The 57671-nt window shown below is 65.9% G+C and carries 46 protein-coding genes, 2 tRNA genes and 1 pseudogene (1 of these 49 running past the window's edge); 27 read left to right on the top strand and 22 right to left on the bottom strand.

Annotation, left to right across the window (positions count from 1 at the left end):
• The 3 genes and pseudogenes from rpoD to YWC_RS33775 all read left to right on the top strand — a co-directional run.
• Nucleotides 1–1964: the 3' portion of an RNA polymerase sigma factor RpoD gene (gene rpoD / locus YWC_RS0114640; protein ID WP_027866054.1), read on the top strand. The gene continues 754 nt to the left of window position 1, outside the view; the window shows 1964 of its 2718 coding nt (coding positions 755–2718); its start codon lies off the left edge, out of view; it ends in the stop codon at nucleotides 1962–1964.
• 97 nt (nucleotides 1965–2061) lie between these two features.
• Nucleotides 2062–2442: pseudogene (locus tag YWC_RS33780) on the top strand (transporter); the annotation flags it as partial.
• 112 nt (nucleotides 2443–2554) lie between these two features.
• The gene (locus YWC_RS33775) at nucleotides 2555–2857 is read left to right on the top strand and encodes a transporter (RefSeq protein WP_229413111.1); all 303 of its coding nucleotides are present in this window, start codon (nucleotides 2555–2557) and stop codon (nucleotides 2855–2857) included.
• On the opposite strand, the gene YWC_RS0114630 is transcribed toward YWC_RS33775, so the two are convergent.
• Together YWC_RS0114630 and YWC_RS0114625 are read right to left on the bottom strand one after the other, a co-directional pair.
• Nucleotides 2752–3684, bottom strand: coding sequence for a PEP-CTERM sorting domain-containing protein (locus tag YWC_RS0114630; RefSeq protein WP_027866052.1), 933 nt, complete (start codon nucleotides 3682–3684; stop codon nucleotides 2752–2754). The genes YWC_RS33775 and YWC_RS0114630 overlap by 106 nt on opposite strands.
• Nucleotides 3685–3701: 17 nt before the next feature.
• Nucleotides 3702–4547: a hypothetical protein gene (locus YWC_RS0114625; protein ID WP_027866051.1), complete on the bottom strand. Its 846-nt coding sequence runs from the start codon at nucleotides 4545–4547 to the stop codon at nucleotides 3702–3704.
• 266 nt (nucleotides 4548–4813) lie between these two features.
• Between YWC_RS0114625 and YWC_RS29450 the strand changes: the two genes are divergently transcribed.
• Nucleotides 4814–7009: a family 10 glycosylhydrolase gene (locus YWC_RS29450; protein WP_169728119.1), complete on the top strand. Its 2196-nt coding sequence runs from the start codon at nucleotides 4814–4816 to the stop codon at nucleotides 7007–7009.
• A gap of 173 nt (nucleotides 7010–7182) precedes the next feature.
• On the opposite strand, the gene ppc is transcribed toward YWC_RS29450, so the two are convergent.
• On the bottom strand, nucleotides 7183–9996 hold the full coding sequence (gene ppc, locus YWC_RS0114615) for a phosphoenolpyruvate carboxylase (RefSeq protein WP_027866050.1): 2814 nt from the start codon (nucleotides 9994–9996) through the stop codon (nucleotides 7183–7185).
• 178 nt (nucleotides 9997–10174) lie between these two features.
• Here ppc and hemC point away from each other — a divergent pair, with 178 nt between their 5' ends.
• The 5 genes from hemC to ppa all read left to right on the top strand — a co-directional run bounded on the left by hemC (nucleotide 10175) and on the right by ppa (nucleotide 14922).
• The gene (hemC, locus tag YWC_RS0114610; protein WP_371846369.1) at nucleotides 10175–11167 is read left to right on the top strand and encodes a hydroxymethylbilane synthase; all 993 of its coding nucleotides are present in this window, start codon (nucleotides 10175–10177) and stop codon (nucleotides 11165–11167) included.
• Between the two features lie 3 nt (nucleotides 11168–11170).
• Entirely contained in the window at nucleotides 11171–11944 is a 774-nt protein-coding gene (locus YWC_RS0114605; RefSeq protein WP_027866048.1) for a uroporphyrinogen-III synthase, read from the top strand.
• Nucleotides 11941–13080, top strand: coding sequence for a uroporphyrinogen-III C-methyltransferase (locus YWC_RS0114600; protein WP_027866047.1), 1140 nt, complete (start codon nucleotides 11941–11943; stop codon nucleotides 13078–13080). Before YWC_RS0114605 ends, YWC_RS0114600 begins: the two co-directional genes overlap by 4 nt.
• A gap of 1 nt (nucleotide 13081) precedes the next feature.
• Nucleotides 13082–14278, top strand: a complete 1197-nt coding sequence (locus YWC_RS0114595) for a heme biosynthesis protein HemY (protein WP_084416437.1) — start codon at nucleotides 13082–13084, stop codon at nucleotides 14276–14278.
• Between the two features lie 104 nt (nucleotides 14279–14382).
• Nucleotides 14383–14922 carry an inorganic diphosphatase gene (gene ppa, locus YWC_RS0114590; protein WP_027866045.1) on the top strand — a complete coding sequence of 180 codons (540 nt, stop codon included), beginning with the start codon at nucleotides 14383–14385 and terminating at the stop codon, nucleotides 14920–14922.
• Between the two features lie 132 nt (nucleotides 14923–15054).
• Here ppa and YWC_RS0114585 read toward each other — a convergent pair whose 3' ends face one another.
• The 10 genes from YWC_RS0114585 to YWC_RS0114540 form a co-directional block, all read right to left on the bottom strand.
• Nucleotides 15055–16518, bottom strand: coding sequence for a PA domain-containing protein (locus YWC_RS0114585; protein WP_084416436.1), 1464 nt, complete (start codon nucleotides 16516–16518; stop codon nucleotides 15055–15057).
• Nucleotides 16515–16925, bottom strand: a complete 411-nt coding sequence (locus YWC_RS0114580) for a post-PEP-CTERM-1 domain-containing protein (RefSeq protein WP_027866043.1) — start codon at nucleotides 16923–16925, stop codon at nucleotides 16515–16517. Before YWC_RS0114580 ends, YWC_RS0114585 begins: the two co-directional genes overlap by 4 nt.
• A 10-nt stretch (nucleotides 16926–16935) precedes the next feature.
• Nucleotides 16936–17640: a choice-of-anchor J family PEP-CTERM protein gene (locus YWC_RS29445; RefSeq protein WP_051306469.1), complete on the bottom strand. Its 705-nt coding sequence runs from the start codon at nucleotides 17638–17640 to the stop codon at nucleotides 16936–16938.
• A 235-nt stretch (nucleotides 17641–17875) separates the two neighbouring features.
• The gene (locus YWC_RS0114570) at nucleotides 17876–18958 is read right to left on the bottom strand and encodes a branched-chain amino acid ABC transporter permease (RefSeq protein WP_036214477.1); all 1083 of its coding nucleotides are present in this window, start codon (nucleotides 18956–18958) and stop codon (nucleotides 17876–17878) included.
• Between the two features lie 5 nt (nucleotides 18959–18963).
• A complete protein-coding gene (locus YWC_RS0114565) occupies nucleotides 18964–20004 on the bottom strand; it encodes a branched-chain amino acid ABC transporter permease (RefSeq protein ID WP_036214432.1) in 1041 nt (346 codons plus the stop codon).
• 8 nt (nucleotides 20005–20012) lie between these two features.
• A complete protein-coding gene (locus YWC_RS0114560; protein WP_027866040.1) occupies nucleotides 20013–20750 on the bottom strand; it encodes an ABC transporter ATP-binding protein in 738 nt (245 codons plus the stop codon).
• Nucleotides 20743–21543 (bottom strand): ABC transporter ATP-binding protein, encoded by an 801-nt coding sequence (locus YWC_RS0114555; protein WP_027866039.1) that lies wholly within the window; start codon nucleotides 21541–21543, stop codon nucleotides 20743–20745. Before YWC_RS0114555 ends, YWC_RS0114560 begins: the two co-directional genes overlap by 8 nt.
• Before the next feature lies 1 nt (nucleotide 21544).
• Nucleotides 21545–22747: a substrate-binding domain-containing protein gene (locus YWC_RS0114550; RefSeq protein WP_027866038.1), complete on the bottom strand. Its 1203-nt coding sequence runs from the start codon at nucleotides 22745–22747 to the stop codon at nucleotides 21545–21547.
• A 19-nt stretch (nucleotides 22748–22766) separates the two neighbouring features.
• Nucleotides 22767–23669 carry an alpha/beta fold hydrolase gene (locus YWC_RS0114545; protein ID WP_027866037.1) on the bottom strand — a complete coding sequence of 301 codons (903 nt, stop codon included), beginning with the start codon at nucleotides 23667–23669 and terminating at the stop codon, nucleotides 22767–22769.
• Nucleotides 23670–23790: 121 nt separating this feature from the next.
• Entirely contained in the window at nucleotides 23791–26082 is a 2292-nt protein-coding gene (locus YWC_RS0114540; RefSeq protein WP_027866036.1) for a TonB-dependent receptor, read from the bottom strand.
• 271 nt (nucleotides 26083–26353) lie between these two features.
• Here YWC_RS0114540 and YWC_RS0114535 point away from each other — a divergent pair, with 271 nt between their 5' ends.
• Complete coding sequence (locus YWC_RS0114535; RefSeq protein ID WP_027866035.1) at nucleotides 26354–27265, top strand: LysR family transcriptional regulator; 912 nt, start codon at nucleotides 26354–26356, stop codon at nucleotides 27263–27265.
• Between the two features lie 21 nt (nucleotides 27266–27286).
• Here YWC_RS0114535 and YWC_RS29440 read toward each other — a convergent pair whose 3' ends face one another.
• Both YWC_RS29440 and YWC_RS0114525 read right to left on the bottom strand, forming a co-directional pair.
• Entirely contained in the window at nucleotides 27287–27673 is a 387-nt protein-coding gene (locus YWC_RS29440) for a response regulator (RefSeq protein WP_051306468.1), read from the bottom strand.
• Nucleotides 27674–27736: 63 nt separating this feature from the next.
• Nucleotides 27737–28876, bottom strand: coding sequence for a GNAT family N-acetyltransferase (locus YWC_RS0114525; protein WP_027866034.1), 1140 nt, complete (start codon nucleotides 28874–28876; stop codon nucleotides 27737–27739).
• A 51-nt stretch (nucleotides 28877–28927) separates the two neighbouring features.
• On the opposite strand from YWC_RS0114525, the gene YWC_RS0114520 reads away from it, so the two are divergent.
• The 4 genes from YWC_RS0114520 to YWC_RS29435 all read left to right on the top strand — a co-directional run bounded on the left by YWC_RS0114520 (nucleotide 28928) and on the right by YWC_RS29435 (nucleotide 34666).
• Complete coding sequence (locus tag YWC_RS0114520) at nucleotides 28928–30976, top strand: NAD(+) synthase (RefSeq protein ID WP_027866033.1); 2049 nt, start codon at nucleotides 28928–28930, stop codon at nucleotides 30974–30976.
• A gap of 26 nt (nucleotides 30977–31002) precedes the next feature.
• Nucleotides 31003–31341 carry a P-II family nitrogen regulator gene (locus tag YWC_RS0114515; RefSeq protein ID WP_027866032.1) on the top strand — a complete coding sequence of 113 codons (339 nt, stop codon included), beginning with the start codon at nucleotides 31003–31005 and terminating at the stop codon, nucleotides 31339–31341.
• 189 nt (nucleotides 31342–31530) lie between these two features.
• Nucleotides 31531–33009 (top strand): ATPase domain-containing protein, encoded by a 1479-nt coding sequence (locus YWC_RS0114510; RefSeq protein ID WP_027866031.1) that lies wholly within the window; start codon nucleotides 31531–31533, stop codon nucleotides 33007–33009.
• A complete protein-coding gene (locus YWC_RS29435; protein WP_051306467.1) occupies nucleotides 33002–34666 on the top strand; it encodes an ATP-binding protein in 1665 nt (554 codons plus the stop codon). The genes YWC_RS0114510 and YWC_RS29435 overlap by 8 nt, the downstream gene beginning before the upstream one ends.
• Here the strand turns inward: YWC_RS29435 and YWC_RS0114500 are convergent.
• The 4 genes from YWC_RS0114500 to trxB all read right to left on the bottom strand — a co-directional run bounded on the left by YWC_RS0114500 (nucleotide 34663) and on the right by trxB (nucleotide 39367).
• Nucleotides 34663–35268, bottom strand: coding sequence for a trimeric intracellular cation channel family protein (locus YWC_RS0114500; protein ID WP_027866030.1), 606 nt, complete (start codon nucleotides 35266–35268; stop codon nucleotides 34663–34665). The two genes, YWC_RS29435 and YWC_RS0114500, sit on opposite strands and share 4 nt — an antisense overlap.
• 152 nt (nucleotides 35269–35420) lie before the next feature.
• Nucleotides 35421–37601 (bottom strand): ATP-binding protein, encoded by a 2181-nt coding sequence (locus YWC_RS0114495; protein ID WP_229413110.1) that lies wholly within the window; start codon nucleotides 37599–37601, stop codon nucleotides 35421–35423.
• 116 nt (nucleotides 37602–37717) lie between these two features.
• On the bottom strand, nucleotides 37718–38386 hold the full coding sequence (locus tag YWC_RS0114490) for a Smr/MutS family protein (protein ID WP_027866028.1): 669 nt from the start codon (nucleotides 38384–38386) through the stop codon (nucleotides 37718–37720).
• A 15-nt stretch (nucleotides 38387–38401) separates the two neighbouring features.
• Entirely contained in the window at nucleotides 38402–39367 is a 966-nt protein-coding gene (gene trxB, locus YWC_RS0114485) for a thioredoxin-disulfide reductase (RefSeq protein ID WP_027866027.1), read from the bottom strand.
• A gap of 206 nt (nucleotides 39368–39573) precedes the next feature.
• Here trxB and YWC_RS0114480 point away from each other — a divergent pair, with 206 nt between their 5' ends.
• The 4 genes from YWC_RS0114480 (at nucleotide 39574) to YWC_RS0114465 (ending at nucleotide 44482) form a co-directional block, all read left to right on the top strand.
• The gene (locus YWC_RS0114480) at nucleotides 39574–42066 is read left to right on the top strand and encodes a DNA translocase FtsK (RefSeq protein WP_027866026.1); all 2493 of its coding nucleotides are present in this window, start codon (nucleotides 39574–39576) and stop codon (nucleotides 42064–42066) included.
• Nucleotides 42067–42168: 102 nt separating this feature from the next.
• Nucleotides 42169–42804 (top strand): outer membrane lipoprotein chaperone LolA, encoded by a 636-nt coding sequence (gene lolA, locus YWC_RS0114475; RefSeq protein ID WP_027866025.1) that lies wholly within the window; start codon nucleotides 42169–42171, stop codon nucleotides 42802–42804.
• A gap of 20 nt (nucleotides 42805–42824) precedes the next feature.
• Entirely contained in the window at nucleotides 42825–43454 is a 630-nt protein-coding gene (locus YWC_RS31615; protein ID WP_169728118.1) for an energy transducer TonB, read from the top strand.
• Nucleotides 43455–43546: 92 nt separating this feature from the next.
• The gene (locus YWC_RS0114465) at nucleotides 43547–44482 is read left to right on the top strand and encodes an NADP-dependent oxidoreductase (protein ID WP_027866024.1); all 936 of its coding nucleotides are present in this window, start codon (nucleotides 43547–43549) and stop codon (nucleotides 44480–44482) included.
• Between the two features lie 2 nt (nucleotides 44483–44484).
• On the opposite strand, the gene YWC_RS0114460 is transcribed toward YWC_RS0114465, so the two are convergent.
• Nucleotides 44485–45033 carry a hypothetical protein gene (locus YWC_RS0114460; RefSeq protein WP_156923681.1) on the bottom strand — a complete coding sequence of 183 codons (549 nt, stop codon included), beginning with the start codon at nucleotides 45031–45033 and terminating at the stop codon, nucleotides 44485–44487.
• Nucleotides 45034–45178: 145 nt separating this feature from the next.
• Here YWC_RS0114460 and YWC_RS0114455 point away from each other — a divergent pair, with 145 nt between their 5' ends.
• On the top strand, nucleotides 45179–46483 hold the full coding sequence (locus tag YWC_RS0114455) for a replication-associated recombination protein A (RefSeq protein ID WP_027866022.1): 1305 nt from the start codon (nucleotides 45179–45181) through the stop codon (nucleotides 46481–46483).
• An 82-nt stretch (nucleotides 46484–46565) separates the two neighbouring features.
• Here YWC_RS0114455 and YWC_RS29425 read toward each other — a convergent pair whose 3' ends face one another.
• A complete protein-coding gene (locus tag YWC_RS29425; protein WP_051306465.1) occupies nucleotides 46566–47933 on the bottom strand; it encodes a right-handed parallel beta-helix repeat-containing protein in 1368 nt (455 codons plus the stop codon).
• A gap of 313 nt (nucleotides 47934–48246) precedes the next feature.
• Entirely contained in the window at nucleotides 48247–49356 is a 1110-nt protein-coding gene (locus tag YWC_RS29420; protein ID WP_051306464.1) for a right-handed parallel beta-helix repeat-containing protein, read from the bottom strand.
• 315 nt (nucleotides 49357–49671) lie between these two features.
• On the opposite strand from YWC_RS29420, the gene YWC_RS0114440 reads away from it, so the two are divergent.
• From YWC_RS0114440 to YWC_RS0114405, 8 genes are all read left to right on the top strand, one after another.
• Nucleotides 49672–51015, top strand: a complete 1344-nt coding sequence (locus YWC_RS0114440; protein ID WP_027866021.1) for a lipopolysaccharide biosynthesis protein — start codon at nucleotides 49672–49674, stop codon at nucleotides 51013–51015.
• Nucleotides 51012–52340, top strand: coding sequence for a glycosyltransferase (locus tag YWC_RS0114435; protein WP_027866020.1), 1329 nt, complete (start codon nucleotides 51012–51014; stop codon nucleotides 52338–52340). The genes YWC_RS0114440 and YWC_RS0114435 overlap by 4 nt, the downstream gene beginning before the upstream one ends.
• A gap of 59 nt (nucleotides 52341–52399) precedes the next feature.
• Complete coding sequence (locus YWC_RS0114430; RefSeq protein ID WP_027866019.1) at nucleotides 52400–53575, top strand: O-antigen ligase family protein; 1176 nt, start codon at nucleotides 52400–52402, stop codon at nucleotides 53573–53575.
• A gap of 140 nt (nucleotides 53576–53715) precedes the next feature.
• A complete protein-coding gene (locus tag YWC_RS29415) occupies nucleotides 53716–53913 on the top strand; it encodes a hypothetical protein (protein WP_036214469.1) in 198 nt (65 codons plus the stop codon).
• 121 nt (nucleotides 53914–54034) lie between these two features.
• Complete coding sequence (serS, locus tag YWC_RS0114420) at nucleotides 54035–55327, top strand: serine--tRNA ligase (RefSeq protein WP_027866018.1); 1293 nt, start codon at nucleotides 54035–54037, stop codon at nucleotides 55325–55327.
• Nucleotides 55328–55425: 98 nt separating this feature from the next.
• A tRNA-Ser gene (locus YWC_RS0114415) sits at nucleotides 55426–55515 on the top strand.
• 292 nt (nucleotides 55516–55807) lie between these two features.
• Entirely contained in the window at nucleotides 55808–57301 is a 1494-nt protein-coding gene (locus YWC_RS31610) for an SEL1-like repeat protein (protein ID WP_051306463.1), read from the top strand.
• A gap of 146 nt (nucleotides 57302–57447) precedes the next feature.
• A tRNA-Ser gene (locus tag YWC_RS0114405) sits at nucleotides 57448–57537 on the top strand.
• Nucleotides 57538–57671 lie beyond the last annotated feature (134 nt).

Raw genomic sequence — 57671 nt, 5'->3', positions numbered from 1 at the left:
TCGAGCGCGCCGAAATGAAGGCCGCCTCCAAGCTGCGCGAGCGCAAGGCCAAGGGCCTGGCCGGCATGCTGGGCGGCGAAAGCGGCTTCTCGGAAGCGGAACTGGAAAAGCGCCGCCAGCAGATCAAGAACCTGATCAACATGGGCAAGGAGCGCGGCTACCTGACCCACGCCCAGATCAATGACCAGCTGCCGGAAAACATCGTCGATCCGGAAGCGATCGAAGGCATCATCGCGACCTTCAACGACATGGGCATCGCGATCTACGAGCGCGCCCCGGAAGCCGAAATGATGCTGCTGTCGGATAACGTGCCGACCGCCACCAGCGACGACGAAGTGGAAGCGGCCGCCGCGACCGCGCTGTCGACCGTCGACTCGGACTTCGGCCGCACCACCGACCCGGTGCGCATGTACATGCGTGAAATGGGCGCGGTGTCGCTGCTGACGCGCGAAGGCGAGATCGAGATCGCCAAGCGTATCGAGGACGGCCTGAAGGACATGGTGCAGGCGATCTCGGCTTGCCCGACCACGATCTCGGAGATCATCGCGCTGTCGCACAAGATCGCATCCGACGAGATGAAGATCGACGACGTGGTGGACGGCTTCGTCGACCTGAACGATGCCGCGCCTGCGCCCGCCGCCGCGCCGTCACGCGCCGGCGACGACGAGGAAGAAGAAGAGGAAGTCGAGGAAGAGGAAGAAGAAGGCGCCGCCGGCGGCGGTGCGGCCGGCTATTCGACCGAGCAACTGGCGCAGCTGCGCAAGAGCGCGCTCGAGAAGTTCGCCCTGATCGAGAAGCAGTTCGACCGCATGGGCCACGCCTTCAAGACGGTCGGCTATGGTTCGGACGAGTACGAAGAAGCCCAGGCCATCATCTCGAACGAGCTGCTGGGCATCCGCTTCACCGCCAAGATCGTGGAAAAGCTGTGCGACACCCTGCGCGGCCAGATGGACGAAGTGCGTTCGATCGAGCGCGCCGTGCTGGACATCTGCGTGAACCGCTGCGGCATGCCGCGCGCCCACTTCATCAAGGTCTTCCCGGGCAACGAGACCGACCTGGCATGGGGCGACCGCGAAGTCGACTGCGCCTACCCATACAGCGCGGTGCTGAGCCGCAATCTGCCGGCGATCAAGGAGCTGCAGCAGCGCATGATCGACCTGCAGGCGCGCGTGGCGCTGCCGCTGGCCGACCTGCGCCGCATCAACAAGCAGATGGCGGCGGGCGAGAAGCGTGCCCGCCAGGCCAAGCGCGAAATGACCGTGGCCAACCTGCGCCTGGTGATCTCGATCGCCAAGAAATACATCAACCGCGGCCTGCAATTCCTCGACCTGATTCAGGAAGGCAACATCGGCCTGCTGAAGGCAGTGGACAAGTTCGAGTACCGGCGCGGTTATAAATTCTCGACCTACGCGACCTGGTGGATCCGCCAGGCCATCACGCGTTCGATCGCGGACATGGCCCGTACCATCCGCGTGCCGGTGCACATGATCGAGACCATCAACAAGATGAACCGCATCTCGCGCCAGATCATGCAGGAAACCGGCAGCGAGCCGGACCTGCCGACCCTGGCGGCCAAGATGGAAATGCCGGAGAACAAGGTTCGCGAGATCATGAAGATCGCGAAGGAACCGATTTCGATGGAAACCCCGATGGGCGAGGACGGCGATTCGCAGCTGGGCGACTTCATCGAGGACAACACCACCCTGGCGCCGCTGGACGCCGCGCTGCACGCGTCGATGCGCAACGTGATCAAGGAAGTGCTGGACTCGCTGACCCCGCGCGAAGCCAAGGTGCTGCGCATGCGCTACGGCGTCGAGATGTCGAACGACCACACGCTGGAAGAAGTGGGCAAGCAGTTCGACGTCACCCGCGAGCGTATCCGCCAGATCGAAGCCAAGGCAATGAGCAAGCTGCGCCAGCCGTCGCGTTCGGACAAGCTGAAGACCTTCCTACACAACCAGTAATTTTTACCAACTGGTAAAAATGCCGCTCAGTTGATGGCTGAGCGGCATTTTTTTCGCTTGTGCGTCGCAACTTGCGCGCTTGCGTTATGGTGCAGCCATGCGCCCATCCGCCATTCTTGCCGCCGCTGCCGGCCTCGTCCTGACACTGGGCGCGGCAGGCGTGCGCGCCCAGGATGTCATCGAAAGCGGCCGGCCCGACTTCGTCGAGTCGAGCACGGTCGTGGGCAAGGGCCGTTTCCAGCTCGAAGCCGGCCTGCAGTACGAGCGCGAGCGCAGCGGGGCAGGGCGCGAGCGCATCCTGTCCACGCCCACCGTGCTGCGTTTCGGCGTCGCCGACACGCTTGAACTGCGCGTCGAGACCGAAGGGCGCATGAACCGGCATCTGCGCGCGGACGGCGGGCGCAGCACCGATGCCGGCTATGGCGACACCACGCTGGCCCTGGGCTGGCACCTCGTGGATGCCGCCGCCGGCCGGCCCTCGGTCGGGCTGCTGGCTTCGGCAGAGTTCGACAGCGGCTCGCGCGCCTTCCGCGGCCAGGGCGTACGCCCCGCGTTGCGCGTCATCGGGGGAGTGGACGCTGCCGAACGGGATGGCGCTCGGCGTGATGCCGGGAATCGGTGTCGAACGCGAGGACGCTGGCGCAGGGCGCTATCGGTATGGCCTGTTCGGCATCGTGCTGGCGAAGAGCTTTGGCGAGCGCCTGCGCGGCATCGTCGAAGTGGCGCTGCCGCACATCGCCCGCGGCAAGCATGGCGGCACCGAGGCCAGCTTCGACCTCGGCGCCGCCTACCTCCTGTCGAACGACGTGCAGCTCGACGCGATGCTGTCGCGTGGACTCAACAGCCGCACGCCGGACGTCGCCTTCACGGTTGGCCTGTCGATACGGCGCTGAGTGCGCAAACGGCGCCATCCGAACAGGGCGGCGCCTGCCAGCAGCATGGCCTGGCTGGACGGCTCGGGCACGGGGCTGACCGGCGAGGTCCAGGCCTCCGCACCCAGCGAGAGTTGCAAGCTGCCCTGGCGTGCGGTGCCGTAGGGATTGCTGAAGTCGACCGTCAGCGTTCCCGTCTCGTCGAAGCCGGGCGCCAGGCCGGTCCCCGTTCCGGTCTGGCGGCGGAGGTTGATGGTGTCCGTATCGTTGTAGTTCAGGTAGTCGGCGACGCCGAAGGCCACCAGCAAGCCCAGGTACTCGGCATGCGTGCCCTGCGCCTCGACGCTGGCGCTGGCGCTCATGTCGACACTGAGCGAGACGCGGGTATTCGGCGACAGCCAGAACGCCAGCTGTTCAGCGGACACATTCGCCTGGGCGCTGGAGTAGGCGTTCGCCAGCGGGGCATTGCGCACTGACAGCGACAGCATCTGGCCGAGCGGATCCGGATGCGTATACGCAGCCGACAGCGAGACGTGCGCGCCAGGCGCGTAGTCGATCCGCGCAGGCTCGCGTGGCTCGGGATTCACATAACGGTTGTAGTGTTCGCCCCAGTTCCAGTCGGTGCTGGAAGCGTCGTAATAAACCGATGCGTAGCCATTGGACGCGCCCCAGCCCTGGCCCGGCAGGACCCATTCCAGCGATGGCGTGACCGCGTCGTTCGGATCGAGATCGATCAGTGTGAAGCGCAGGTTTCCCAGCGTTGCCTCGCCCTGCACGTCGGCCAGCGCCGGAGCGCTGGCGAGGGCGCCGGCAAGGGCCAGTGCCTGGAGTCGCGTAATGGTTTTCATGTTTCCTCACCTCTTGGTCAATGGGCCGGCCGGCGCGTCCTTTGCAGGCGCCGGCCAAGCAGGATTGCGCCGACGGGCAGCATGGCCCAGGACGCGGCTTCCGGCACCGCGCTGACCGGTGTCAGCCAGGCGGTGGCGCCCGCGCTGAACGACAGGAAGCCGTAGCGCTCCGCCCCGGTCGCATTGCTGAAGTCGACGCTGATGACGGCGGTGTCGTCCATGGCGAGCGGGGTGTCGAAATAGGTCCCGATGCCGAACAGCGCATAGTCGCCGGCCAGGTCGCTGGCGTCGTGGCCGCCGACCAGGAAGGTGGCGAAAGCTTCGAGATTCTGGAGATGGCTTGCGCTGGGCGTGGTGCTTCCGTTTACCGCCAGTTCGATACTGAAGCTTGCGCGCGTATTCGGCGAGAGCGTGAACTCGACATCGTCGGCGTACACCCTGCCGCTGCTCTGCGTTTCGACATTGCCGCCCGGCCCGAGCCGTGTGGACACCGACAAGACCTGCGTCTCCGGCGCCGGGGAGGGGTGGCCGAGCGTGGCGTCGACTGCGGCGTGGTCGCCATGGCTGTAGGCGAGCGAGGCAGGCATGCCGGGAACGGCCGTCACGTGCCGCGTCACGGACTCGCTCGACCCGGTGCTGAAGTTCTGGTAATGCAGGACGATGCGTCCAGGATCCGGCTCGCGGTACACCGTCGGCGGAACGCTGAAGACCAGCGAAGGCGTCACCGCGTCGGTCAGGTCGAGGTCGAACAGGCTGACGCGCAAGTTGCCGACCGTCGCATGGGCCTGTACGTCCGCCATTGCCTGGCCGCTCATGACCGCGCCGGCAACTGCCAGCGCACGCATTCCATTCCGGATCGCCATCGCCGCCTCCTGGCAAAGTGGTGTCCTCATCCTAGCATCGCCGGGCCGCCGTTCCGCATCCGGCCGCGCCAGTTTCGCTGCGGCCGTGGCTGCCACGCGACTCATGCATGGCAGTTATGCCGCCTGTTCCGAATTTCATTGGTTGTCAAAATTGCTCGCGCGTACTCTGTTTCGCGGATGGCAACACATCGGCGCGTGGAGAGGCGCCGGGGACCGCCACCAGCGCTCCCCTGGTGCGTTCACCTCAACCTGCAAAAAAAGACAATATGAAAAAACTTTTGCTTGCAGCGGCAGCCGCCATGCTCGTCGCTTCCATTTCCCACGCCGATGCACAGACCGTTTCACCCAAGCGCGAGATGCGCGGCGTGTGGATCAGCACCCACATCAGCCTGGACTGGCCCAGCCGTCTCGATACGCCGGCCCAGCAGCAGGCCAAGCTCAAGGCCATCCTGGACCACAACAAGGCGACCGGCATGAATGCCGCCTTCCTGCAGGTGCGCAGCCAGTCCGACGCGATGTACCCGAGCGAGCTGGAACCCTGGTCCTACTACCTGACCAACCAGCAGGGCCGCACGCCCAGCCCGGCCTGGGACCCGCTGCAGTTCGCGATCGACGAGACCCGCAAGCGCGGCATGGAATTCCATGCCTGGATCAATCCCTACCGCGCGGTGGCCACGGCGTCCAACCAGAACAACACGGCGATGTACGCGCCGAACCACGTGTCGCTCGCCCATCCGGAATGGCTGCTCACGGTCGGCACCGTGAAGATCCTGAACCCGGGCCTGCCCGCGGTGCGCGACCACGTCGTGAACGTCATCATGGACATCGTCAACCGCTACGACGTGGACGGCATCCACTTCGACGACTACTTCTACCCGAACGGCACCACCGGCGACGACGCGGCGTATCACGCCGATCCGCGCGGCTTCCCGGATACCCCAGCCGGCCGGGCCGACTGGCGCCGCGACAACATCGACATCCTGATCGCGCGCGTGAACGACAGCATCCGCGCCGTCAAGCCCTGGGTGAAGTTCGGCATCTCGCCGTCCGGCATCTACCGCAGCAGCACCGACCCGGCCGTGGGGTCCCCGACCAGCGCCGGCGCCCTGCAGCACTACACCCACATGTTTGCCGACACCCGCAAGTGGATCCGCGAGGGCTGGGTGGACTACCTGGCGCCGCAGGTCTACTGGTACATTGGCCAGGCCGGCTCGGACTACAAGCTCCTGGTGCCGTGGTGGAACGACAACGCCTACGAACGCCACATGTACATCGGCCTGGCCGACTACAAGATGAACACGGCCGGCTGGCTCGATCCGAACCAGATCAACAACCAGATCGCGCTGAACCGCGCGTCGGCCAACATCTCGGGCCAGGTCCACTTCCGCCACCAGTTCCTGCAGAACGACCCGCTGGGCTACCGCACTTCGCTGATGAACAGCATCTATGCGCGTCCGGCACTGCTGCCGACCATGGCCTGGAAAGGCACGGCGGCGCCCGCCGCACCGGCAGGACTGGCCGCCAGCGTGGGCGACGACAACGCGGTCAACCTGGCCTGGGCGTCGGCGGCGGACAGCGCCGACGAACTCGAGAAGACCCGCAAGTACGCCATCTACCGCTCGCCGGATCGCGAGATGGACCTGGACAACCCGGCCAACCTGCTGGGCGTGACCGACACCGCCACCAATGCCTTCGCCGACAAGGGCGTCGCGCCGGGCCAGTATTACTACTACACGGTGACGGCGCTGAACCGCCTGAGCACCGAGAGCGCGCGCGCCGGCGCCGTCAGCAACGACTTCGAGGCGCCGGTCGTGCGCACCCGCGAGGTCTCGGTCACGCTCGCGAACGGCACCGTCTCGATCGCCGCGAGCGAGATCGATGGCGGCACGAGCGACAACTGGGGCGTGGAGTCCTTGACGGCCTCGCGCACCAGCTTCTCGTGCTCGGACATCGGCGCGCAGAAGGTGGTGCTGAGCGCCGTCGACAAGGGCGGCAACAGCGCCAGCGCGGAAGGCCTGGTGCAGGTGCTGGGCCACGTGCCGCAGCCGTCGATCAGCGTGACCCCGGGCGCAGGGGAAGCCACCGGCCTGCCGGCGAACACGATCGCGCTGGGCTACGGTCCGCAGAGCGTGAGCTTGACTGCGAGCGATGCGGCCGGCGCGTCGACCTTTACCTGGAGCCCGGCCGGCGGGCTGTCGACCGCCAGCGGCGCGGTGACCAGCTTCGCGCCGAGCGCCGCGGGCAGCTACAGCTTCACGGCGCAAGCAAGCAGCCCGGAAAGCTGCTTCGCGCAGGCCAGCACCACGGTCAAGGTGATCGATGCGCGCTGCGGCGAGGGCAAGGTGATGGTGTGTAACAAGACAGGCAGCGCGGGCAATCCAGGGGCGCAGGTGTGCGTGTCGCCGAATGCGGTGCCGGCGTTCCTGAAGAAGGGCAGTGTGTTGGGGATGTGTGCGGGCTAAGGTCGCGCGCTTCCACCAGTATCAGATGATCCGTCATCCCGGCGTAGGCCGGGATCCAATGTCGCTCCGCAGCCACTAGCGTACAACGCTAGCGAAACGCATCGAACTTGGGCCCCGGCCTGCGCCGGGGCGACGGTCTTGAGGGTGGTGGTCGGAATGGGCAGTACCGGTCCTCAACCAGTATTGCGCAAGCCCGCAGCCACCCCATTGATGGACAAGTGAATCCCGCGGTGCACCCGCGGATCCGCATTGTCCCCCAGCTTGCGCCGGCGATGGATCAGCTCCACCTGCAGGTGGTTCAGCGGATCGAGGTAGGCGAAGCGGTTCTGGATCGAGCGTGCCAGCAGCGGGTTGCCCGCCAGCCGTTCGCTCACCCCCGTCACGGATTCCAGGCGGCGCAGCGTCTCCCCATGCTCGGCGGTGATGCGGCGGAAGATGCGTTCGCGCAGCTCCACGTCCGCCACCAGCCCGGCATAGCGCGAGGCGATCGCCAGGTCGGTTTTGGCCAGCACCATGTCCATGTTCGACAGCAGGGTCGCGAAGAAGGGCCAGCCTGCATACATCTCCTGCAGCAGCGCCAGGCGTTCTTCACGCACACCCGGCTCGCCGTCCGCCAGCCAGCCGCTCACCGCCGTGCCGAAGCCGTACCAGCCCGGCAGCAGCAGGCGGCACTGTCCCCAGGAGAAGCCCCAGGGAATCGCCCGCAGGTCTTCGATGCGGCGGGTCGACTTGCGCGAGGCGGGACGGGAACCGAGGTTCAGTTCCGCGATCTCGGCGATCGGGGTGGCGCTGAAGAAGTAGTCGGTGAAGCCCGGGGTCTCGTACACCAGGTTGCGGTAGGCGCGATAGGCGCGTTCGGACAGCTCGGCCATCACGGCCTCGTAGCGCGCCAATCTGGCGTTGTTCACCTCGTCCGCCGGGTGCGGCACCAGGCTCGCTTCCAGCGTGGCGGCCACCAGCAGTTCCAGGTTGCGCCGGCCGATCTCGGGATTCGAGAACTTGGAGGCAATGATCTCGCCCTGTTCGGTGAGCCTGATCTGGCCGTTGACGGTGCCGGGCGGCTGGGCGCGGATCGCGTCGTAGCTCGGGCCGCCGCCGCGGCCCACGGTGCCGCCGCGGCCGTGGAACAGGCGCAGCTTGACGCCTTTGGCGGCGAACACGTCGACCAGCTTGAGCTCGGCCTGGTACAGCTCCCAGTTCGAGGTCAGGAAGCCGCCGTCCTTGTTCGAGTCCGAATAGCCGAGCATGACTTCCTGCAGGCGGCCCTGTTGTTCGATGACGCCGGCCACCAGCGGGATCGACATCCACTCGTCCATGATGCCGCTGGCGCGCTGCAGGTCGGGGATGGTTTCGAACAGCGGGATCACCATCACGTCGCTGGTGCCGCTGGATACCCGCATCAGGCCGGTCTCCTTCTGCAGCAGCAGCACTTCCAGCAGGTCGGACACGGTCTCGGTGTGCGAGATGATGTAGTTGCGGATCGCGCGGCTGCCGTAGCGCTGGCGGATGTCGCGCGCCGCGCGCAGGATCGCCAGCTCGGAATTGGTCTCGTCCGAATAGCTCTCGTAGGGCGAATACAGGGGGCGCGGCTGCGCCAGTTCGCGCAGCAGCAGTTCGACCTTCCGTTCTTCGCTCAGGCCAGCGTAGTCGGCTTCGGCTCCCGCGCGCGTAAATAGTTCGGCCAGCACGCGCTCGTGCACGTCCGAACTCTGGCGCATGTCGAGCGAGGCCAGGTGGAAGCCGAAGATGCGCGCGGCGCGCTTGAGGCTAGAGAGGCGCGGCTCGACCAGCACGGCGCCATGGTTGGCGCGCAGCGAATCGGCCAGCACCTCGAGGTCGGCCGCGAACAAAGCGGCGTCGAGGTAGGGCGGGGCTTCGCCGACTTCCTTGCGCAGGATGTGGTCGACGCCCAGTTCGCGCGCGGTGGCGGCCAGGCGCGCGTAGATGCCGATCAGGGCGCGGCGGTAGGGCTCGTCGCTGCGGTGCGGGGAGTTGTCGACCGAGGCGTCGGCCAGCGCCTGCATCTGCGGCGTCACCGGCACCATCAGGGTCGAGGTGGACAGCTCGGCGCCGAGGGCGTGCACTTCGTCCAGGTAGAAGTCGAGGATGGTGGTCGACTGGCGCACCAGCGCATGGCGCATGGTGTCGGCATTCACGTTCGGGTTGCCGTCGCGGTCGCCGCCGATCCAGCTGCCCATCTGCAGGTACTGCGATTCGCCCAGCCTGGCTTCGCCGCCGTAGTAAGACGCGATCTCGTCCTCGATGTCGTCGTACAGGCCCGGCACTTCGCGCAGGAAGGTGATGCGGTAGTAGGACAGCGCGTTGTCGATCTCGTCGGCCACGGTCAGCTTGGAGTAGCGCAGCATGCGGGTCTGCCACAGGGTGGCGATGCGCGCCTGCAGCAGCTGGGTGTTGCGATTCAGTTCCTTCGGCGTCAGGCCGCGGTCGCGATCGGCCAGCAGGCGCGCGATGTCGTGCTCGGCGTCGAGGATGCTCTTGCGCTGCACTTCGGTCGGGTGCGCGGTGAGCACCGGCGCGATCAGGGCGTCCTTGAAGAAGTCTTCGACGACTTCCCGCGGCACGCCGGCGTCGCGTAGCTTGCCGAGCGCATGGCCGACGCTGCCCTGGCGCGGCGCGGCGCCGCGCATCAGGTGGGCGCGGCGGCGGCGGATGTGGTGCTGGTCCTCGGCGATGTTGGCCAGGTGCGAGAAGTAGGAGAAGGCGCGCACCACCGAAATGGTCTGGTCGCGCGTGAGCCGGTGCAGCAGGGTGGTGAGTTCCTCGCCGGCCACCGGGTCGGCGTCGCGGCGGAAACGCACCGCCGTCTGGCGAATGGTCTCGACCACCTCGAACACGGCTTCGCCTTCCTGTTCGCGCAGCACGTCGCCGAGCAGGCGGCCGAGCAGGCGGATGTCTTCTTTCAATGGCGCGTCCTTGTCCAGGGCGGGCTGTACGGCAGGGTTGTCTAGTGCAGCAGGGTTTTCCATATCGACCACAAATGAATTGTTAGTGCCATGGCGGTTGGCCATCGTCTGCAGGAGGCCCCATGCTAAAATTTGTGATCTTGAGCAAGGGCCGTTAACCGGCATCGTCCTGGTAGGCTAGATGACAGTGAAAGAATCCGTGTTGAAAGCAAATGAATCGGCGCAGGAAGCGCCTGCGAAGCTGACGCCTCAAAAGCTCATTATCGCATCCCGCGAGAGCCGCCTGGCCATGTGGCAGGCGGAACATGTGCGTGCCCGACTCGCCGCATTATATCCGCAGTGCAGCGTTGAAATTCTCGGAATGACAACACGCGGCGACCAGATCCTCGACCGGACGCTCTCCAAGGTAGGCGGCAAGGGCCTGTTCGTCAAGGAGCTGGAGGTGGCGATGGCCGAAGGCCGCGCCGACCTGGCCGTGCACTCGCTCAAGGACGTGCCGATGGAACTGCCGGAAGGCTTCGAGCTGGCTGCCGTGCTCGAGCGCGAAGACCCGCGCGACGCCTTCGTGTCGAACGACTTCGCCGGCCTGGCCGAACTGCCGGCAGGCAGCATCGTCGGCACCAGCAGCCTGCGCCGCCAGGCCCTGATCGCCGCGCGCTACCCGCAACTCGTCATCAAGCCGCTGCGCGGCAACCTCGACACCCGCCTGGCCAAGCTGGACCGCGGCGAATATGCCGCCATCATCCTGGCGGCGGCCGGCCTGAAGCGCCTCGGCCTGCCCCAGCGCATCCGCGCGCTCCTGGAACCCGAAGACAGCCTGCCGGCGGCCGGGCAGGGCGCGATGGCGATCGAGATCGTCAGCAGCGCGCGCAGCGACGGCGTCGACCTGCGCGCTCTCCTGGCGCCGCTGAACCACGAGGCCACCGCGCGCGCCGTGACGGCCGAGCGCAAGGTGTCGAAGATCTTCGGCGGTAGCTGCCAGATTCCGCTGGCCGCCTTCGCGACCGTTAGCGGCAGCGCCATGCGCCTGCGTGCGATGGTGGCAACGCCGGACGGCCAGCGCACCGCGCATGCCGAAGTGGCGGGCTCCTGGGAGCATCCGGAATTCCTCGGCGAACAGGTGGCGATCCTGCTGGAAGACCAGGATGCGCATGCAATCCTGGAAGCGTGCAAGCAGGAGGCGGCGCAGGAGACGGCCGCCGAAGCGTCGCCGGCGCCAAGCCAGGGCGGCTGACACATGCCTGATCGGGCCGTCGTCATCACCCGGCCGCGCGCCCAGGCGCAGCCGCTGGCCCAGGCCGTGTGCGCGCTCGGGCGCCGGGCCGTGGTGTTGCCGCTGCTCGAGATCGCGCCGCTCGACGATACCGCGCCGCTGCGCGCGGCGCTGGCCGGGCTGCAGTCCTGTGCGATGGTCGTGTTCGTCTCGCCGAATGCGGTGGATGCCGCGTTTGCCCACCTGGACGGCTGGCCGGCCGGCGTGCCGATCGGCGTGGTGGGAGAGGGCAGCCGCGCGGCGCTGGCCCGCCATGGGGTCACGGACGAGAACGCCACCATCCATTGCCCGCCGGATCCGGCCAACAGCGATTCGGAACACCTGCTGGCCAGCCTCGACCTGTCGGCCTTCGCCGGTCGCCGCGTGTTGATCGTGCGCGGCGAAAGCGGGCGCGAACTGATGGCCGACACCCTGCGCGCGACCGGGGCGCAGGTCGCCCCGGTCGCCGCCTACCGCCGCAGCGTGCCGCCCTTGAGCGCGGCGCTGGCGGCCGAGCTGGACGCCTTGCTGGCAGCGCCAAACGACTGGATAATCACGAGTTCGGAAGCCTTGCGCGGCCTGGCGGGGCTGGTGCAGGAGCTCGATCCCGCTACGGGGCTGACCCGCTTGCAGGCGCAGCACCTGATCGTTCCCCATGCACGGATAGCGGAGACGGCGCGCGCGCTCGGATGCGATCGGATCACCCTCACGGGTTCTGGCGACGCACGCTTACTTGCCGCGATACAATCTCAAGAATGAACGAACAACAAAATAATCCAGAACACATCCCGCCTGGCAGCGTCACGCTGCAGAAGGCGCCGGCGCCCGCGTCGAGGGGGGAGGGACTGCTCCAGGCGCTGCAGCGCCCCCTGCCGGCGGCGGTCGCCATCCTGGCCCTGCTGCTGGCGGTGCAGACCTGGACCTCGCACAGCCGCATCAACACCCTGCGCCGCGACATGGCGCAAAGCCTGCAGAAAGGCAACGCCGTGAATGCCGAAACCGCGGCGCTGGCGCGCGAGGTCTCGGATACGGCCAAGGAGCTGCAGATCAAGGTTGGCGTGCTGGAAAGCCGCCAGTCCGAGGCCCAGACCCAGCAGCTGGCGCTCGAGCAGCTCTACCAGGACCTGTCGAAGAACCGCGACGAATGGGCGCTGTCCGAGGTCGAGCAGGTGCTGAACACCGCCAGCCAGCAGCTGCAGCTGGCCGGCAACGTGCAGGGCGCCCTGATCGCGTTGCAGAATGCCGACCGTTCGCTGGGCCGTTCGGACAAGCCGCAGTTCCTGAACATCCGCCGCGCCATCGGCGCCGACATCGAGCGCCTGAAGGCGATGCCGGCGGTCGACCTGGCCGGCGTCGCGCTGCGCCTGGACAACGTCATCGCCCAGGTCGACACGCTGCCGATGCTGTCCGACGAAAGGCCGCTGCTGCCGGCGGCCCCGGTGCGCGGCACCCGAAAGCAAGCTGGCAACAGTGTTGCCAACGGCGCTGCCGAAGCCGCGCCGGACAAGCTGAGCCTGGGCCAGCGCATGATCCAGACCTGGCGCAACTGGAGCCAGGAGATGTGGGACGACGTGCGCCAGCTGGTGCGCGTGCGCAGCGTCGACACGCCGGAAGCGCTGATGCTCTCGCCCACCGAATCCTTCTTCGTGCGCGAAAACCTCAAGCTGCGCCTGCTGAACGCGCGCCTGGCCCTGTTGTCGCGCAACGAGGCGACCTTCCGCGACGACCTGGCTGGCAGCCAGGAAATCCTGCTCAAGTATTTCGACACCCGCGCCCGCGCCACCCAGTCGGCGCAAGCCGCGCTGCGCCAGGTGCAGGCGAACAACCTGACGATCGAGATGCCGACGTTGTCCGAGAGCCTGAACGCGGTGCGCAACTACAAGGCGAAGCAATAAGATGCGGCTCCTCCTCTGGTTAGTCGCCCTGATGGCCGCGGCCATCGGCATCGCCGTGACGGCACGCTTCAACCCGGGCAACGTGGTGCTGTTCTACCCGCCGCACCGGCTGGACATGTCGCTCAACCTGTTCGTCGTGCTGCTGGTGCTGCTGTTCCTGACCTTCTATGGCCTGGTGCGGGCGCTGAAATCCACCCTCAAGATGCCGCAGCGCGTGGCCGCCTACCGCCAGCGCAAGCGCGAGCGCGAAGGCAACAAGGGCTTGCGCGACGCGCTCAAGGCCCTGTTCGAAGGCCGCTTCGGCCACGCCGAGAAAGCCGCCATGCGCGCCGCCGAGCTCCCCGAGAACGCCGGCCTGGCGGCCCTGATCGGTGCCAGGGCCGCGCACCGCATGCGCGAACCGGGCAGGCGCGACGCCTGGCTGGCCGGCATCGTCCACGACAACACGCTCAAGACCGCGCGCCTGATGACGGTGACCGAGCTGCTGGTCGACGACCACCAGCCGGAAGCCGCGCTCGAGGCGGTCGCCGAACTCAACGCCAGCGGTCAGCGTCACATCCACGCGCTGCAATGGTCGATGAAGGCCCACCAGCAGGCGCGCAACTGGCCGGAAGTGCTGCGCCTGGTGCGCGTCCTCGACAAGCGCAAGGCCCTGCATCCAGCGCTGTCGACGCGGCTGCGCGAGCTGGCCTATGAGGCCCTGCTATCCGAGCGCAACGTCGATGCGGAAGCGATCCGCCGCCTCTGGGCCGGCGTACCGGTGGCGGAGCGCACCCTGCCCACGGTCGCGGCGCGCGCCGCCAATGTCTTCAATGCCTGCGGCCTGCACGACGAGGCGCGCCAGATTGCCGAAGAGGCGCTCAAGGCCAACTGGGACGACTGTGTGGTGCGCGCCTACCGCGAAGCGGCCGGCCCCAGCGGCTCGCCCTCGTTGCTGGCCCAGATCGAGCACTGTGAGGCCTGGCTCAAGGAACGTCCGCGGGACGCCGAGCTGGCCCTGACCCTCGGCGCCTTATGTCTGAAGCAGAAGCTGTGGGGCAAGGCGCAGCGCTACCTGGAGCAGGCGCTGTCGGACGCCCTCGATGCGGCGATGGTGCGCGAGGCGCACCTCAAGCTGGCCCAGATGCACGAGGCGCTGGGTCAGGAGGGGGAAGCGGCGCACCATTACCGGCAATGTGCGCTGGCCAGCATCCTCTGACGCCGGGTCGTCGGCGGATGCGCGCCGCCACCGGACGCGCCATCCGCTTGCCGCTTTCGCTATAATGACGCACCTTATTAAAACTTCAGCAAGCAAGGAATTCCATGAGCCTGAATAACGTCCCAGCCGGCAAAGACGTGCCGAACGACTTCAACGTCATCATCGAGATCCCGATGAACGCCGACCCGGTCAAGTACGAGGTCGACAAGGACAGCGGCGCCATCTTCGTCGACCGCTTCATGGGTACCGCCATGCACTATCCGTGCAACTACGGCTACGTGCCGCAGACCATCGCCGACGACGGCGACCCATGCGACGTGCTCGTGATCACCCCGTTCCCGCTGCCGCCGGGCGTGGTGGTGCGCTGCCGCGCGCTGGGCGTGCTGAAGATGACCGATGACGGCGGCGGCGACGCCAAGGTCATCGCCGTGCCGGTCGAGAAGGTCCTGCCGATGTACAAGAAGATCCAGAAGCTGGAAGACCTGGAAGAACTGCGCCTGCAGCAGATTCAGCACTTCTTCGAGCACTACAAGGACCTCGAGCCGGGCAAGTGGGTCAAGATCGAAGGCTGGGCCGATGCGGAAGCCGCCAAGGCCGAGATCACCAGCGGCGTCGAAGCGTTCAAGCGCAAGGGCCAGGAATAAGCATCGGTGCATGACGCGCCGCGTGCACGCACGCAGCGGGTCTTGCAAGCGATAAAAGCCGGCGTCCCTCACGGGATGCCGGCTTTTTTATTACCAGCCGCGCATTACCAGCCGCGCATTACCAGCCGCGCATTACCAGCCGATATCGCGCAGCAGCGGGAAGGTCAGGTCGTACGGCGGTCTGACCACGTGCCGCAGGTCGGCGTTGATCGAGGGCTCCATCAGCTGGTTCGGCTTGGCTTCGGTGGTGTAGTGCGACACCGAGGACCCCGGCTGGTTGATGCTGGGGCTGTACATCAGGATGCGCCGTTGCCGGTCGGTGCCCGCCAGCCGGGTGGGGTCGATGCCGAAGGTGGCGATCACGCCCGACATCGTCCGCGAGCGCTGCTGCAGCGCGGCCTTGATGGCGACGCCATCGGACAAGGTGATGCGCAGCGACGGGATCCTGATGCTCGGGTCGGCGCCGCTCAGGCCGATGACGTCACCCGGGACATTGTCCACCACCAGCATGCCGATCGCGCCGACCGCCTGCACGTTACCCGCCTTGGTGACGAAATCGCAGCTGCCGCGGTCCACCAGGGCGATGTTGTTGCGCACGGCCAGGGCATTGTTGAAGCTGAGCGGCGTGCAGGCCAGCCCGGTGCCGTTTGGCTGGTCGACCACCGGCATCAGCTGGCCGCTCACGGCGCGGGCGCCCACCGGCGGACCGAAGGACGCATCGCCGACGTAGTAATCACCCCTGGCGGCCCCGGCGTTCGCGCCGCCGATGTTCAGGTTGCTGCGTGGCGCCAGCACGCGCGGCACCGCGGCGGTGACGTTCGGGCCGTTCCAGGACAGGCCGCGCCAGGTGATGGCGGAGATGCGGCGCTGCTCGTCGGTCATGGCCACCCACGGCATATTGTTGCGGTTGTTCACCAGGTAGTAGTCCCAGATCGAGGGGATGCCGAAGAACAGCTCGCCCGTTTCGTCGTCGGTGAAGGTCTGGAAGCCGAGCCCGTGCGCCATTTCGTGCAGCAGCACCGTGACCAGGTCGATCTGGCCGTTGGCACGTCGGTCCAGGCCCAGGTAGAAGGGCGAGCCGGGCAGGCAATCGGGGAACAGGCCGAGGCGCGAGTTGAAGCGCGCAATGATGTGCGGGTCTTCCGGCGCGGTCAGGTCTGCGCCGGCCAGCTTGCTGGCCAGCGCCGCCGGATACCAGGTGTTGGCGCGCGGCGCGTTCGGGAAATCGGTCCAGATCTCGGCGGCGCCGGCGGAACCGAGCACCGCGCCGCTGGCCGTGCAGGACAGCGGCACGAAGGCGGCGCCGATGCGGATCGTCACGGTGCTGTCGAGTGTGGCGCCCCAGATGCTTGCTGCGCGCTGGAAGGCGATCAGGCGCTGTGCGCCCAGCGTGGTGCCGGTGTTGCCGCCGACGGGTGCGGCCGGCGTCGGGTCGTTGAAGCCTTCGCCGGGCGCGTTCAGGTTGACGATGACGATGGTGGCGGCCGCCTGCGCGGCGCCGATGCCGCCGAGCATGACGGCAAAGGTGGCGGCAAGCGCGCAGGCCAGCGTGGCGGCGAAACTGCGGAGGTGGGCGGTGAACTTGGCAGCTTTCATTGGCGATGCTCCTCTTGCTTGGCGGCGCCGTGCTTGTGCGCGCCGTGGACCGCATGGTCGGCGGCATGCGCGCCGTGCACGCATTGCTCCTCGAGCTTGCCGTCGGCGCCGCGGGTGACGACCGAATACACCATGCCGCGTTCGCCGAGCTGGACCGAGCGGCGTCCGCCGGGGCCGGTGACCATCTTCGGCGCGGGCGCGGCCACGCCCGCCGCCGAGGCGTTGGTGCGTGGGTGCAGGGCGCGCGCCTCGTCCGCGGTGGGGGCGCGCAGTTCGCCGGTGTCGGCGTCGCGCACGACCACCATGCCCTGCTGGGCTGGCGCCGCCTGGGATTCGGTTTGCTGGGCGCAGGCGGGGAGGGCCAGCGCGGCAAGCGGCAGGAAGCACATCAATTTATGGATGAACATGGCATTCTCCTCAAACGGTGGGGGGCGCCTCTTTGATGGATGGCGCTGGCGCCCGCCTGCGCAGGCGCCGGGCATGCGCCCCGACGGCGCCGAGGCCCGCCAGCAGCATCAGGTAGGTCGACGGCTCCGGCACGGCGGTGACCACCTTGACGGTGTCGAGCCCGATGTAGGAAAGCGTCTCGGCATTACCGAGGTAGCGGAAAGCGAAGCGTCCTTCTCCTTGGACATCGAGGCTCGTCGTCCATTGCGCCCACTGCGTGGGAAAACTGTTCTCGCCGCCGATGGTCAGGAGCAGGGTGTCGAAGCCGTCGGCGCTGGTGTTGCCGCCGTAGCTGAAGCGCACCTCGAGCTGGTCGAAGAAGCCGGGATCGGGCGCGCGGTTGGTGAAGAAGGACAGGGTGGTCAGGCCGTTCAGCGACAGGGTCGGGGTGATCAGCCAGTTGTCCACGAGGCCGAGGCCGTTGGCGGCGCTCAGGTAATTGACGCCGGCATAGGAGCCGGCTGCGCCCGATTGTGCGGAAAAAATGCTGGTATTGCCCTGGAACCATGCGTTCCCGGGTGGCGTACTGCGGTTGATCTGCGCCCAGTCGGACAGGCCGGCCACGCTGCCGAAGCCTTCGTCGAGGACGACAAGGCCGGCGGCATGGCCCGGCAGTGGCGCCCACGTGGCCGCCGCGACGAGCGCCGCGCCGACGAGTGAGGTAAGTCGCTTCATGATTCCCCTTTCGTACTGAGCCAGAAAGATAATGGTGGTCCACGCGCGCTGGCTGACGGCGAGCCCATGGTTGTCTTTATGGTATGGGCAGGGCGACGAGCAAGCTTGATGTTCATTCAATGCGGGTAGACCAGGACACGGCCCGGCTCAAGGGCGGGAGGGGAACTAAATCGGGGAAAAGAAAACGGCCTCCGCAAGGGAGGCCGTGAGGTGCTGCCGAGAAATGAAAGTGGGGCTAGCTGGGTCGCCGCGCCAGGAAACTGCGCAACCTCAGCTTGCCGACGATCCCGATCGGGAAGAAATAGATCGACAGGATGAACAGTACGCCGAGCCACAGCATCCAGCGATCCGGATGCAGCAGCGCCGCCAGCATCGGCACGCCGGCCAGCGCTTCCGAACCCGCGCCCATCAGTCCCTGCAGGTAGTTCTGCGCGATGATGAACAGGGCCGCGCCCACCACCGCGCCGTACATCGTGCCCATGCCGCCGATGACGACGATCAGGAGGATGTCGGTCATCACCTTGAAGCCGAGCGAAGTGTCCGGGCCCACGTAGCGCAGCCACAGGGCCATCAGCGCGCCGGCCAGCGCCGCCACCAGCGCCGCCAGGCAGTTGGCCCAGATGCGGTAGGTCATGGTGCGGTAGCCCAGCGCCTCGGCGCGGAACTCGTTCTCGCGGATCGCCTGCAATACCCGGCCGAACGGCGAATTTACCAGGCGCAGCAGGAACAGGAACAGCAGCAGGCAGCCGAAGAACACCAGGTAGTAGGTGAGCAGCTTGCCGTCGATGGAGCGCCCGAAGACCTCGTTCTCCATCAGCGTGAAACCGGGCGTGAGCACTTCGGGCACGCTGAAGGTGATGCCATCCTCGCCGCCGGTGAAGTCCGACAGCTGCGAGGCCAGCACCGCGAACGAGGAAGCGACGGCCAGCGTGATCATGGCGTAGAAGATGGCGCGCACGCGCAGGGCGAACAGGCCGACCACCAGGGCCAGCGCCAGCGCCAGCAGCAGGGCGATGCCGAGGCCGGTCAGCGCCGCGCTCCAGGTCGGCTCGTCCACGCGCGCCAGCCCGAGGCCGATCCCGTAGGCGCCGATGCCGTAGAACATGGTGTGGGCGAAAGAAACGATGCCCGTGTAGCCCAGCAGCAGGTCGTAGGACGCCACCAGCACGATGTAGACGCAGATCGTGGCGGCGGTGTTGAGCGGACGCGCGCCCGAGAAGAGGAAGGGCGCGAAGGCCAGTCCCAGCAGGATCAGGAGCAGCACCGCGGACAGCAGGCGGCTGCGCGGCATGTCGGCGGATAAAAGTCGGTGCAGCATGTTCATCAACCCCGCATCTTCGAGTACAGGCCGGCCGGACGCCACAGCAGGATCGCGATCATCAGGATGATGTTCGAGACCAGCGCGACCTTGGGCGCCAGGAAACCGGCGTAGTTGGTAACCAGCGCCATGAGCAGGGCGCCGATGAAGCAGCCGCCCACGGAACCGAGGCCGCCGATGATGATGACGATGAAGATCAGGACCATCATCTCGCCGCCCATCGCGGCAGTCAGCGTCTCCTTGTACAGGCCCCACAGCACGCCGCCCATGCCGGCGAGCGCCGAGCCGGCTGCGAACACGATCACGAACAGGCGCTTGATGCGGTAGCCGAGCGCTTCGACCATCTCGCCGTTCTCGACGCCGGCGCGGATCAGGAGGCCGATCTTGCTGCGGTTCAGGGTCAGGAACATGCCGACGAAGACCAGCAGGCCGATCACGACAGCCACCAGGCGGTATTTCTCGATCGCCGCGTCGCCCAGGAAGATGGCGCCGCGCAGCGCGGTCGGCAGCGGCAGGGCGATGGTCTCGGCGCCCCAGATCACGTGGATCAGCTGCTCGGCCACGATCATGCCGCCCATGGTGATCAGGATCTGCTTCAGGTGCTGGCCGTAGACCGGCATGATGATCACCCGCTCGAAGGCCCACCCTAATAATGCGGTGACGATCATCGACACCGTGATGGCCAGCGCCAGCACGCCGAGGTTGATCAGGAGCGAGTCCATTTCGAGCCAGCCCTGCATCGGCAGCAGCACCGTGGTGGCAGCGAAGGCGCCGACCGACACGAAGGCGCCGTGGCCGAAGTTCAGCACGCTCATCAGGCCGAACACGAGGGTCAGGCCGCTCGCCATGATGAAGATCATCATGCCCATCGCCAGGCCGGCGACGGTCAGGGTGACCCAGGTGGGGAAGCTGCCGACCAGGGGCAGCATGGCGAGCATCAGGACCGGCACCAGCAGCAGCGGCGCGATGTCGCGCGGGGCCTTCGGCAAGGGCGTGTTGCTCGGCTGCGGCGTGTCCTTGCTGGCAATGGGAAGAGTTGCACTCATGGTGATTCCTATTGATGTGAATCGAGCGACAGGCCAAGCAGGCGCTGTTGCAGCTCGTCGTCGTCCGCCAACGCCGCCATCGAGCCGGCATGCACGACGCGGCCGTCGTCCATCACGCTGACCGTGTCGCCCAGCGAACGGACAAAGTTGAAGTTCTGCTCGACCAGCAGGATGCTGGTGCTGGTGTCCTTCAGTTCGCGGAAGGCGGCCATCAGGCTCTGGATGATGGCCGGGGCCAGGCCCTTGGTCGGTTCGTCGACCAGCAGCAGCTTGCGCGGCTCGACGATCGCGCGCGCGATCGCCACCATCTGCTTCTGGCCGCCCGAGAGGTTCCCGGCCGGGTAGTTCCAGAATTTCTTCAGGGCCGGGAAGAAGCCGCAGATCCAGTCCACGCGCGCCTCGTCCAAAGGACCGTTCCGGGCGGCGAGGTACAAATTTTCGCGCACGGTCAGGTCGGAGAACACGGCCATGCTTTCCGGGACGTAGGCTATTCCCAGGCGGGAGATGTCGGGCGTGGCCATCTTCGTGATGTCGCGGCCCTCGAAAGTGATGGAGCCGGCGCTGGCCTTCCACAGGCCCATGATGGTGCGCAGGGTCGTGGTCTTGCCGGCGCCGTTGCGGCCCAGCAGGATCGACAGGCCGCCGCGCGGGACCACCAGGTCGACGCCCTGCAGGATGTGGTACTGGCCGATGTGGGTGTGCACGCCCTTCAGGACGAGCAGCGGCTCGTTGGAGGTATCAGGCATGTGCGACGTTTGTTGATTCAGGTGTTCCAAGATAGGCTTCCTGTACGATCTTCGATTGCATGACCTCGGCTGGTTTGCCGTCCGCGACCAGGGTGCCGTTGTGCAGCACGATGATGCGGTCGGCCAGGGCGCGCACCACGTCCATCTTGTGCTCGACCAGCAGCACGGTCTTGTTGCGCTCCTGCTTGACGGCATGGATCAGGTCGAGCACCACCGGCACTTCGTCCACGCTCATGCCGGCGGTGGGTTCGTCGAACATCATGATGCTGGGTTCCAGCGCCAGCAGGATCGCCACTTCCAGCTTGCGCTGGTCGCCGTGCGAGAGCGTCGCCACGTAGGCGTCGCGGCGCTTGACCAGGCCCACGCGCTCCAGGTAATGCTCGGCGCGCGCGATGGGTTCCCGGTGGCTCGACCAGATCGAGAAGAAGTTCAGGCCCAGGCCGGCGCGGCTCTGCACTGCCAGTCGTACGTTTTCCGCCACCGTCAGGTTGGGGAACAGGTTGGTGAGCTGGAAGGCCCGGCCTACTCCCAGGCGGGTGCGCTTGGCGGCGCCCGCGCGGGTGATGTCCTGGCCATTCACGAACACGCTGCCCGAGGTGGCGGGCAGTTGCCCCGACACCAGGTTGAAGTAGGTGGTCTTGCCGGCGCCGTTGGGCCCGACGATGACCGTCAGGGTGCCGGGATAAAAGTCCGCCGTCACCGCGTTCACCGCGACGTGGCCGCCGAAGCGGATGCTCAGGTCGCGGGTGGACAGGGAAGGTGCAGCGGACTGCAGCGATGCGGGAGCCGTCATGTCAGCGCTTGTTCCGCACCGGCAGCGGCAGTTCGGACGCAGGGATCTCGCGCACCAGTTCCAGCAGGTCCCACTCGTTCTTCTGGTCCTTCTTGATGCGGAAGTGGTACATCGGCTGGATCGCCTGGTGGTCTTCCTTGCGGAAGCTCATCCGGCCCTTCGGCGTTTCGAAGGACAGGCCTTCCATTGCCGCCACCATCTCGTCGCCGTTCTTGGCGTTGGGCGCCTTCGACAGCGCGGCAACCACCGCGCCGGCTGCGGCCATCCCGCCGGCGGTGAACATATCGGGCGGCATCTTGAAGCGCTTGGTGTGCTCGGCCACCAGCCAGTCGTTCATCTTGTTCTTCGGGAAGCCGTAGTAGTAGTTGATGGTGCCTTCGGTGCCGGCGAAATTCTTCCAGGTCTTCATCACCGGCAGGATGTTGCCGCCCGGGGCCAGCGCGATGCCGAAGCGCTCCGGCTTCATGTCGGCGATCTTGTTCAGCGGATTCGGGCCGGCCCAGACGATCTGCAGCACGCGCGGCTGCGGCTTGTCCTTGAGCTTGTCGAACAGGCGCTGGGCCGGTGCGGTGAAGTCGGTGGCGGTGGCCGGCGCGTATTCCTCGTGCACGACGACGGCCTTGCTGCCGGTGGTCTTGAGCGCTTCCTTGCCGGCCTCGATGGCGTCGCGCCCGAAGGCGTAGTCCTGCGCCAGGAAACCGACGCTGCCGCTCTTGAAGGTGCTGGCGGCGGCCAGCGCATCCTGCATCGAGCTGCGCGCGGTGCGGAAGATGTACTTGTTCCACTTTTCCTGGGTGATCGCGTCGGCCACGGCCGGTTCGACGATCAGCACCTTCTTGTATTCCTTGGCGACCGGCAGCATGGCGATGGCCGAGCCGGACGAGGTGGTGCCGACCGCGATGTCGACCTTGTCGTCGCCGTAGGCTTCGGCCAGCAGGGTGCGGCCCAGCGACGGGTTGGACTGGTCGTCCTTGACGATGACCTTGATCTTGCGCCCATTGATCTGCATGGTGCCGCCGGTGAGATACTCGAGGCCCATCATGAAGCCGGTCTCGGTTTCCTTGGCATAGGCTTCGAGCGGGCCGGTCTTGCCGGCGATGAGGGCGATCTTCAGGTCCTTGCCCTGTGCATACGCGCCAGGCGCAGCGCTCGCCGCGAAGGCGGCGACGATGGCGATGGGCAGGGGTTTGATCAGGTGATGCATGTCAGTCTCCTTGTGATTCTTACGGTAGCTTGGACAGGAAAGCGCGGATCGCCTCCAGCGCTTCCGGCTCGGTGAGCATGGGCGCATGGCCGACGTTCGGCACTTCCGCGTAATGCAGTTCCGGGGCGGCCTTGCGCATCCAGTCGGCCTGTTCCTGCTCGACCAGGTCGGACAGCGCACCGCGCACCAGGAGGGTGGGGCGGCGCCGCGCCAGCCGGCGGAAGGCCATGCGCGCGGCCAGCGAGGTCGGACGCAGTTTACCCGTCTGTATCGCATTCGCGATGTTCGGATCGTAACGCAGCGCCAGCCTGCCGTCATCCTTCTGTTCGAAGGCGCGGCGCGCCCACTTGCCCCATTCCTCGTCGGAGTTGTCGGGGAAGGCGCAAGCGTTGATGTCGCGCAGGTAGGCGGCAGCGTCGTCCCAGCTCGCGAGCGCATTGCAGCGGCCCGCATAGCCTGCGATGCGCTGCAGGCCGCGCACCGACAACACCGGGCCGACGTCGTTGAGGACGGCGGCGGCGATCAGATCGAGGCGACGCGCCGCCAGGGTCATGGTGATCAGGCCTCCCATCGAGGTGCCCACGAAGATGGCGCGCCCCAGGCCCAGGTGCTCCATCAGCCGGGTGACGTCGGCGGCGTAGACGTTCGGGTTGTAGTTGTCGGGATTGGGGTCGTGCGCCGAGTGGCCGCGGCCGCGCACGTCGACCGCGATCACGCGCCGGCCCATGGCCGAAAGTATGGGCGCGAGTTCGTCGAAGTCGGCGGAGTTGCGTGTCAGGCCGTGGATGCAGATGACCGGCAGCCGCGCGCCGGCGCCGGCGTCGGCGGCCGCGCCTGTCGCCGCGCTTGTTGGCGGATAATCGCGCGCGTACAGCGCCAGCCCGTCGCTGCTGGTGTAGCTGATTGGTGTGTAGATAGACACGCTGGCTTGTATCCTGTGTTCGTTCGGGGCGCTTTGAAGCGTTTGTTCGGGCGGCAAACCTCCCGGCCGGCGCCGCGAGGGGCGCCAGCCTGGAGCTGCTGCGGGTACTTCGGTGGAAGGTTTAGAAGCGGTACTCGAGCGTTGCCGAGACCTGGCGTGGGTTGCCGTAGAACGCGGTCAGGGTGCCTTCGTTGCCCAGGGTCGGGAACAGATAGCCGCCGGTCTTGTAGTGCTTGTCGCTCAGGTTCTTGCCGTGCAGGCCGACGCGGACCTTGCCATCGGTGCGCGTCCAGACGATGCTCGCGTCATACAGCTTGTACGACTCCTGGTCCAGCAGCGATGCGGTCTCGAACTGGGCGGTGGCGCCCTTGTACGAGGCGCTGCCGATCAGAGACAGCTTGCCGCCATGGCCTGCGACCGGCATCGGGATGTCGTAGTTGAAGCGCAGGTTGGCCGAGTTCTTCGGGGTGTTCTGGAAGGTGCGCTGGCTCGCCACGTTGACGCCGGCCGCGATGTATTCCTTGTACTCGGCGTCGATGTAGCTGTACATGCCCGCGATCATGAAGTTCGGGGTGAGATTGGCCACGGCTTCCAGTTCCGCGCCCTTGATCTTGGCCTTGCCCGCGTTGGTGGTCACGCCGGCGAAGCTGTCGTCCTTGCCGTCGCCGTTGGTGTCGATCGCCACCGAACCTGGGATCTGCACGTCCTGGTAGTCGCTGTAGAACACCGCCGCGTTGGTGGTGATGCGGCCGCCGTTGAAGGCCGACTTCAGGCCCAGTTCGTAGGTCTCGATGGTTTCCGGCTCGTAGCCGCGCTGCGCCACCGCGATCGGGATGCGGGTGCCGACCACGTTCAGGCGCGGCTCGAAGCCGCCGCCCTTGAAGCCTTCGGAGTAGGACGCGTAGACGTTGTGGTCCTGGTTCAGCTTGTAGTTGAGGGCCACGCGCGGGGTGAACTTCTTGTCTTCGCGCTTCAGGACGCCGCCACGCAGGTCGGTGTCGGTGCGGAACAGGATGGCGCCGGCATTGCCCAGGGCCGGCGAGCCGCCCGCGCCCAGGTAAATCTGGCGCAGCACTTCGGCTTCACGCTTGTCGACGGTGTAACGGCCGCCCAGCGAGACGCTGAAGGCGTCGGTGACGTTGTAGCTGCCGTCGGCGTAGATCGCCCAGGCCTTGGTGTCGATGTCGCCCATCGTGTAGGTCGAGGTCGGGACCGCGCCGCCCAGGATGGTGTCGAAGTGGTTGAAGGCGTTGGCATCGATGTAGTAGATGCCGGCCACGCCTGCCAGTTTGTCGCCGGTGTAGGTGAGGTTGAATTCCTGGCTGAACTGCTTGTTGGTGTACAGGGCCGGGACTTCCATGTCGACCACCGCCAGCGAGTCGAAGTCGATCGGCGCATAGGACTTGTCCTTGCGCGAGGCTGTGATCGATTTCACGGTCCACTCGTTGTTGAGGGTGTATTCGACGGTGGCCGACACGCCGTGCGCCTTGACTTCCTGGTCCTTGCCGAGCGCCTTCATCAGGTTGGCGCGGGTGTCGAAGACGTTCGAGAGGATCGGGGCGCCGCTGGTGCGGCCGACGATCAGGCGGTGGCCGTTCTTCGGGCTGGAGTCGTCCTGGGTGACGTCGCCGGCGATGCGGATGAACAGGTCCTGGTTAGGGGTGAACTCGGCCGACAGGCGGGCCGCCGTCACATCCTTGTCGTAGTTCTCGCCGCCGGTGGTCAGGTTCTTGCCGAAGCCGTCGCGCTTGAAGCGGGCGAAGGTGCCGCCGATGCGTGCGGTTTCCGAGATCGGGGTGCTGGCGGTGGCGACGATTTCCTTCTGGCCGTACTGGCCGATGGTGGCGCGCAGGCGCGCGTCGGTCTGCGGCGCCAGTTTGCGGGTGACGTACTTGACGGCGCCGCCAATGGTGTTGCGGCCGTACAGCGTGCCCTGGGGGCCGCGCAGCACTTCGATGCGCTCGACGTCGTAGATGTCGGCCACGGCAGCCTGCGGCCTGGCCAGGTAGATATCGTCGATGTAGATGCCGACGCCCGACTCGAAGCCGGCCAGCGGGTCGGCCTGGCCGACGCCGCGGATGAAGGCGGTCAGGGTCGAGTTGGTGGCGCGCGAGGCTTTCAGGGTGGTGTTCGGCAGGGCGGTGGCGAGGGCGGTGATGTCCGGCGTCGCTACCTTGGAGAGCTGGTCGGCGCTGAAGGCGGTGACCGAGACCGGCACGTCCTGCAGGGTTTCCTCGCGGCGGCGGGCGGTCACGACCACCTTGTTGACGCCGCCTTCTTCGGCACTGGCCACTGGCGGGGCAGTGGTGGCTTCCTGGGCGAAGGCCACGTTGCCGCCCGAGAGGACGAGCAGGGCGACGGCCGATTGGATGGCGGGGTTCAGCAGCTTCAGTTTGTTCTTGGTCAGACGCATTCATGTCTCCTAATTTTTGATAGCGGCATGCGTTCAGGTTTTCGCATGGTCAGCAGTGTGCCTTGCTCCGGTTTGGTTAGATAGTCAACAATCGCCCACCCCTTTGTGCAAAAATGCACAGCCCGCTGCACCAGGTTTGTGCGCGTGTTGACGAGGGAGGAATCCGGCGGCGCACCGTTTGTGCGCTGCCGCATGGGAAATGCTGCAAATGATTGCAGGGGGAATGTGCACTAGTGCACAATATGCTTCTTGATATCGAACAAGCCGTCCGATGAATACGCTGCCTGAGTGGACCGACCTGCGATTCTTCCTGGAGCTGGCGCGCGCCGGCACCCTGTCGGGCGCCTCGCGCCGGCTGGAAGTGGAGCACACGACCGTGGCGCGCCGCATCGACCGGCTCGAAGCCCAGCTCGGCTCAACCCTGTTCGACCGTTCGCGCGAGGGCTACGAGCTGACCGAGGTCGGGCGGGCGCTGCTGCCGCATGCCGAGGCGATGGAAGGCGCGGCGCTGGCGGCGGCCGAGCAGATCGGCGGGGCCGAGGTGGCGGCGCACGGCGTGGTGCGGCTCGGCGTGCCCGAGGTATTCGGGGTGCGGGTGGTGGCGCCGCTGCTGGCCAGGCTGCTGGAGCAGCATCCCGACCTGTCGATCGACCTGCTGGCGCTGCCCAGCTTCGCCAATCTGGCCAACCGCGAGGCCGACCTCGGCGTCACGATGGACGCGCCCACCACCGGCCGCTACATGGTGACGCGGCTGGCATCCTTCCACTTCTACCTGTATGCGTCACCAGGCTACCTGGCCAGGCATCCTCCGATCCGCACCCAGGCCGACCTGGCCGGCCATGACTTCGTCGACTACGTGCAGGACCGCCTGGCCAGCCGCGAACTGTCCTACCTGAACGAGCTGGGTTTCACGCCGCGGCGGCGCATGTGCTGCTCGGGCATGACGGCGCAGCTGGAAGCCGCGTCGCTCGGCATGGGCCTGATGATGGCGCCGCCCTATGCGGTGCCGGACAACGGCCGCCTGGTGCGGGTCCTGCCGGATTTCCACGCCGAGCGCGCATTCTGGCTGGCGGCGCCGACCGACCTGTACCGGCTGCGGCGGGTGAAGGTGGTGTGGAACCTGCTGCGCGAATGCGCGGAGAGCCATCCGGACCTGTTCGTGGCGGACGACGCGGGCGCGTGACAGCCCCGCGCCAGGGGCGTATCAGGCAGTGAGTCCATTGCGCTCGAGCGTGCGCGCGAGATCGGCGTGGAAGGCCGAGAAGTCCAGGGCCTTTTCGACAAAACCGCAGGCCCCGAGCATGCGGGTGCGCACCTGGTCCGAACCGCTGCGCGAACTCGACAGGACGATGATGGGGATGTCGGACAAGAAGGGTTTCGAGGAGAGTTCCTTCAGCACTTCGAAGCCGTCGACCTTGGGCAAGGCCAGGTCCAGCAGGATGACGTCGAAGTCGCGGGTCTGGTCCAGCGTGTTCAAGGCTTCTTCGCCGTCCGAGACCACCGTCACCTGATAGGCGTTGTCGCAACGTTGCAGAGCCCGTTGCGTCAACTCGGCGTCCAGGGGCAGGTCATCTACGATCAATACTTTCATTCGCGGATAGTACCCGAATCGCAGGATTGTGTCGAAATTTCACATTTTTCCATCGTCCGGAGCTCAGCGGCCGGGGCGGAACGGATTGCGTTCGTTGAGCTCGTCCATGTAGTCGTCGATCCCACCCCGCTCGCGCTCCAGGAAGCGCTCGATCGCATCCGCGAAAGAAGGATGCGCCAGCCAGTGCGCCGACCAGGTGCGGGTCGGCAGGAAGCCGCGCGCCATCTTGTGCTCGCCCTGGGCGCCGCCCTCGAAGGCCCCGATCCCCTGCTCGATGCAGAACTCGAGCGGCTGGTAATAGGCCGCCTCGAAGTGCAGGCAGGGCACGTGTTCCAGTTCGCCCCAGTAGCGCCCGAACAGCGTGCTCTCGTTGTGGATCACCAGCGACGCCGCGATGTCGCGCCCTTCGCGCGAGGCGATGACGAGCAGGATGTTGTCGGGCATGCTCGCGCCGATACGCCGGAAGAAGTCCAGGTTCAGGTAGGGCGTCGAATAGTGGGCCTTGTAGGTGTGGCGGTAGCAGCGGTTGAACAGGACCCAGTCAGCGTCCGTCGCATCGGGCCCGCGCACGCGGCGCATCGTCACGCCAGCCTCGCGCACCTTTCGCCGTTCGGCGCGGATGTTCTTGCGCTTCTTCTGTTCGAGCGTGGCCAGGAAGTCTTCGAAAGTACCGTATCCCCCGTTCAGCCAATGGAACTGGACGCCGCTACGCAGCATGAAGCCTGCCTCCTGCAACTGGCGCGCCTGTTCCTCGGGCGGGAACAGCACATGGGTCGAGGAGACCTCGGCCGCGCCCTGCGTGGCCACCAGCACCTCGACCAGCGCGGCCCTTGCCGCGTCGTCCACCGCCATCAGGCGCGGACCCGCCACCGGCGTGAACGGAATCGCGGAGAGCAGCTTCGGGTAGTACTCGACCCCGTGCCGGTGGTAGGCGTCGGCCCAGGCCCAGTCGAACACATATTCGCCGTAGGAGTGGCCTTTGACGTACAGGGGCAGGGCGGCGGCCAGCTGCTCGCCGTCGTGGAGGACGATGTACTGCGGCTGCCAGCCGGTCTCGGGCGCCGCGCTGCCCGATTCGTGCAGCGCGTGCAGGAAGGCATAGGACAGGAAGGGATTGGGATCTTCCTGTGCCGAGACCAGCGCGTCCCACTGTTCCTGGCCAATCTCGGACAAGGAAGAAACGATATGCGTGCGATAATTCAAAATGACATCCCTAACGAATTGATGAGCGACGACTTCGCGAAAGTCTCACCAATGAACAAGCAATTCTTCAATCTCTACACGCACCACTTCGCCCGCGTCGCCGTGGCCATCCCGCGCTGCCGCATCGCCGACCCGGCCTTCAACGTCGAGCAGACCTTGGCGCTGGCCCGCCAGGCCGCCGACGAAGGCGCCGTGCTGGTGGCCTTCCCCGAGCTGGGACTGTCGGCCTACAGCTGCGAAGACCTGTTCCACCAGCGCGCCCTGCTCGACGGCTGCCTCGATGGCCTGGCGAAGATCATCGAGGCTTCGAAGGCGCTGCCGGTGGCGCTGGTCGTCGGCCTGCCGCTCAAGGTCAACCACCAGCTCTTCAATTGCGCCGCCGTCGTTGCGGGTGGCCGGGTGCTGGGCGTGGTGCCCAAGAGTTTCCTGCCTAATTATGGCGAGTTTTACGAATCCCGGCAGTTCAGTGCGGCCGATTGCGCGGCGGTCGACCGAATCGACCTGTTCGGCGCCACCGTGCCTTTTGGTGCGAACCTGCTGTTCGAGATCGAGAACCTGCCCCTGTTCCGGTTCCACGTCGAGATCTGCGAAGACGTCTGGGTGCCGATTCCCCCGTCCTCGTTCGCCGCGATGGCCGGCGCCACGGTGCTGGTCAACCTGTCGGCCTCGAACGTCGTGGTGGGCAAGAGCGGCTACCGCCACCAGCTGGTGAGCCAGCAGTCGGCGCGCTGCCTGGCCGCCTATCTGTACACCTCGGCCGGGCGCGGCGAGTCGACCAACGACATGGCCTGGGACGGCCAATCGCTCATCTACGAGAAGGGCGAGCTGCTGGCGGAATCGGAACGCTTCAGCGACGATTCGCACGTGATCTTCGCCGACGTCGACCTCGACCGCCTGTCGAACGAGCGCATGCATGCGACCACCTTCGCGCAATCGGTGCGCCGCCATGCGGAAGAGGTGTCGAAGTTCCGCCTGGTGCAGTTCACGCTCGAGCTGCCCCTGGAGCGCGACATGCCGCTGGCGCGTACGATCGAACGCTTCCCCTACGTGCCGGCCGACGTGGCGCGCCGCGACGAGCGCTGCCTTGAAGTCTACAACATCCAGGTGCAGGCCCTGATCCAGCGCCTGTCGAGCACCGGCATCAAGAAGGTGGTGATCGGCGTTTCCGGCGGGCTGGACTCGACCCATGCGCTGCTGGTCTGCGCCAAGGCCATGGACCGCCTTGGCCTGCCGCGCACCAACATCCTCGCCTATACGATGCCGGGCTTCGCCACCAGCGAGCGCACGCTCAAGCAGGCCAACGACCTGATGGCGGCGGTGGGCTGCAGCGCCCAGCTGATCGACATCCGCCCGAGCTGCATCCAGATGCTCAAGGACCTCGGCCACCCCTACGTGGAGGGCAAGGCGGAATACGACATCACCTTCGAGAACGTGCAGGCCGGCGAGCGCACCAACCACCTGTTCCGCCTGGCGAACTTCCACAACGGGATCGTGATCGGCACCGGCGACCTGTCCGAACTGGCGCTGGGCTGGTGCACCTACGGCGTGGGCGACCACATGTCGCACTACAACGTCAATGCCAGCGTGCCCAAGACCCTGATCTCCTACCTGGTGCGCTGGGTGGCCGAGACCGGCGCGGTGGTGGAAAATGGCGCCGATGTGCTGCTGAAGATCCTGGACACCGAGATCAGCCCCGAGCTGGTGCCCGGAGGGGACAAGGATGGCAAGCCGGCCCAGATCACCGAGGACACCATCGGCCCTTACGAGCTGCAGGACTTCAACCTGTACTACACGATCCGCTACGGCTTCAAGCCGAGCAAGGTGGCCTTCCTTTCCTGGAGCGCCTGGCACGACCGCGAGCAGGGCAGGTGGCCGAGCGCGGCCAACGTGCGCAACGAGTACGATCTGGCTGCGATCAAGAAGAACCTCGGCATTTTCCTGTGGCGTTTCTTCAAGACCAGCCAGTTCAAGCGCACCTGTGTGCCGAACGGGCCGAAGGTCGGCAACGGCGGCTCGCTGTCCCCGCGCGGCGACTGGCGCGCACCGTCGGATTCCGAGGCCACCGTGTGGATGGACGACCTCAAGAATATCCCTGATTGATTCCTGTTTTTTAGAGAGAAAAGAAAATGAAACAGATTACCTGCGTGATCAAACCCTTCAAGCTGGACGAAGTGCGCGAGGCGCTGGCCGAAGTGAACGTCACCGGCCTGACCGTGACCGAAGTGAAGGGCTTCGGCCGCCAGAAGGGCCACACCGAGCTGTATCGCGGCGCCGAGTACGTGGTGGACTTCCTGCCGAAGGTGAAGATCGAGGTGGTGGTCGACGACGGCATGGCCGACCAGGTCGTGGACGCCATCATCAAGGCAGCCCGCACCGGCAAGATCGGCGACGGCAAGATCTTCGTGCAGAATGTGGAGCAGGTAATCCGCATCCGTACCGGCGAGACCGGTCCCGACGCCGTCTAAGCCGGCGCTTCCAGCTTCGCGGCTGGTATCCCGCGTTTCCCAAGCTCATCAGTTGTAGTCCTATTCTTGCTTCATGAGAAGCCAGCCTGCTATTCGAGCGCAGGCTGAGCTGAGCTATCATACATAAAACTTGTCTAATTGACATGTGTGCGTGTAGCTCGCTCTTCCAACAAGCCTAGAGAGAACAACATGAGCGACCTGGAAAAAATCCATATCGGTATCCCCGAGCTCGACATGGTCTTGCGCGGCGGCTTGCCGAAACAGCGTATCCACCTGATCGAGGGCCGTCCCGGCTCCGGCAAGACCACCATCGGCCTGCGCTTCCTGATCGACGGCGCGGAAAAGGGCGAGAAGTGCCTGTATATCTCGCTGTCCGAGACGGTCGAGGAACTGCGCGCCACCGCGGCCAGCCATGGCTGGTCGCTGGACGGCATCGTGCTGCGCGAAGTCGTGCCGGCGGAAGCCCAGCTTGGGCGCCAGCAAAGCGTGCTGTTCCCGTCGGAGGTCGAACTGGGCCAGACCATCGCGGCGATCACGGAGGCGGTGCAGGAGGCGGCGCCAAGCCGGGTGGTGATCGATTCGATGTCGGAACTGCGCATGGTCGCCGATGATCCGATGCGCTACCGGCGCCAGATCGTCGCCCTGAAACGCTTCCTGCTGGGGCAGAACTGCACCACGCTCTTGATGGACGACCTGACCGACGAGCCGCGCCAGTACGACCTGCAGGGCACGGTGCATGGCGTGATCACGCTGGAGCAGCGCGAGCGCGAATTCGGCGCCGCGCGCCGGCGCCTGCGGGTGGTCAAGATGCGCGGCGCCGAGTTCCAGAGCGGCTGGCACGACTTCGCCATCACCGAGCGCGAGGTGTTCGTGTTTCCCAGCCTGATCGCGGACGAGCACAAGGGCGAACGCATCCGCGACACGATCACCAGCGAAGTCCCGGCCCTGGACACGATGCTGGGCGGCGGCTTGATGCGCGGCACCTCGGTGATGATTCTCGGACCCACCGGGGTCGGCAAGTCTTCGCTGGCCCTGCAGTACGCCAACGTGGCGGCCGATCGCAATGAGCACGTCGCCTACTTCGCCTTCGACGAGTCCAGGGAAACCCTGATCGACCGGGCCAACGGCCTGTCGATGCGCGCCGCCGATGCCATCAACAACGGCACCATCTACTGGGAGCGCATCAATCCCTCGCGCATCTCGCCGGGAGAGTTCATCTGGAAGGTGCGGCGCCAGGTGGAGGACCATGGCGCGGCCGTGGTCGTGATCGACAGTCTGAATTCCTACCTCGAGACCATGCACGAGGAGAAGGCGCTGATGCTGCAGATGCACGAGCTGCTCAGCTACCTGTCGCACCAGGGCGTGCTGTCGATCCTGGTCGTGGGCCAGAGCGGCCTGCTGGAAAACGTGGGAGACCCGCTCGACATCGCCTTCATCAGCGACACCGTGATCCTGATGCGCTACTTCGAGGCCGAGGGCGAGGTCCGCAAGGCGATCTCGATCGTCAAGAAGCGGCCGGGCCGCCATGAAAGCAGCATCCGCGAGTTTTCCCTGACCAGTGCCGGCGTCGCGGTCGGCCCGCAACTGGGTGGCTTGGAGGGCGTGCTGACCGGCGTGCCGCGCGCCGCGCAGGAGGATTCCGACCCGCCGCCGGTGCAACATGACTGACCCGCGCAAGCCCGGCGCCAGCGTGGTCGCCGCGATCTGCGCGCCTTTCGGCTACGACGAACAGGCGCTGGCCGGCCTGCTGGCGGAGTGGGGCGCGCAGGCCCGGCCCTGTGCCGACGGGGCGCAGCTGGCCGCCGCGGTGGAGGACCCCGGCGTCTGGCTGCTGCTGCTCACCGACGACGCCTTGGAGGCGCATGCCACGCCGCTGGCCGCTGCCCTGCAGGGCCAGCCCGCCTGGTCGGACATGCCGCTGATCGTGCTCAGCGCCCAGGCGGGCAGCGGTGGCTCGCACCTGCAATGGAGCTTCCTGCGCCAGTTCGCGAACATCACGGTGCTGGGGCGGCCCGGTTCCGCCAACGTCCTGCGCACCGCCTTCGATGCCGCCTGCCGGGCACGCGCCTGGCAGTACACGGTGCGCGACCAGATGCAGACCCTGTCGGGCGCGGCCACGCTGCTGGAGCAGCGGGTGCTGGAACGCACCGCCGAACTGGTCGCCGAAACCGAAACCCGCAAGCGCGTCGAGAGCGCCCTGAACGAGGCGCGCAAGCTGGAAGCGATCGGGCGGCTCACCGGCGGCGTGGCCCATGACTTCAACAACCTGCTGCAGGTGATCCAGGGCTCGACGACCCTGCTGCCGCTGGTCGAGCCGGGCAGCGAACGCTGGCAGCGTGCCCTGCATGCGATCCAGCGCGCGGCCTCGCGCGGCGCCAAGCTGACCCACCAGTTGCTGGCCTTCGGCCGGCGCCAGGCATTGAGCGGCGGCGCGCTCGACATCGCGCGCCAGCTCGAGGAGATGCAGGACTTGCTGCAGCAGTCCCTGCGCGAACGGATTGCGCTGAGCCTGGAGGTCGAACCCGGCCTGTGGCTGGCCGATGCCGACCTGACCCAGCTCGAGGTCGCGCTGCTCAACCTGGCCGTCAACGCCAAGGACGCAATGCCGGACGGCGGCGCAGTCACCATCCAGGCGCGCAATCTCAGCCTGCCGTCGCCAGGCTTGCCGCAGCTGGAGCTGAGCGGCGACTTCGTCTGGCTGAGTGTGCGTGATACCGGTACCGGCATGCCGCCCGAGGTGGTGCGCCAGGCCTTCGATCCCTTCTTCACGACCAAGCCGGTCGGCGCCGGGACCGGTCTGGGTCTGAGCCAGGTGTACGGTTTTGCCAAGCAATCAGGCGGCACGGCCTGGATCGACAGCTCGGCGCAAGGGACGGCGGTATCGATCCTGCTGCCGCGCAGCAGGGCCGCCAGGAGGCAGGAGAAGGAGGACGGCGCCGCCTCGCCGCCCCTGGTGGCGGGCGCCCGCGTGCTGTATGTCGAGGACGATGCGGCGGTCGCCGACGCGACCCTGGAGCTGCTCGCCAACCTCGGCTGCGAAGCCACGCTGGCACGCGACGCCCAGGACGCGCTGCGGCATCCACTGGAGCGCTTCGACCTGGTGTTCTCCGACGTCGTCATGCCGGGGGCCATGGACGGCATCGGCCTGGCGCATCACCTCCGCACGCAGCACCCGAAACTGCCGGTGCTGCTGGCCAGCGGCTATGTGGTCGCGCCCGAGCGCCTGCACGGGCTGGACGTCAGCGTACTGGCCAAGCCTTATACGCAGGAAGAATTGCGCAGGGCACTGGCGCGCCTGCTGGCGCGAGGGGAAAGGAGCGCTTAGCGCCCCATCTGCAGATCGAACTTCCAGGTGATCAAGCGCAGCCCGCTGATGAACAGCGCGCTGGTCCACAGGGCGAAATCCGGCTCCACGCCATAGTGGCGCATCATGAGGTACAGCCAGTTCCCCAGGAAGGCGCAGATCGCGTAGGGCTTCCCGTCGCGGAACACCATCGGCACTTCGTTGCAGACGATGTCGCGCAGCACCCCGCCGAAGATCCCGGTGATCACGCCCATCATCGAGGCGATGAAGATCGGCATGTCGGCCGCCAGCGCGGCGGATACCCCGGCTATCGAGAACAGGCCCAGGCCCACCGCATCGGCGATCACGATCAGGCGTTCCGAGACGATCTGGCGCAGGGTGCGGATCAGGGGGGAGGCCACCAGGGCCAGCACGAAGATCAGGATCGCGTATTCCTGGTGGATGACCCAGAACAGCGGCCGGCGGTCGAGCAGGATGTCGCGCAGGGTACCGCCGCCGAAAGCGGTGATGAAAGCCACCGTGAAGACGCCGACCAGGTCCATGCGCTTGCGCCGCGCTTCGATGAAGCCGGAGAAGGCGCCGACCAGGATCGCCATGATTTCGATGAACTTGATGAGGGTCATGCGGTAATGAAGAGCGGACAGTGTTGCTAGACTACCATGCCGCTCTGCATTTACGGTAGGGTGGTCGGCTCCGCCGACCGCGCGTTCAGCTCCGGCATGCACGGCCACAGCGCGTCCGGGAGTTGGACGCGCGCACGGCGAAGCCGTGCACCCTACAGCAGAGGCAAACGCACCGAGAAAATGACCTCGTTTCCATCATGGCGGTAGGCGATGTCGCCATGGTGCTCGCGCACGATCTGCTGCGCGATGTACAGCCCCAGCCCCATGCCCGTGCGGTTGCGCGGGTTGTTCAGCGAGGCGCGCTTGAAGGGGTTGAACAGGGTCGCCACGAGTTCCGGCGGGATCTGGGCGCCCGCATTGCTGACGTCGACCACCGCTTCCTTGCCGTCGACCCGGACGCAGACGCGCACCGGCTTGCCCACCTCGCCATGGTGGCGCGCATTGCTCAGCAAGTTGGACAGCACCTGCGCCATCCGCCCGCTGTCGGCATTGACCATCGCCTGCTCGTCGCAGGCCAGCTGGAAGGGGATGGTCGGGTAGGCCAGGCGCGCTTCGTCGATCAGGTCTTCCACCAGGGCCGTCAGGTTGACCGGCTCGAGCGCCACGCCCAGGCCCAGGCCGCCGTCGATGCGGCTCATGTCCAGCACCTGCGTGATCATGCGCTGCATGCGGCTGGTGGAGGACTGGATGCGCTTGCCCAGGGTCGGCTGGCTGTTGCCCTTCTCGAGCACCATGCCGGCCATGTTGATCGAATGGAGCGGGTCGCGCAGGTCGTGGCCGAGCATGGCCAGCAGCTGGGCCCGCGTGGCTTCGGTCTGGGCGCGGCGCGAGTTCATCACGCGCACCAGCTCGGCCAGGGTCAGGCGCGAATTGGACAGGACGGTCGATTCCCACGGATGCGCATGGCCGCGCACCGTCTGGTACCAGGCGTCGAACGAGCCGCGCGGCGTCAGGCGCTCGCCGAGCGGGCCGAAGGCCGTGGTCTTCTCCGGACGCCCACCCCAGGCGACCTGCTCGATCTGCTCGACCCGCAGCACCACGTTCCAGCCGTTCGCGGCCGGATCGAAGGGCAGGGCCAGCATGCCGACCCATTTGCCGAGCCGGTCGCGGATCGCTTCCGGCCAGTCGTCCAGCTTTTCGCGCACCACCAAATCGTGCGCGCCCTCGGGCAGCGAGGCGACGATGGCCTCGGCCAGTTCGTGCGGCACATCGCCCCGCACCTGCACCTTGTGGTAGTAGCTGGTGACCTGGGCCTGCGCCTGGGTCGCCTCCAGGATGGCGTCGGAGAAGCGGCCGAAGGTCTCGAGCGGATCGTCTTCCAGCAGCAGGTCTTCGACCAGCTTGGTGCGGGTCGAGGCCGCGCGCTCGATCATCTGGCTTTCCAGGCGCGACTCGATGCTGTGGATGGTCGAGGCCATCACCTGGGCCAGCACGTCGCAGGCCATGCGGATCGAATAGGGCACGAGCTTGCGCGACATGTGGTGGCAGGCGATCAGTCCCCACAGCCGGTTGTTGATGACGATCGATACGCTCATCGACGCGCCGACGCCCATGTTCTTCAGGTACTCGATGTGGATCGGCGAGACGCTGCGCAGCACGGTATGGCTCATGTCGAGCGGCAGCGCATCCGGCGCGCCCAGCAGCGGCACCATGGAGTCATTGATGTCGATGATCGAACGCAGCGTGTTCAGCACATACAGGCGGCGCGCCTGGGCCGGGATATCCGAGGCCGGGTAGCGCTGGCCGAGGTAGGGCACGATATCCTCGCGCCGGGCTTCGGCCACCACGTCGCCGCTGTCGTCCGGGCGGAAGCGGTAGGCCATCACGCGGTCGAAGCCGGTGATCTCGCGGATCTGGTCGACCGCGATCGACAGCAGGCCTTCGATGGTCTTCTGGCGGCGCAGGCGGTCGATCGAGCCATGCGCCCTGACCGCGAACAGCGCCACCTCATCGGCGCTCGCCTCGCGCTGTTCGAATTCGGCAGTCACGCGGCCGAGGGCGGCGTGGACGACGCAGTCGAAGTCGGCGCCACCGATACAGACCGGAACCATCGAGGGCGTGACTTCAGCTTCTCCCGGTCCGATGTACTCGACCAGCAGTTCCAGCGCGGCCGGCGGCAGATCGAGCGAGGCATAGGGGGCGCCGAGTTCGGGCGTGAGCCCGAGCATGGCCGGCGCGTTGGCGCTCCAGCCTTCCAGCGCGCCGTCGGCAGTGAAGAAGAGGAGGGCGCCATGGGGCTGGATCGAGCCGGGGATGTGGATCGGCTCGTCGGCGCAGTTCAGCAGGTCGACCTGGCGACCGTGCTCCATGGGAATCACGGTAGTACCCTTCAATTCGCCACCATCCCCTTCTCGTCAATTCCGGCAAATGCCGGCCGATGGCATTTTACAGGTAATACATATCAGGACACATTGTATTGTTGTGTCCATGTTGCATTCCGTGCGTCGGCTCACTCGAGCAAGGCGGGGCGCAGCAGGACGATCAGGGCCCCGTGTCCGCCATCTTTTTTACCGGCAACGCAGAAAGCCACGACCTCGCTCTTCTGCACCAGCCAGCTGTGCACGATGCCGCGCAGGACCGGCTGGCCTTGCGGCGAGCCGTAGCCGATGCCGTGGACGATGCGCACGCAGCGCACGCCGCGGCGGTTGGCGCGGTGAAGGAAATCGGTGAGGGCGTCGCGCGCCCCATCGCGGTTCAGGCCGTGCAAGTCGAGCTCGTCCTGCACGGGCCAGTGGCGCTTGCGCAGCTTTTTTACGACGTCCGGCCCCACGCCCGGTTGGGCGTAGCTCAGCGACGGGTCTTCGTCGAGCAGGCCGTCGACGTCGAACTCGTCGGACAGCGACTCCCGTAGGACCGCTTCGATTTCCTCTTCCTCGGTGAGCGGGGTGCGGTCCTTGAAGGCGCGGTCGGAGGCCACGTACACCGGACGGTATACGTAGCGGTCCGATTCGGGAATCTTGGTCACGCCCTGCATCGCGCCGCGGAACTCCACGGCGCGCTCCTTCGCGATCCGCTCGCGCTTCTCGCGCTCGGCTCGCTCGATGGCGCGCAGGCGCTCGTCTTCCTTGAGCTTGTCGCGCAAGCCCTTCAGTTCAGCGAAATCCTTCATGCCCGCCATCGTACCGCTACTTGCTTATTTAGGATCGTCTTCCAGCGCTTCGAGATAACGCTGCGCGTCGAGCGCGGCCATGCAGCCGGTGCCCGAGCTGGTGATCGCCTGGCGGTACACGTGGTCCTGCACGTCGCCGGCGGCGAACACGCCCGGCACGCTGGTGGCGGTCGCCATGCCCTCGGTACCCGAGCGGGTCTTGATGTAGCCGTTCTGCATGTCCAGCTGGCCTTCGAAGATGCCGGTGTTCGGCTTGTGGCCGATCGCCACGAACAGGCCGTGCACGGCGATGTCCTTGGCTGCGCCGGTCTCGGTGGACTTGATGCGCAGGCCGGTCACGCCGCTGTTGTCGCCCAGTACCTCATCCAGGGTGTGGTTGAGTTCGAGCACGATCTTGCCTTCCTGGACCTTGTGCATCAGGCGGTCGACCAGGATCGGTTCGGCGCGGAACTTGTCGCGGCGGTGGATCAAGGTGACCTTGGAGGCGATGCCGGCCAGGTACAGGGCTTCCTCGACCGCGGTATTGCCGCCGCCGATGACCGCGACTTCCTGGTTGCGATAGAAGAAACCGTCGCAGGTGGCGCAGGCCGACACGCCCTTGCCCATGAACGCCTGTTCCGACGGCAGGCCGAGGTACTGGGCCGAGGCGCCGGTGGCGATGATCAGGGCGTCGCAGGTGTACTCGTTGCTGTCGCCGACCAGGCGGATCGGCTTCTCGTTCAGGAACGTGGTGTGGATGTGGTCGAACACGATCTCGGTGTTGAAGCGTTCCGCATGCTGCAGCAGGCGCTGCATCAGCTCCGGACCCTGCACGCCCAGCGGGTCGCCCGGCCAGTTCTCGACGTCGGTCGTGGTCATCAGCTGGCCGCCCTGTTCGACGCCGGTGACCAGCATCGGGCTCAGATTGGCGCGCGCGGCGTACACCGCTGCGCTGTAGCCGGCAGGACCGGAACCGAGAATCAGGACTTTGGCGTGTTTGGAAGTAGTCATGGGAGGCTTCAATAAGAGATGAACAAGCGGAAACTGGGGGCGGCCTTTAGAAAGATCAAGGCTCGGTTTGCAACACAAGATTATAGACGATGATGCACACGAGCATGAATCGTAGGCCAGCCCAGCCGTATATGGCTTAGAATGGGCGGATTGTCGATAGCGAATACTTCTGTTTCGCTTTCCATGTCACTTTCGTAGTACAAGCAATGAGCAAGAACAGCCAAGCCAGCACTTCTGGATACACCCGCACTGCGCAATCCACACGCGCCCGCCAGCCCCTGCCTGGCCGGCTGTCGCGCCTCCTGTCGGAAGCGCGCTGGATCGCCATGGCCGTCGCCTTCCTGTATTTCGTCCTTATTTTATTAAGCTACAACAAGGGCGATCCGGGCTGGTCGCACGCCAATTCCGTCCCCAAGATCGCCAACCTGGGCGGCAAGGCCGGGGCCTGGCTGTCCGACCTGCTGCTGTTCATCTTCGGTTTCTCGGCCTGGTGGTGGGGCGTGATCTTCCTGCGCGGGGTCTGGAAGGGCTGGCGCCGCCTGACCGACAAGCTGGCCCCGGTGGGCGACGAACCGCTTCATGCCGGCGAGATGTACGTGCGCTGGACCGGCTTCGCCATCATGCTGGCCGGCAGCCTGGGCCTGGAATACCTGCGCCTGTGGACCTGGAACGTCGAGCTGCCGCGCGCCGCCGGCGGGGTGCTGGGCCAGCTGATCGGCCATTCCGCCCACGTCGCCTTCGGCTTCACCGGCGCGACCCTGCTGCTCCTGCTGCTGTTCGGCCTGGGCTTCTCGCTGTTCTTCCAGGTCTCCTGGCTGGCCGTGGCCGAGCGCATCGGCGAGTCGGTCGAGAACACGATCGACTGGTTCCGCATGCGCATGGAAGACCACGAAGACCGCAAGCAGGGCGAAGCCGCCGCCGTCAAGCGCGATGAGCTGGTGGTCAACGAGCGCCAGAAGTACACCGAAAAGCATCCGGCCCCGCCGCCGATCGTCAAGGCCGAGCCGATGCTCGAGCCGCGCGCCGAATCCCGTCCGGAACCCGTGATCCTGCCGCCGTCGACGCCGTCCTCGCTCGCCATGTCGCCGGCGGCCCCGTCGCCGGTGGCCAGCGCCGCATCGACCATCAAGATCGAGCCGCAGATGACCAGCGTGCCGAAGTCCGAGCGCGCCCAGAAGGAAATGCAGACGCCGCTGTTCCACGAGCTGGCGGGTGACGGCGGCCTGCCGCCGCTGGCGCTGCTGGACGAAGCCCCGCCGGCGCAAGAGACGGTGGCGGTCGAGACCCTGGAATTCACCAGCCGCCTGATCGAGAAGAAGCTGTCCGACTTCGGCGTCGAAGCCAAGGTCGTAGCCGCCTATCCGGGCCCGGTGGTCACCCGCTACGAGATCGAGCCGGCCACCGGCGTGAAGGGCAGCCAGATCGTCAACCTGGCGCGCGACCTGGCGCGCTCGCTCTCGCTGACCTCGATCCGCGTGGTCGAGACCATCCCGGGCAAGAACTACATGGCGCTCGAGCTGCCGAACCCGAAGCGCCAGATCGTGCGCCTGTCGGAGATCGTCGGTTCCAAGGTCTATGGCGACAGCGCCTCCGCGCTGACCGTCGCCCTGGGCAAGGACATCGCCGGCAAGCCGGTCTGCGCCGACCTGGCCAAGATGCCGCACCTGCTGGTGGCGGGTACCACCGGTTCCGGTAAGTCGGTGGGCATCAACGCGACCATCCTGTCGCTGCTCTATAAATCCGATCCGGCCGACGTGCGCCTGATCCTGATCGACCCGAAGATGCTGGAGATGTCGGTGTACGAAGGCATCCCGCACCTGCTGGCGCCGGTCGTGACCGACATGCGCCAGGCCGGCCATGCCCTGAACTGGGCCGTCAACGAGATGGAGCGCCGCTACAAATTGATGTCGAAGCTGGGCGTGCGTAACCTGGCCGGCTACAACGGCAAGATCGTGGAAGCGGCCAAGCGCGAAGAGCATATCCCAAATCCGTTCTCGATCATGCCGGACAACCCCGAGCCGCTCGAGAAGCTGCCGACCATCGTCATCATCATCGACGAACTGGCCGACCTGATGATGGTGGTCGGGAAAAAGGTGGAAGAACTGATCGCCCGTATCGCCCAGAAGGCGCGCGCGGCCGGCATCCACCTGATCCTGGCAACCCAGCGTCCGTCGGTGGACGTGATCACCGGCCTGATCAAGGCGAACATCCCGACCCGCATCGCCTTCCAGGTCTCGTCGAAGATCGACTCGCGCACCATTCTCGACCAGATGGGCGCGGAGACGCTGCTGGGCATGGGCGACATGCTCTACATGCCGCCGGGGACCGGCCTGCCGATCCGCGTGCACGGCGCCTTCGTGTCGGACGACGAAGTGCATCGAGTTGTAAAACATCTCCAGTCGCTCGGTGAACCGAACTATATTGAAGGCATTCTCGAAGGCGGTACGCTGGAAGAGGGCAATGCCGAGGGCATCCCGGCGGGCGAGGGCGGCGGCGAATCCGACGCGCTCTACGACCAGGCCGTGGCCGTGGTGCTCAAGAACCGCAAGGCCTCGATCTCGCTGGTCCAGCGCCACCTGCGTATCGGCTACAACCGCGCGGCCCGCCTGATCGAGCAAATGGAACAGAGCGGCCTGGTGTCGCCGATGCAGTCGAACGGCAACCGCGACATCCTCGTCCCGGCGACGACCGCCGAATAACCGGTCTGTCACCGTATTCGGGCGGGTCGTGATGCGGTCCACTGGACCGCATCACCCCACGCGTTCAACGGTCGGCGGCGGACCACAACAAGAGGAATCGATATGAAATTCACGACCACCCGTTTCGCAGCACTGATCGCAACGACCGCGTTCGCCCTGTCGGCCAACGCCGGCGCCGCTGCCCTCGACCAGTTCAAGAGCTTCGTCGCCACCACCAAGTCCGCCAAGGGCGAATTCACCCAGCAGCAGCTGACCAAGTCCAAGAGCGGCAAGGCCGCCCCGGTCTCGAGCGGCACGTTTGTGTTCGCCCGCCCCGGCAAGTTCATCTGGACCTACCAGAAGCCCTATGAACAGCTGCTGCAGGCCGACGGCGAAACGCTCTACATCTACGACAAGGACCTGAACCAGGTCAGCACCCGCAAGCTGGGCAACGCCCTGGGTTCGTCGCCGGCCGCCATCCTGTTCGGCAGCAACGACCTGGAAAAGAACTTCACCCTGTCGGAGGCAGGCGAGCGTGACGGCGCCGAATGGCTGACCGCGGTGCCGAAGAGCAAGGACACCACCTTCGAGCAGATCGGCATCGGCCTGAAGGGGGGCGTGCCGGTGGCGATGGAGCTGAAGGACCAGTTCGGCCAGGTCTCGCTGCTGAAGTTCACCAACTTCCAGCGCAACCCGGCGCTGGGCGCCCAGCAGTTCAAATTCGACGTGCCGAAGGGCGCCGACGTGGTCAACCAATAAAAATAGAAAAGGGCAGGCATTTGAAGCCTTTCCGTACCTTGGGCGCCGTGCTGGCGCTCGTCAGCGCCGCGTCGCTCGCCGCCCCGGTCGCCACTTCGACACCGCAGCCCCCGTCCTGCGCCAAGCCCGAGTGGCCTGCGGAAGCCCGCCGTTATGGACTGGAAGGCACGACCACCCTGAAGTTCAGGATCGACCCGCAAGGCCGCCCGATCGAAGGCTCGGTCGCGCGCTCGAGCAACTGGGAGCTTCTCGACCAGGCTTCCATCAAGGCCCTGTCGACCTGCGTCTTCCCGGCCGAGGCGGTGCAGCGCGTGCAGGGCAAGACCGTGCGGCTGCAGTTCGTCTGGAAGCTGGAAGGTAAGGACAAGGTGCCGCCATCCTTCGCGGAAGGCAGCTGCGCCGCGTCCGAACGCTTCGCCCACTTCGACCCGCTCGATCGCAACGCGACCGGTCCGGACGGCGTGCTGGTGCGGATGTTGGTACGGCCCGCTGACGGCATTCCCTATGGCGTCAAGGCCGAAGGCGCCGCTGCCGATCCGGCGCTGGCGCAAGCGGCGACCGAGTACGCGCAGAACTGCCGCTTCGTCACCGATCCCAAGCGGGCGAAGGAGCCCGGCAGCGCCATCATCGGCCGCGTGCTGCTCAAGTAGACACTTCCGCAGCGCCAGTCATCCCGGGCGCTTCCGCTTCTGGCCTTCCGTACAATCGGTCTCCACGACCCATTGAAGGCAAAGGAGCGCCCATGAAGGCAGTACGCATCCATCAGTACGGAGGACGCGAAGTCCTCTCCATCGACGAGATTCCCGTCCCCGACATCGCCCCGGATGAGGTGCTAGTGCGGGTGGTGGCAGCCTCGATCAATCCGGTCGACTGGAAGGTCCGCGCCGGCTACCTGGCCCAGATGATTCCGCACCAGATGCCGCTGACCCTCGGCTGGGACGTCTCCGGCGTGGTCGCGGCGGTGGGCAGCCAGGTCACGCAGTGGCAGGTCGGTGACGCGGTCTACTCGCGGCCCGACCTGGCGCGCAACGGCACCTACGCCGAGTTCGTCGCCATCCGCGCCCACGAATGCGCGCGCAAGCCGCGTACCATTTCGCACGTCGAAGCAGCTTCATTGCCGCTGGCCGGGATCACCGCCTGGGAGGCGATGATGGACACCGCCCAGGTCCAGGCCGGACAGCGCGTGCTGGTCCATGCGGGTTCCGGCGGGGTCGGCTCGCTGGCGATCCAGCTGGTGAAGGCGGCCGGGGCCACCGTCGTCGCCACCGCATCCGGCCGCAACCGCGCGCTGGTGGAGTCGCTGGGCGTCGACCAGTTCGTCGACTACACGACAACGACACTGCTTGAAGGGGTCGAGCCGGTGGACGCCGTGTTCGACACCATCGGCGGCGAGGTGCAGGAAGCCTCGTGGTCGCTCTTGAAGCCGGGCGGCATCCAGGTGTCGATCATCAGTCCGCCGGACGAAGCCAGGGCGGCCTCGATGGGCGTGCGCGCGGGCTTTGTCTTCATCGGTCCAAATGCGCCGGTGCTCGACAAGCTGGCCGGGATGGTCGACGGCGGCCGGCTGCGGCCGATCGTCGGCGCCGAGTTCGCACTGGAAGACATCGCGCAAGCCCATGCGCTGAGCGAAAGCGGCAGGTCGGTCGGCAAGATCGTGCTCTACGTCGGCAAGCCCTGAGTTCAGTAGATCCTGGTGCGCAGGTCGATGTGCTTGACGGGTTCCAGCGCCAGGAAGCTGGCGTCCGTCGGCGCGGCCTGCAGGGTCACCCAGACCGTGTGCTCCTCATAAAAATAGGAACGGTTCGAGCCGGAGACCGAGGCGCGAAAGCGCGCGTTCCAGTCGATCCGGAGCGCATCGCCCAGCCCGCCTTCGAACAGCGGCGAAGCCAGCCAGGCCGGCCACCTGGTCGTCAGTATGCTGTCCCACGGCCGCAACAGGGACACGGCAAATCCCTCGCCCACGCGCCAGGCCTTCAGGTTGTCCGGGCGGGCAGGACGGTCGTGAGCCCAGGCCGGATCGTCCATGCGGCGGACCAGGTGGCGCGCTTCGAAACCATGCTCTTCCAGCGCTGCCACCTCATGGCGGATCGAGGCCTCGCCGCTCAGGATGGGCAGGCGGTGCACGCGCGGCACGGCCAGCCGCGTACCGGCATCGGCGGCGGCGCGCGAGGCCTTGGTCCACCTGGTCCAGACGTCCTGGATCATGAGGACGGGCGCGGGATGTGTCATGGGGCGGCTCCGGCGTGGAAACGGGGAATTATAGGGCAGGGCCTGCCCGTGCAGCCTGCCTCTGCAGCGTGCATCGGCTACACTAGACACATGCACAACACTCCGCACTATTTCGTATGTCCCTCGAGCGTCCCGGGAGCGCATCATGGATGACCTCTTCAAGACCGAACCCTCGCCGCCGCTGGCCGAAGCCCTGCGGCCGCGCACCATCGACGAAGTCATCGGCCAGAGCCACCTGCTCGGCCAGGGCAAGCCGCTGAACCTGGTGTTCAAGTCCGGCAAGCCGCATTCGATGATCCTGTGGGGGCCGCCCGGCGTGGGCAAGACCACGCTGGCGCGCCTGACCGCCTACGCCTTCGACTGCGAGTTCATCGCGCTGTCAGCGGTGCTTTCGGGTGTGAAGGATATCCGCGCCGCGGTCGAACAGGCCGAGCATTACCTCCAGCAGGGCAAGCACACCATCCTGTTCATCGACGAGATCCACCGCTTCAACAAGTCGCAGCAGGACGCCTTGCTGCCCTTCGTCGAATCGGGCCTGGTGACCCTGATCGGCGCCACCACCGAGAACCCTTCGTTCGAGGTCAACTCGGCGCTGCTGTCGCGCTCCCAGGTCTACGTGCTCAAGGCCCTGAGCGACGAGGAGATGCGCCAGCTGTTGAAACGCGCGCAGGAGCGGGTGCTGCAGCACCTGAGTTTTGATGAGGTCGCGGTCGACACCCTGGTCGGCTATGCCGACGGCGACGCGCGCCGCTTCCTCAACCTGCTGGAGCAGACCAAGACCTCGGCCGATACTGCGGGCATCAGCCGCATTACCGCGGAATTCGTCGAGAATGCGCTGACGCTCAACGCGCGCCGCTTCGACAAGGGCGGCGACAACTTCTATGACCAGATCTCGGCCCTGCACAAGTCGGTGCGCGGCTCGCATCCGGATGCGGCCCTGTACTGGCTGTGCCGCATGCTGGACGGCGGCGCCGACGCCAAGTACCTGTCGCGCCGCATCGTGCGCATGGCCTGGGAAGACATCGGCCTGGCCGACCCGCGCGCGCTCCAGATCGCCAACGACGCCGCGACGACCTACGAGCGCCTCGGTTCGCCCGAAGGCGAGCTGGCCCTCGGCCAGGCCGTGATCTACCTGGCGATCGCCGCCAAGAGCAATGCCGGCTACAACGCCTTCAACGAAGCGATGGCCTTCGTCAAGAAGGACAAGTCGCGCGAGGTCCCGGTCCACCTGCGCAACGCGCCGACGAAATTGATGAAGGAACTCGGCTACGGCCACGCCTACCGCTATGCCCACGACGAGCCGCATGCTTATGCGGCGGGCGAGGCCTACCTGCCGGAGGGAATACGCGAACCGGGCTGGTACCGGCCGGTGCCGCGTGGGGTGGAATCGAAGATCGCCGAGAAGCTCGCCTTCCTGCGCAGTCTCGACGACGAGGCGGGCGGAACCTAGGGAAAAAGCCCCACGATGGGCTGGCCATGGTGGGGCTGTGCAGGGTGTGGCGGAGCCGTTCGGCTCCGCCTGGCCTTCGAGATCAGTAGCTCTCGTAGGCGCCGATATCCCATGCGCCGCCTTTCGGACGGAGCGCGCCCGCGATGTCGACCGTCGGGGCGTTGGCCTTGATGCCCTTGTTCACGGCCGGCGAGCTGCTCTGCAGGCGGTAGTCGCCGGTGCCGGTCGGGTTGTAGCTGACGAACTTCGGATCGGCATTGATNGTGCCGGTCGCGCTNCCGACGCGCAGCGAGATCGCCGAGCCGTTGCCGTAGACCAGGTTGTTCGCGGTGACGTTGCCCGAACCGATGCAGCTCTGGCCCGAGTAGCAGTACTGCGAAATGCCCTGGCGCGGGTTCTTGTACACGATGTTGTTGACGACCATCGTGTTCTTCAGCTGGATGTTGCCCGGCTTGTCGCCGACGCCGGTGACGATGCCGCCGCCCATGCCGCTCGAACCGTTGGCGAACACGGTGTTGTTGGCGATGGTCGAGTCGGTCGCGGCGTGCCACAGGTGGATGCCGTAGGCCGAGGCGCGGTAGACGATGTTGTTCATGATCTTGCTGCCGCGGTTCGACGAGTAGATACCCTGCACGCCGTTGCAGCCGCCCGGCTTGCCGATGTCGTGCACCACGTTGCCGATGATGCTGCCAGCCGAGCTGCTGTAGTTGGCGTTGACGATGCCGGCGCCGCCGCTGCCCGTGCAACCGCCCGAGAGGGTGATGTGGTGGACGCGGTTATTCGTCACCAGCGTGTTCGAACCCATGTTCTGGATACCGAGGCGGCCCGGGCCGCTGATGTCGAAACCGTTGATCTCGACGTAGCTGCCGTTGTTCAGCCACATGACTTCCTTGCCGCTGCCAATGATCTTGGCGCCCCACTTGGTGTCGGACACGAAGCGGATCAGGCCGGTCGAGGTGCCGCTGAGCTTGGTCGAAACGTTGCCGTTATAGGTGCCCGGCGCCACGTGCACGGTAGTGCTCGCCTTGGCGACCGAGGCGGCCTTGTTGATGGTCTTGAACGGACGCGCCTGGGTGCCCGGGTTCGAGTCCGAACCGGTGGTGGCCACGTACAGGTGGTAGGACGAGGCGGTGGCCGCGGACACCGTGCGGTTGGTGTATTCCTCGGTGCTCATCAGGGCCACGCGCACGCTGTCCAGCGGCAGGCCGTTGTTGACGAGGCCAACCCAGTAGGCGAGGCCGGCGGTGTCCGGCTCGCGGCCGAGCAGGGTACGATAGAGTTCGGTGACCTGGTCGACCGAGCTCGTCGCCGCGGCAACAGTCGCTTCGGATGCCGTGGCCTGGTTAGCGGCGTAGGCGTTGCCGCCGATAGCGGTCAGCAGGACCGCGGCGCTGCAGCAGAGGATTGCGTTGACACGGGCATTCGAAGCAAAGTTGACTACGTTTTTCATTAGGGAGTTTCCTTCTCAAAAAAGTGAAAGCGAACCTTTGAGAGTAGGAAACTGCAGGAGTTCAATTTTTTTGGAGAAAAATTTTCTGGCGATAACAATTCCGTAAATACTCTTTCAAATCGGAAAGCAAAACCGATGCGAAAGATTTAATTTATTTAGAAAAACTTATTCAAAAATGCTCGTTCGCCAAATGTCGTGCGCGTTGCAACATTCAGCATGCAGGAAAACTGCTGCAAATCAGCATTGGGAAGCTTCTATTGGCGCCAGGAGGCGCACGACAGGCCAAGCTATATCGATGAGGACGTCGAAGCGCTCAGTGTTGATAGGCCCCGATGTCCACTGCGGGAGCACGCGGACGCACCGCTCCTTCGATATCGCTGGGCGGCGCAAGGGCAGCCAGGCCGCGCTTGCGGGCCGGCGAATCCTTGCGCAGGCGATAGTCGCCTTTGCCATCAAGGCGGAAGTCGACAAATAAGGGATCTTGGGTAATGGTCCCAATATCTTTCCCGACTAACATTTCAATCTTCGCAGCATTTCCATAAACCACATTGTGGGCAACAAGATTGTCGGCGCCGATGCAGGACTCGCCGCGATAACAATACTGCCTGATCGATGCGCGGGGATGATAGGCAACGATATTGTTGATCACCTTGGTTTCCGTCATCACCACATTTCCGGGCGCATCGCCGGTCCCCATTACGATGCCGCCGCCGGTCGTGGCCGAGCCGTTTGCAAACACCGTGTTATTGGCGACGATGACTTTGTTGGCGGCGTGCCAGAGGTGGATTCCCCACGCCGAGGCGCGGTAAACGATGTTGTTGTAAATTTTGCCGCGCAGGTTGGAATAATAGATTCCCTGCACGCCCGAACAGGTGCCCGGCTCGCCGATGTCGTGCACCAGGTTACCGCTGACTTCGCCGTCCGAGGCCTGGTAGTTGCTGAACACGATGCCGCCGCCGCCATTGCTGCTGCAGCCGCCCGTCACGGCAAGGTCATGCACGTGGTTGTTGAGCACGCGCACCCAGGAGCCGTAGTTCAGGATCCCGTTGCGTCCGCTGCCGGTCACGTCGAAGCCGCTGATCTCGACGTGCTCGCCATGGTTTTCCCAGACCGCCTCAACACCGCCCCCGATGATCCTGGCGCCCCATTTGACTGTCGAGACATAGCGTATCGGCGCCGCGGGCGTGCCGCTCTTCATCGACTTGATGTTCTCGCGGTAGGTTCCGGGCGCGACGTGGACGGTACTGCCCGGGACCGCACGCCTGGCGGCGGCCCCGATCGTCTGCAGCGGCGCGCCCTCCGTGCCCGGGTTGCTGTCGCTTCCGCTCGGGGTGACGAACAGGGCACGCGGGTCGACCGGGCGCTCGAGCGAGATGCATGCTTTGAGGCCGAGGCCGGCCACCAGCAGGATGCAGACGATCATCGGATATCGAAAGCTTCGCGGGTTCATTGTCTCTGACGATAGGACGAGCGCGGCGCGGTGGCCGCCGGGATCCCGAGCTTAAACCGGCGCACGATTGCGCACCTTGCGTTTGCCCGACTACCGCGCCATTCCTTTGTTATTTAATTTCGGCAATTGATTCTTCGCGCCTGGCGGCTTGATCGTGCGCAGGATGTCGCGATGACGGGTCCGGATAATGAACTGGAGGCGCCACGGTGCACCCGGCACATGGCGTGGCGTCCCGGCTCCATCCGCATCCGAACCCGACAGCGAGCACATACAGCGACGACCAGCCCTATGCTGACCCAAATGAAGAGCCTGCTTGCGTCGCTGCCGCTCGGCCGCAGCCCGGATTCGCGGCGCAACCTCTCGACCGCCATCGGCTCGACGATGCTGCGCCAGATGCTCTCGAGCGCCTTGTACTTCGTCGCCTTGTGGGTCACCACGCGCCAGCTCGGCCCGCACCACAACGGCCTGCTGGTGACGGCCCTGCTGCTGCCGCAGACCCTGTATGCCGTCCTGAACCTGGGTCTGGCCTCCAGTCACGTCTACCACATGAGCAGCGGAACCCCGGATGCCGCGGCCATGCGCCGCGTCAACTGGATACTCGCTTGTGCGCTATGGGGCGTGGCCGTGCTCGCACTCGCGCTGAGCAGCGACGCCATGATCGGGCGCTACCTGCCCGGGACGAGCAAGGACACGGCCTTGTATGCCAGCCTCCTGTTCCCCGCCATGCTGCTGGCGGCCTGGACCGTATCGCTGATCCAGGGCGCGCGCGACTACGCCACCTTCAACAAGACCGCACTCATCCAGCCCTTCACCTTCTGCGCGGGCGTGCTGGTGCTGGGCGCTACCGGCGCCGTCAGTGTCGTCTCGGTGCTGTCCTGCCATATCCTGAGCCAGGCCTCGCTGTGGCTGGCCAGCGAAGCGCGGGTGCGGCGCTACCCGGCCGCGCCCGCCGGAGGCGCGCTGGTCCTGGCGCGGATGATCGGCTACGGGCTGCGCGCGCACCTGAGCAACGTGATCACCTTCCTCAACTACCGGGTCGGCCTGTATATGGTGAGCCTGCTGCTCGATCCGTCCTCGGCAGGCATCTACGCGCTCTCGGTGCAGCTGGCAGAGGCGCTATGGCTGATCGCGAGCGCGGCGTCGGTGGTCGTGTTCCCGGAATCGGCGGCCGCCAACGGCACCCCGGCGGCGCTGCGCCAGATGGTCGGCCGTATCGTGCTGGCCGTATTCAAGATCACGCTCGTGGTGGGAATGCTGGCGGCGGCGCTGTCGACCGTGTTGATTCCGTGGGCGTTCGGGAAGGATTACGCGAGTGCCGTGCTTCCCTTCATTGTCCTGTTACCGGGAATTATCACCTGGAGCTACATGAACGTCATTGCCAATTCCCTGGCGGGGATGGGCCGGCAGGGCGTCAACATCGTGGGGGCCACGCTGTCGCTGGTACTGAACGGCGTCGGCTGCATGCTGGCGATCCCCGCCTACGGCACCTGGGGGGCGGCCCTCGCTGCCAGCGTGGCATTCACGGCAACGGCCGCTTATACGGTGTTCATGTACCGGCGCATCATGGCCAGGCGTATCGCGCAGGAAGGCGCCGGGGCAGCAGCGGCGCCAGCCGGAGGAGAGCAAGGATGACGACAACGAAGATGTTGATGGTGACTTCGCTGTATCCGTATGGGAATGGCGAGACCTTTATTACAGCCGAGCTCGAACACGTCGCGCAGCACCTCGGCCATATCGAGATCGTGCCCGGCTTCTATTCCCGCGACGAAGCACCGCGTCCGGCCCGGCAGCCGGTCAACCTGGCCTACGCCGACGGCCGCTGGGGTGCGCTGCGGGTGCCGCGGATGCTCGCCGCACTTGTGATGAGCCTGTTCAAGTACCGCTGGCTGTCCGACTTCAGGCTGATCCTGAAGCGGCGGGGCAAGCTGGCGAACTTCAAGGAGCTGGTCCGCGCGCTCTACCGGGCCAACATGTTCGAGCGCTTTTTAAGACAGCAGGAGCGCGCGGGTAAAGGCGGCTACGAGCTCATCTATTTCTACTGGCTGGTCCCGGAGATCCTCGGGGCGGCGCGCTATTCCAGGACCTCCGGCGGGAGCACCCGGGTCGTCTGCCGCGCCCACCGCGGCGACCTGTACGAGGAAGTCAAGCCAGCTGGCTATGCCGGGCTGCGGCGCGAGATCATCGCCGAGGTCGACCAGATCTACTGCATCTCGGAACACGGCAAGCATTACCTGGAGCAGCACTATGCGCACCTGGCCGCGAAATTCCACCTCGCGCGGCTCGGGGTGAACGATCCGGGCTTTCTCAACCGCCAGCCCGGTGGCGGCCCGCTGAGCATCGTATCGTGCTCCTTCGTCATCGCCAGCAAACGCCTGCACCTGCTCGTCGACGCCATCGCGCACCTGCTGGCGGCCGATCCCTCCCTGCAGGTGCGCTGGACGCATGTCGGCAACGGCCCCCTGCTCGAGGCGGTGCAAGGCCATGCCGCGAACCGCCTGGGTCCGCGCGCGCAGGCGCTGTTCAAGGGCTACCTGACGCAGGCCGAGCTGATGGACTTGTACCGCGAGGACACGTTCGACCTCATCGTCAACGTGAGCGACAGCGAAGGCATCCCGGTGAGCCTGATGGAGGCCGCTTCGGTGGGCATTCCGATCGTGGCCACCGACGTCGGCGGCAGCCCGGAGATCATCGGCGGCGCCAACGGCGTACTGGTGCCGGCCGACGCCGACGCGGCGAGGGTCGCGGCCGCCATCGCGCGCTTCAAGGATCGCGGCGCCGCCGTGGCCTGGCGCCGCGCCGCGCGCCGCTTCTGGGACGAGCGCTTCAACGCGGCCGTCAATTACGAGCGCTTCGGGCGCATCCTCGCCGGCTTGCCCTGTCCTCCGGCCGGCAGCGCCGAGCCGGAGACCACGACTGCGGTGCCGGCAGGGCAGGGCGGCGACCGGGTGGTCGGCTGAGACCTTACGTACGCACGGGAGCAGGCATGCCAGCGCACCCACAAGCACGGAGCAGAAGCATGCTGGCAGCCCTGGCGCTGTTCATTCCGCTGTTCCTGCTGTTTACCCCGTTCGAACAGGGCGGACCGAACCCGAGCATGTTCCCGAAGTATTTCTCGGCCGGTGTCTCGGCACTGGCGCTGGCGCCCCTGTTCGTCATCACCAGGCTGCGCTTCCGGGTGGAGAGCCAGCTGGTGCTGGTGACGCTGGCGATGTTCGTGTTCCATGCGCTCGTCGTCAAGCCCGTGCCTTTTCACTTCCTGTTGCTGGTCCTGCTGAACGTGCTGCTGGCCGTATTCATTTATGAGGCGAGCTTCGCGTGGCGCGCCGAATTCGTGACGGCGGTGTCCTGGCTGCTGCTGCTCAACGCCGTGGTCATCGCTGCGCAGGCGCTGATGTTCCACCTGCTGGGCGCGCCGATCTTCGACTTTCACAAGATGATCTTCGGTTCCAACAGCCGCTTCGTCGAGGATTACCTCAACATCGCGCGCTTTTCCGGCTTGCACGTCGAGCCGGGCACCTACGCCAACTACATCGCCTGCCTGGCCGCGATCCTGATGCTGACCTCCGAGTTCAGCGTTCGTTTCGTCTCGCTGTGCTTCGTGGCCGTGCTGTCGGTGTTCGTCACGAATTCCGGCTCCTCCGTCTATTTTGTGCCGGTCATGGTCCTGCTCCTCGGCTACCTGTGGCATTCGAAGGTGCGCCTCATCCATGTCGTCGTGCTGGTCGCGTCGCTGTGCGCCTACCTGCTGCTGTCCGGGGTGCTCGAGCACCTCGAGACGCGCTTCTTCGAGCAGGACGACGGCAGCCTGTCGCACCGGATCGACGGCGTGAACGCGTGGCTGGCGCTGACCCTGGAAGAGAAGCTGATCGGCGTGGGCTTCGCGAACGATCCCTGCGTGCGCTGCTACTACCAGGACATCGGCATGATCTTCAACCTGCTGACCCGCGGCGGCATCGTCGTCGTGCTCGCCTTTGCCCTGGTGATGGGGCGCATGCTCTTCGCCAACGGCCTGGTCCTCTCTGTGCTCCTGATGCTCATCCCCATCAACGAGAAGATGTTCTTCTACGAAGCACCGATCTGGCTCTTCATCCTGTTTGCCATGACGCCCTTCGTGCGCCGCACCGCACCGCTGCGCGGCCCGACGGCCGATGCCGCGGGCGTCCCTGCCGCCGGGGCCGCGCCGGGCCATTGACACCGCGCCGATCGCGCCTGGTCCGCCCTCCCTGCATTTTATGCCGCGGTTTCAGCACTTCATCGCAAGTCGATGGCTGCGCCGGCGATGCGTCGGTAAAGTTCGAGCATACCAACGTTGCATCACCAAGGGGAAACACCATGAACATCCGTAAAAACTTCGAAGCCATCTTCCTGAGCGCCGCAGCACTGGGCCTGGTCGCCAGCTACGCCACCGCATCCGCCCGTCCGGTCGACGTGGTGAAGCAGGAATCGGCGATCCTGATCGACTCCACCGTGCACGTGGTCGTGGTCAAGGCGCCGCGCCTGAGCGTTGCGGAAAAAGCCGGCCTGAAGTAATGCAGGGAAGGGCTGGCGCAGGGCCCGGCAAGACGGTCAAGGATACCGTTGTCGAATCTCGCTAGGATTCCCTGTCGGCTTGGTACAATTGTGTTTTCGACATACGCAAGCCCAACCCGACATGATTGACATCCAACTTCTCCGCAAAGACATCGACACCGTCGCCGCGCGCCTGGCGACCCGCAAGTTCCAGCTCGACGTGGCCGGGTTCAACGCCATCGAGGCGGAACGCAAGGCGATCCAGACGCGCACCGAGGAACTGCAGGGCAAGCGCAATTCGCTGTCCAAGCAGATCGGCATGATGAAGGGCAAGGGCGAAGACACCACGGCCGTGATGGCGGAAGTGGCCGGCCTGGGCGACGAACTCAAGGCCAACGAGGTCGCACTGGGTGACGTACAGGCAAAGCTGGCGCGCTTCATCGAAGCGGTGCCGAACCTGCCGCACGAAAGCACCCCGCAGGGCACCGACGAATCGGGCAACGTCGAAGTGCGCAAGGTGGGCACCCCGCGCACGTTCGAGTTCGAGGTGAAGGACCACGTCGACATCGGCGAAAAGCTGGGCCTGGATTTCGACACCGCCACCAAGCTGACCGGCTCGCGCTTCTCGATGATGAAGGGCGGCATGGCGCGCCTGCACCGCGCGCTGGCCCAGTACATGCTCGACACCCACACCGGCCAGCACGGCTACACCGAGTGCTACACCCCGTACATGGTCAATGCCGATTCGCTGCGCGGCACCGGCCAGCTGCCCAAGTTCGAAGCCGACCTGTTCTCGGTGAAGAAGGGCGGCGCCGAAGGCGAGGGCGAACACTTCTACCTGATCCCGACCTCGGAAGTCTCGCTGACCAACGTGGTGCGCGACGAGATCGTGGCGCTCGACCAGCTGCCCTTGAAGATGACCGCGCACACCCCGTGCTTCCGTTCGGAAGCAGGCAGCTACGGCCGCGACACCCGCGGCATGATCCGCCAGCACCAGTTCGACAAGGTCGAGCTGGTCCAGGTGGTGCATCCGGAGCAGTCCTACGCGGCGCTGGAAGAAATGGTCGGCCAGGCCGAGTTCATCCTGACTTCGCTGGGCCTGCCGTACCGCGTCATGTCCCTGTGCACCGGCGACATGGGCTTCTCGGCCGCCAAGACCTATGACCTCGAAGTGTGGCTGCCGGCGCAGAACACCTACCGCGAGATTTCCTCGCTGTCGAACTGCGAAGCCTTCCAGGCGCGCCGCATGCAGGCCCGGTTCCGCAATGCCGCCGGCAAGCCGGAACTGCTGCACACCCTGAACGGTTCCGGCCTGGCCGTGGGCCGCACGCTGGTGGCGGTGCTGGAGAACTACCAGCAGGCCGATGGCAGCGTGATCATTCCGGAAGTGCTGCGTCCGTACATGGGTGGGCTGGAGCGTCTGGCTGCGGCTTGAGTGAGTTTTTGCGCACGGTAAGAATTTACTCTTCCGTTTTTGCAAGACCGTCGCTATAATGCGTGCTCTCGCTTACGAGCGACCGCAGCACCGATTCAGGAGAGGTGGCAGAGTGGTCGAATGTACCTGACTCGAAATCAGGCGTACGGGTGACCGTACCGTGGGTTCGAATCCCACCCTCTCCGCCAGTAAATAAAAAGGGCTCCCGAATGGGAGCCCTTTTTATTTGCGGGCGGAGAGGAGCAAGGCCCCTGCGGGCCTTGCGTGTGGGATTCGAAGCTTGGCGCGTACTCGCGCCAAGGCGGCCCGCGGCACGTGGGCGAATCCCACCCATGAGCAGCCGCACGGTCTTTCAAGTCTCCTCAACGCACCTGAACCGATCAGACTGCTGAGCACTTCTCATCCATTCCGAAAATAGTTGGAAATTTTTCATTCCTGGTTGCACACTTACCGCTAGTCCAACTCGGCCAGCGACCAAGCATGTTGAAACCTCTCCTCGGCATCGCCATCCTTCTCACCCTGGCGCCCGCCGCCGCCCAGACCCCGGCCGCGCCTGCCGAATCAAGCGTCCCGGGCCAGGTGGTCAAGATCACCGGTTCCAAGTCGACGCCGACCGGCGAGAGCGCCAAGGTCTACGCCGCCAAGCGCCGCGTCCTGCGCGGAACGCTGGCGCAGAAATGCGCCCTCGACAGCGTCTACTTTTCGCAGCAGGACGACGAGGAAACCTATATCGAGCAGCTCGAGCAGATGCAGGAGCCCGGCGAGATCAGCGAGACCGGCACCCCCATGCCGTCCGCGACCTTGCAAAAATTCAATCCGAACGCGCCCTACGGCGACGCATCGAACGCGGTCGACTCCTCGTCGATCACCGGCGCGGCGTCCAGCAACAACGTGGGCCCGTGCGAGGTCGGCGACCGCCGCTTCGCCTCGGGCCGCGAACGCATCATCCGCAACGACAAATCCTTCGCCCAGGCCCTGGAGCACCTCGATGCGAAGGAATACGACAAGGCAGCGGCCCAATTGGAGGCCGCCTACAGCAAGATCGGCTATCCGGAAGCCGCCGTCCTGCTGGCGAAACTGAGCCTGGACGGCCTGGGCGTGCCGCGCAGTACCGACAAGGCCTTGTACTGGCTCGACCGCGCCGCCGGGCAGCGCTTCGATGCCAGGAAGGACACGCTGCGCTTCAATCCGAAGGAGCCGGAAGCCCTGAACGGCATGATCGAAGCGGCGCTCCTGCTCGCGCGGATCCACCAGCATGGCATCGGCGGCGTCAGGAAGGACCAGGCCGCCGCGCGCAAGTGGTACGCCAAGGCCGCCGACTTCGGTTTCGTGCCGGCCCTGAATACCCTGGGGCTGGCGTCACAGGCCGGCGCCGGCGGCCCCAAGGACCTGAAGCAGGCGCGCGGCTACTTCCAGAAGGCGGCGGAAGAGGGCTATGTGCCGGCCCAGTTCAACCTGGCCAGGCTGTATTACGCCGGCGGCGAGGGCGTGGCGCAGGACTATGCCCAGGCCGGCGCCTGGTTCGCCGAGGCCGGCAAGTCCGGCCACGCCAGGTCGCTCTACGCCATGGCCCGCATGTACGACCTGGGCGAGGGCGTGAAGGCCGACCAGTCGAAGGCGATCGTCTACTACAAGGAGGCCGCCCTGAAGCTGGTGCCGGAGGCGCAGAGCGCGCTGGCCACCTATTTCTACACCGGCGAGCAAGTGCCGAAGAACCTGGCGACCGCGCGCCAGCTGTTCAACCAGGCGGCCATGGGCGGCGACTCGGAAGCCATGTTCAACCTGGCTGCCATGCTGGTGAGCGGCGAAGGCGGGGACAAGGACCTGGGCATGGCCTATGCCTGGCTCAGCCTTGCCAAGGCCAGCGGTCTTGAACGCGCCGGGGCGGCGCTCAGCCAGATTGAGCCGAAACTGTCGGCGCAAGATCGCGCCAGGGCCGATGCGGTTCTCAAGCCGTCCGCGGGTAAGAAGTGAAATATTATTTCGTTCTGATGCTTTTGATGAAATTTTATTCCACTTCGCTGCTAGGGAATTGATGTGACGGAATAGTTCATCTTCCACAAACGGAAAACAGCCGCTATAATGCGGCCTCGCTTACGCGACCACGCAGCACCGATTTAGGAGAGGTGGCAGAGTGGTCGAATGTACCTGACTCGAAATCAGGCGTACGGGTGACCGTACCGTGGGTTCGAATCCCACCCTCTCCGCCAAGAAATAAAAAAGGTCCCTCTGGGACCTTTTTTATTTCTTGGCGGAGAGGAGGGAGCCCCCTGCGGGGCTCCCGTGTGGGATTCGAAGCCTCGCGCATACTTGCGCGAGGGCGGCCCGCGGAACGTGGGCGAAT

It is taken from the genome of Massilia alkalitolerans DSM 17462 (genome assembly GCF_000427785.1).
GTDB classification, from domain to species: Bacteria; Pseudomonadota; Gammaproteobacteria; order Burkholderiales; family Burkholderiaceae_D; genus Telluria; species Telluria alkalitolerans.
The sequence above is the reverse complement of the archived record's forward strand: the minus strand, read 5'-3'. Positions and strand labels throughout refer to the sequence as shown.

Bases quoted from the DNA above. Each gene is read 5' to 3' on its own strand.
- YWC_RS0114465 (WP_027866024.1), top strand. From the start codon at position 43,547: ATGAAGGCAGTACGCATCCATCAGTACGGAGGACGCGAAGTCCTCTCC.
- YWC_RS31610 (WP_051306463.1), top strand. From the start codon at position 55,808: ATGTTGAAACCTCTCCTCGGCATCGCCATCCTTCTCACCCTGGCGCCC.
- YWC_RS0114460 (WP_156923681.1), bottom strand. From the start codon at position 45,033: ATGACACATCCCGCGCCCGTCCTCATGATCCAGGACGTCTGGACCAGG.
- YWC_RS0114500 (WP_027866030.1), bottom strand. From the start codon at position 35,268: ATGACCCTCATCAAGTTCATCGAAATCATGGCGATCCTGGTCGGCGCC.
- YWC_RS29420 (WP_051306464.1), bottom strand. From the start codon at position 49,356: ATGATCGTCTGCATCCTGCTGGTGGCCGGCCTCGGCCTCAAAGCATGC.
- YWC_RS0114570 (WP_036214477.1), bottom strand. From the start codon at position 18,958: ATGCTGCACCGACTTTTATCCGCCGACATGCCGCGCAGCCGCCTGCTG.
- YWC_RS33775 (WP_229413111.1), top strand. From the start codon at position 2,555: ATGGCGCTCGGCGTGATGCCGGGAATCGGTGTCGAACGCGAGGACGCT.
- YWC_RS0114630 (WP_027866052.1), bottom strand. From the start codon at position 3,684: ATGAAAACCATTACGCGACTCCAGGCACTGGCCCTTGCCGGCGCCCTC.
- YWC_RS0114560 (WP_027866040.1), bottom strand. From the start codon at position 20,750: ATGCCTGATACCTCCAACGAGCCGCTGCTCGTCCTGAAGGGCGTGCAC.
- YWC_RS0114595 (WP_084416437.1), top strand. From the start codon at position 13,082: ATGCGGCTCCTCCTCTGGTTAGTCGCCCTGATGGCCGCGGCCATCGGC.
- YWC_RS0114625 (WP_027866051.1), bottom strand. From the start codon at position 4,547: ATGGCGATCCGGAATGGAATGCGTGCGCTGGCAGTTGCCGGCGCGGTC.
- YWC_RS0114430 (WP_027866019.1), top strand. From the start codon at position 52,400: ATGCTGGCAGCCCTGGCGCTGTTCATTCCGCTGTTCCTGCTGTTTACC.
- YWC_RS0114600 (WP_027866047.1), top strand. From the start codon at position 11,941: ATGAACGAACAACAAAATAATCCAGAACACATCCCGCCTGGCAGCGTC.
- YWC_RS0114585 (WP_084416436.1), bottom strand. From the start codon at position 16,518: ATGAAAGCTGCCAAGTTCACCGCCCACCTCCGCAGTTTCGCCGCCACG.
- YWC_RS0114480 (WP_027866026.1), top strand. From the start codon at position 39,574: ATGAGCAAGAACAGCCAAGCCAGCACTTCTGGATACACCCGCACTGCG.
- YWC_RS29450 (WP_169728119.1), top strand. From the start codon at position 4,814: ATGAAAAAACTTTTGCTTGCAGCGGCAGCCGCCATGCTCGTCGCTTCC.
- YWC_RS0114605 (WP_027866048.1), top strand. From the start codon at position 11,171: ATGCCTGATCGGGCCGTCGTCATCACCCGGCCGCGCGCCCAGGCGCAG.
- YWC_RS0114440 (WP_027866021.1), top strand. From the start codon at position 49,672: ATGCTGACCCAAATGAAGAGCCTGCTTGCGTCGCTGCCGCTCGGCCGC.
- YWC_RS0114565 (WP_036214432.1), bottom strand. From the start codon at position 20,004: ATGAGTGCAACTCTTCCCATTGCCAGCAAGGACACGCCGCAGCCGAGC.
- ppa (WP_027866045.1), top strand. From the start codon at position 14,383: ATGAGCCTGAATAACGTCCCAGCCGGCAAAGACGTGCCGAACGACTTC.
- YWC_RS29435 (WP_051306467.1), top strand. From the start codon at position 33,002: ATGACTGACCCGCGCAAGCCCGGCGCCAGCGTGGTCGCCGCGATCTGC.
- YWC_RS0114490 (WP_027866028.1), bottom strand. From the start codon at position 38,386: ATGGCGGGCATGAAGGATTTCGCTGAACTGAAGGGCTTGCGCGACAAG.
- YWC_RS0114535 (WP_027866035.1), top strand. From the start codon at position 26,354: ATGAATACGCTGCCTGAGTGGACCGACCTGCGATTCTTCCTGGAGCTG.
- YWC_RS0114435 (WP_027866020.1), top strand. From the start codon at position 51,012: ATGACGACAACGAAGATGTTGATGGTGACTTCGCTGTATCCGTATGGG.
- YWC_RS0114540 (WP_027866036.1), bottom strand. From the start codon at position 26,082: ATGCGTCTGACCAAGAACAAACTGAAGCTGCTGAACCCCGCCATCCAA.
- lolA (WP_027866025.1), top strand. From the start codon at position 42,169: ATGAAATTCACGACCACCCGTTTCGCAGCACTGATCGCAACGACCGCG.
- YWC_RS0114580 (WP_027866043.1), bottom strand. From the start codon at position 16,925: ATGTTCATCCATAAATTGATGTGCTTCCTGCCGCTTGCCGCGCTGGCC.
- serS (WP_027866018.1), top strand. From the start codon at position 54,035: ATGATTGACATCCAACTTCTCCGCAAAGACATCGACACCGTCGCCGCG.
- YWC_RS0114455 (WP_027866022.1), top strand. From the start codon at position 45,179: ATGGATGACCTCTTCAAGACCGAACCCTCGCCGCCGCTGGCCGAAGCC.
- YWC_RS0114520 (WP_027866033.1), top strand. From the start codon at position 28,928: ATGAACAAGCAATTCTTCAATCTCTACACGCACCACTTCGCCCGCGTC.
- YWC_RS0114515 (WP_027866032.1), top strand. From the start codon at position 31,003: ATGAAACAGATTACCTGCGTGATCAAACCCTTCAAGCTGGACGAAGTG.
- YWC_RS0114510 (WP_027866031.1), top strand. From the start codon at position 31,531: ATGAGCGACCTGGAAAAAATCCATATCGGTATCCCCGAGCTCGACATG.
- YWC_RS0114555 (WP_027866039.1), bottom strand. From the start codon at position 21,543: ATGACGGCTCCCGCATCGCTGCAGTCCGCTGCACCTTCCCTGTCCACC.
- trxB (WP_027866027.1), bottom strand. From the start codon at position 39,367: ATGACTACTTCCAAACACGCCAAAGTCCTGATTCTCGGTTCCGGTCCT.
- YWC_RS0114550 (WP_027866038.1), bottom strand. From the start codon at position 22,747: ATGCATCACCTGATCAAACCCCTGCCCATCGCCATCGTCGCCGCCTTC.
- ppc (WP_027866050.1), bottom strand. From the start codon at position 9,996: ATGGAAAACCCTGCTGCACTAGACAACCCTGCCGTACAGCCCGCCCTG.
- YWC_RS29415 (WP_036214469.1), top strand. From the start codon at position 53,716: ATGAACATCCGTAAAAACTTCGAAGCCATCTTCCTGAGCGCCGCAGCA.
- YWC_RS29445 (WP_051306469.1), bottom strand. From the start codon at position 17,640: ATGAAGCGACTTACCTCACTCGTCGGCGCGGCGCTCGTCGCGGCGGCC.
- YWC_RS29440 (WP_051306468.1), bottom strand. From the start codon at position 27,673: ATGAAAGTATTGATCGTAGATGACCTGCCCCTGGACGCCGAGTTGACG.